The organism is Alcanivorax sp. UBA3183 (assembly GCF_002364155.1).
Taxonomy (GTDB): domain Bacteria; phylum Pseudomonadota; class Gammaproteobacteria; order Pseudomonadales; family Alcanivoracaceae; genus Alcanivorax; species Alcanivorax jadensis.
This window is the reverse complement of record NZ_DEXN01000006.1, coordinates 252,328-302,838: the sequence shown is the minus strand read 5'-3', so window position 1 is coordinate 302,838 and position 50,511 is coordinate 252,328. Positions and strand designations below refer to the sequence as shown.

Here is a 50,511-nt window from a genome sequence, read left to right as displayed (position 1 = left end):
GTAGCTCGTAGCTCGTAGCTAGAACCCCCAGACAAGGGGTATCACCGCCAACGTAATCACCGCCACCACCACACTCATCGGAAACCCGATTTTCAGGTAATCGCGGAAGGTATAGCCGCCCGGGCCCATGACCATCAGGTTGGTCTGGTAGCCCAGTGGGGTCATGAAACTTGCTGAGGCGGCGAACATGACCGCAACGATGAAAGGCATGGGGCTGACGCCCAACTGCTCTGCTACCCCCAGGGCGATGGGGAAGACCAGAACGGCGGCAGCGTTATTGGTGATCATCTCGGTGAACATGGCGGTCAGCAGGTAGACAATCACAAGTGCCAGCCAAGGCGAAAGCCCACTGTCCGGGATCACCTGCTGCACAATCCAGGCGGCAGCACCGCTGCTTTCCATGGCGCGTCCCAGTGCGAAAGAGGCACCGATCACCACCAGCACTGGCAGATTCACACTCACGTTCATGCGTGAGCGGTTTACTGTTACACAGCGGGTTACCAGTAGCAGGCCCGCAGCCAGCAGAGCGGCTTCCAGGGTAGAGGCCAGCCCCAGTACATTCGCCATCACCATGGCCACCAGCACCCCGACAGCAACCGGCGCGCGACGGAAATCCGGTGGCGTGGAATCCTTCAGCGGACTGACCAGCATGAAATCCCGGCGGTAGCGATACTGCTCCACAAACTGCTCACCGGTTTCCAGCAGCAGGGTATCGCCCACCTTCAGCACCAGCTCCCCTACCTTGCCGGGCAGCCGCTGGCCGCTGCGGCTGATACTGAGAATGGCGGCCTGGTAACGGGTACGGAAGCCCGTTTCTTTTACCGTCTTACCGATACCCGGAAACTCCGGGCTCAACACCACTTCCACCAGATGCCGCTGGTGATTGTTCAAAGCCAGCTTGTGCGCACCGCCATGGGCCGCCTGCAGGCCGTTGATCCGCTGCAATTCCCGGGCACACTCCGGTACCCCGACAAAAGCCAGCAGATCCCCTTCCTGCAGGGTCATCTCCGGCCCCACCGCCGGGAACAGACGCTCGCCACGCTGGATCTCGGTGAGATACCCATAGGTCAGGTTACGCAATCCCGCATCCTGAATGGAGCGCCCCGCCAGCGGACTACCCTTCGCTACCAGCATTTCCACATGGTATTCGCGGGCATGCTCCCACTGTTCCACCATGCCCTCACGCTCGGGCAGCAGAAAACGGCCAGCCAGCAGCAGAAACAACGAGCCGCCCAGTAGCACGGGAATCCCCACCCAGGCCACATCAAAGATGCCGAAGGCCTCCATGCCCCTTTCCTGCACCAGGCCATCCACCACCAGGTTAGTGCTGGTGCCGATCAGGGTGCAGGTGCCACCGAGAATGGCCGCATAACTGAGCGGCAACAGCAGCTTCGATGCAGACAGGCGCAGGCGCTGGGCCCACTCCTGCACCGCCGGAATCATCATCGCCACCACAGTGGTGTTATTCAGGAAGGCACTCAGCAGAGAGGCCGGCGCCACCAGCCGTAACTGGCTGGCAAACACAGATTTCGGCTGGCCCAGCAAACGGTGCGCCACCCAGTAAATGGCACCAGTATCCCGCAAGGCCGCCGCCACCACATAAAGGGCAGCAATGGTCATCAGCCCGGGGTTGGCAAAGCCGGACAGCGCCTCACCAGGAGACACCACCCCGGTCACCAGCACCATCACCAGCGCAGCCATCATGGTGATATCCGCCGGCACCCGATTACTGGCCAGCGCCCCCAGCACCGAAGCCACAATCAGCAGCGTTATCACGATATCCATATTCACGGGGCGAATTCCCTCAGAAGGCCAACGGGGCCATGGGTTGCGCAGAAAAAGGGCATTTTACAGGGAAAAAGACATATAAAAAGGGGCAGGCTAGTTCAAAATCTTATAAGGAAAGAGCGCAGAGATGCGACAGAAAGAAGACGTTTCGCGGCTAAACGGCTGGCCCCTCAAAGCCTGACCTGTTCTGTGGGAGCGGTGGTTCCACCGCGATACTGCGCCGGAGGGGGCGAGGTCTTTTCGCGGTGGAACCACCGCTCCCACAGAATGCAGACGTTGAAGCTCTGAGCGAAAAAACTATCAGTCCGCCAGAGCCCGATTATCCGACACCAGCCTGGGCAACTCCCGGGTCTGCATGCTTTCCAGCGGGCGGCTACCATTGGTACCCGGCTCGTACCCTGCCACATAGCTGCGCAGCAAGGACTTCAGCGCCACCTTGTCGCCCTTCTCCAGAGCCTTGCGGAATGACTCCAGGGCGAACTGGATTTCATCCCAGCTCAGCCGCTCCTCGGTGGCCTGCATGATCATTTCATGCTCGGTGCCTACACTGCACTCACCGATCAGCAGCTCTTCATAGAGCTTTTCGCCCGGGCGCAGGCCGGTAAAGGCGAGCTCGATATCACCACTAGGGGTCTCGTCGTCTTTCACGGACAGGCCCATCAGGTGAACCATGGTCCGCGCCAGATCCACGATCCGAACCGGCTCGCCCATATCCAGTACAAACACCTCGCCGCCTTTGGCCATGGCCCCGGCCTGAATCACCAGCTGGGAGGCTTCGGGGATGGTCATGAAATAACGAATCACGTCAGGGTGAGTCACCGTTATCGGCCCACCGCGCTGAATCTGATCCCGGAACAGTGGCACCACGGAGCCGGAAGAGCCCAGCACATTGCCAAAGCGCACCATGGAAAAAACCGTCTCGGAGCCACGGTCCGCCATGGCCTGCAGCACCATCTCGGCAAAACGCTTGGTCGCCCCCATCACGTTGGTGGGGCGCACTGCCTTGTCGGTGGACACCAGGATAAAGTGCTTCACGCCTGCGGACTCAGCCCCCTGAGCCGCTTCCAGGGTACCCAGAATATTATTGCGCACCCCGGCGGAAGGGTTGCCTTCCACAATCGGCACATGCTTGTAGGCGGCGGCATGATAAACCGTATCCACACGGTACTCCCGGCACACCCGCTCGATGTGCCCCCGGTTCACCACCGAGCCCAGCATGGGAAACAGCTCCACCTGCAGCCCTTTGGCGTCGATATACGCCGCCATCTCTTTCTCAATGGCGTACAGGCTCAGCTCGCTCTGCTCAAACAGAATCAGGCAAGACGGCTTCAACTTCAGAATCTGTCGACACAACTCGCTGCCAATAGAGCCGCCAGCCCCGGTGACCAATACATGCTTGCCGCTGATACAACGATGCAGCAACTCCGGCTTGGGCGGCACCGAATCACGGCCCAGCAGATCCTCGATGGAAACATCCTTGATCTCTTCAATACGCGATTTGCCGCTGGCGATATCGGAAAACGCAGGTACCGTCTGCACCTTCACATTCAGGGTTTCCAGCCAGCGCACAATAGCCATTCGCTGGGAACGGCTCAGCGACGGGACGGCTAACAAGACCGAGGTCACCTTGCCGCGCCGGCAGGCTTTCTCCAACGCCTCGCGGTCCACCACTGGCACCCCGGCGAGCAAAGTACCCTGCTTGTTAAAGGCATCATCCACCACCATGACAGGGAACATTTCAACACAGGACTGCAGGCCAGCCACCAACTGGGCACCGGCACCACCGGCACCAAACACGGCCACCGGCTGACGATTCAGCGCCCCACCCAGCACGTGCACCAGGAAGCGCCGCATCACAAAGCGGCTACCGCCCAAGTACAACATGCTGAGCATGCCCCAGATCAGGAACACCGAACGGGGTACCGCAGCATCCGGGATCATGTAAGACGCCGCAGCCAGCACAACGACAGAGGAAAACACCCCCGTCAGCATGGACCAGGCCACTTCCGCGCCCAGGTAGCGCACAATAGACTTGTAGAACCCCGCCATATACAGGGCCGGGATCAACACCAACGGCGCAACCAGGAAAATCCAGAGATCATGAATCGGCGGGCTAAACGAGTTGAAGCGAAGAGAAAACGCCATCCACACCAATAGGGGCACCGCCAACACATCAGCCGTGAGCATTACCGCGCGCTTGGAGCGACGAGTGAGAGAAATTAGCCGGTAAACAGAAGGGTACAAAAATGTAGAAGGCATCAGGTCCATCCATGTGACCAAGCGAGTCAGCGTTAGCGCTGAATCTTAAACTAGCTAATGTGACAGAAAGCACATTCCTGAATCAAGGAATGCATTATAGGCGCTTTTTGGCATTATCCAATGGCCATTTATGCTATGAATACAGTTCATAACAAGATTTCACCACTTAGCCAATCATTTCGCCCCAAAACCGTCGGCGACCGCACCAGCAAGATCAAAGGGCTGTGCGATGACTTACAAACCAACCAGCCCAGCCGCCAATCGAACTGTAAGCAAAAACCTACAAAAGCCCGCGCGTTCCACCGACATTCAGCATTCTCGAGAGCCTCTACCCTAAGCAAACAGCATTGGCCTTCCACCTGTAGGAGCTTGCTTGCAAGCGAACCCGACAACGACAACGCACCCAGCAACAAAGCAAGATTCCCGAATGAAATCGCGTTTATTCCGTTACCTTCGCGCCAGCCCCGCAGTCACCAATGGCAACACCACATAGGCATAACGAAACATCAGCAACAGGGCTAAGCACCCGTAGGAGCTATGCTTGCATGGCGAACAACGCTTCACTCACCATGCAAGCACTGGCTATTCGCGACGCCCCCTCCTTTCGTCTAAAGTGCACTTGGCACGATACCCCGCCACGATCCACTAAAATCAAACCGCCTGCGCCATCACCTTGCGAATAGCAGAACATGTCTTCTCAATCTCAGCGTCGGTCAATGTAGGATGAACCAGAAACATCAATGACGACTCACCTAGCGCCTTTGCCACAGGCAACCGCTCTTGCGGCCCAAGCCCAAGATCCGTAAACGCCTTCTCAAGATACACCTCAGAACAGGATCCGGAAAAACAAGGCACGCCTTCAGCCACGATAGCATTCATGATGCGATCTCGATCCCAGCCCTTAGCCAGGTTAGCCTGATCCGCAAACACATAACACTTGTACCCGGCATGACCAATCTCATCCGTCAAGGTCGGCACTCGCAAACCGGGTAACGACGCCGCCACATCCCAGACCGCCCGACAATTAGCCTGCCGCGCCTGCGTCCACTCAGCCATCCGCTGCAACTGAATCAGCCCAATGGCCGACTGCATCTCCGTCAGGCGCCAATTCGTGCCCACCGACTCATGCAACCAGCGAAAGCCAGGTGGGTGCTCGCGCTCATACACCGCATCCCAGCTTTTGCCGTGATCCTTGAAGCTCCACATGCGCGACCACAAATCACGATCATTACAGGTGACCATGCCACCCTCACCGCCGGTACTCATAATCTTGTCCTGACAGAACGACCAGCACCCCACATGCCCCAGGCCACCTACCGGCTTGTCCTTGTAAGTCGCACCATGGGCCTGGGCACAGTCTTCAATCACGAACAGATTGTGCTCCTCGGCCAGGGCCATGAAGCCATCCATATCACAGGGCCAGCCCGCAAGATGCACACAGACAACCGCTTTGGTCTTAGGGGTAATCACAGCGGCAACCGTTTCAGGGGTAATGTTCTGGGTATCCGGGTCCACATCCGCAAACACCGGCGTGGCCCCGGCATTGATCACAGAAGTCGCAGACGCCAGGAAGGTCCGCGGCGTCACCACCACCTCGTCACCAACGCCGATACCCAGCCCCTGCAGGGCCAGATCCAGCGCCAAGGTGCCGTTGGCCACCGCAATGGCATATTCGGTACCGGCAAAGGCAGCGAATTCACGTTCGAATTCACGCCCCTCCTGACCGGTCCAGTAATTCACCTTGTTAGAGAGGAGTACGCGGGACACCGCATCAGCTTCCTCCTGAGAAAAGGAAGGCCAGGGGGAGAAAGGGCCGTTAAGCATAAGAAATTGGATTCCGTTCAGTATCAAAAAATAGCCTGAAACAGGCCATCACAGCGTTGTGATGTGTAATTGCAGCAGCCTTACCAACAATGAATAATCCGGCACATCCTGCCGAGCAGCCCGACAAGCCTGAGCCATCTGCTCACCAGAGATAGCCCACCACTCAAAAGCATAGCCAGACAGTTCGGCCAGTTGGTCAATCAAAATACGTTGAGTTCTGCCATTCCCTTCCCGAAAAGCATGAACAAGATTGATTCGCCCGAGGTAATAGGCCGCGCGCTCAGCAAAGGCCTTGGCCTCAAGCGTGCGTAATAGTCCCTCACCATGCAGGTCACGGAAAATCTCATGGGCGATCGTCTCTACCATGGAGTAAGGGAGGAACAGCTTTCCTCCCTTACCAATTTCGGTACGCCGCAACTCTCCCGCCCACGGATAAACGTTGCCGAACAAGGCCGCATGGATTGCACATAAATGCGCCAAATCAAAGGAGGGGGTAATTGGAAAGGCAATCAACTGGGCATATGCCACAGCGCTAATATCTGCTTCGGCCTGGTACAATCTAGCGGTATCCGTAATACCGAGGCTGTTAACAAGACAGGATGAACCCGGTATGAGATAAGGATCTTCATCCTGAAGATCATAATTCTGATAATCGGCGTCCATGCTTCAGCCAGCCGGCTCAACCTGCCGATACTGCTCAACCAACGCATCAATCGCCACAGAAGCAGGCTCACTTCCCCGAGCCACACGCAGCATCTTTGCGCGGGCATCACGGGATAGTTGAACATTCTCAATCGCCATAGACCCGACGGCCTGAGCAACCTTGAAGGCAACTGTTTGATTTTTAGAGCGTTTCATAGAGCAAGCTCCACCAAAATACCGGTTAGCTATATCATAACAGGGAAAATCCCTGATTACACAGACCGTGCAGGCGTACCCACCACCGTCAAACCATCTTGAATATCAGATACCACCGTGGCACCGGCGCCAACAGTCACAGCATTACCGATAGCGATGCATTGCTTAACCTGGCAGCCGATGCCCAGCCATGAACCCTCACCTACCGTGACCTCACCGCCCAGTGCAACGGCTGGACAGACATGGCTATAATCGCCGATCACACAATCATGATCGAGACTAGCGCGGGTATTAATAATGGCGCCGCGCCCAACCCTCGCATCTACATTGATGACCGAACCCGCTACCACCAACGAACCCTCTCCAATCTCCGCAAACGAGCTGATCACGGCGGAAGGGTCAACCAGTGATATCAGCGGAAGGGATTTCGAAAGCACCCATTCGCACCAGGTTCTACGATGCTGTGCATTGCCGATGGCAACAAAGAAAGCATCACAACCATGGCTAGCCGCATTCTCCGGCACATCCACCACGTCCCAGCGGCCAATGGAATAGCCCCCTTTGGAGGCAAGCCCATCAAAAAAAACCACCTCTTCCCAACCACAGCGCAGGGCGGTATCTGCAGCCACCTTGCCATGGCCTCCGGCACCAATGATGCCAAGACGACGGCTCATTTATGGCTCCCGGTAAAACGCGTCATTGTCGCCTCACCATCCTGATTGATGTCGTCCCGCTTGATCACCTTCCAGACCGTCAGAAACAGGATCTTTATATCCAACCACAGAGTCCGGTTTTCCACATACCAAACGTCCAGCTCGAATTTTTCATCCCAACTCAGGGCGTTACGGCCATTCACCTGCGCCCAACCGGTAATTCCGGGGCGGACTTCATGGCGGCGAGCCTGGCGCTCAGAATAGAGGGGCAGATAGTCCATCAACAAAGGACGCGGGCCCACCAGACTCATGTCACCTTTCAATACGTTCCACAGTTCGGGCAACTCATCCAGGCTGCTGGCGCGAAGAAACTGGCCAAAGCCGGTAAGCCGGTCTGCGTCCGGCAGCAGCTCGCCATTGGCATCACGGGCATCGGTCATGGTGCGGAACTTGGCCATCTGAAACGCCAGCCCTGCCCTGCCTGGGCGGCTCTGCCGAAACAGCACCGGGCTGCCCAGCTTGGCCCTGACAAGCAAAGACAACAAAACAATGACTGGCGCCAGCAGCAGCAGCCCCGCCATAGCCCCTAAAATATCCATCAATCGCTTCATGCCAGCCCTATTTCCCTGAGCATCACCGCATTAACCTTGTGTACATCGTACTTGTCTTCCGCCATCTGCCGCGAGCGAGTGCCCATGGCCGCCACCCGCGCCGGGCTCTCCACAAGCTTGATCATGGCCGCAGCCAGCGCGGACACATCCTGAACCGGCACAAGATAACCGTTGTCGCCGTCCACCACCGTCTCACGGCAGCCAGGGGCATCCGTCGTAATCACCGCCCGGCCCATGGCCATGGCTTCCAACACGGTGCGGGGGGTCCCCTCCCGGTAGGAAGGCAGCACATAAACGCTGCTCTCACTGATCGCAGGACGAACATCAGAAAGCTTGCCCAAGAACTCTACCGTACCGGCCGCAATCCAGGCATCCAGCTCTACCTGACTAATGGCGTCAGGGTTGTCATCTATCCAACCCACCAACCGAAACATCACATTAGGGAACCGCTGCTTCACCAGGGCCGCCGCCTGAGCATATTCACGCACGCCCTTGTCCCCAAGCAAACGCGCAATCAGCAAAAAAGAAGGCTTTTCGGGTAACGCGGCGACCGTATATTCCGCCACATCCACCCCGGAGCCATTCACTACACGGGATGGAATGGCAGGTTTCAGCAATGAAAGTTGCCGAAATAGAGCCTCGTCATCAGGATTTTGAAAAAACACAAGACGATTGCGCGAAAGTGAAAACCGGTACAGCTGCTGAATCAAAGTGCGAAGCACCTTACGCAAACCCGTTGCCGCCCCGGTAAAGGCATAGCCTAGCCCGGTAATCAGGGCGAAACGGTTCTTAACCCCCACCATCCAGGCAGCCAGGGAACCATAGATCACCGGCTTGATGGTATAGCCAAGCACATAGTCGACATGTATCTGCCGCATCAACTTGCGCAAAGCGAACAAGGCAGACAGATCCTTTACCGGGTTCATACCCGTGCGCTGAAGCGGAATATCATGAACCTGCACACCTAATTCAGACAGACGAGAAGCAATGTCAGAATCACCGCTCAGACCTGGCACCGCCACATGCACCTGGCAACCCGCTTCCCGCAAGGCCTCGATCAGCGGACCACGAAACTTGATCAGCGAATCCGGAAAACTCGCGACCAGCAAGAAAACCGGTTTTTTCATCGTTTACTGGCCTCGAGAGCGGCTGGCTCAGGTTCGACCGGCAACCGAGACCGGCCGATCACCGAAATCAGCAGGAAAATTAGCATGGGCGCAAACATCCATTTCTGTCGCAAGGCGATGCCCAGGTTGGCGGTGGTCATGGCCAGAATCAGCCAGGCTCCCAGCGAATAAATCCACAAAAACATACGGTTGTGGGCCAGCAAATGAGCAGGCAAAGGCTTTCTCACCAACGCCAAGCCACCGGCAATAAAAAGAAAAAGAAGAATGGTGTTATCCACAGCAGCCGCCAGGGAAAACAAATTACGCACTTCAATAAGGGTAGGCCTGAACAGATAGGTGAACATTTGAGCAGGCGGGCTCATACCTGAAATATCAACAGCGCCCCCTCCTTTCAAATTATTCCCCTGACGCCCTTCAATATACTGCATCACATCGTCAGCTCCCGCATCTTCCCCCACCCCGGCATAATTAAGCCCTAAAGGTACAAGAAATAACGCCGCAGACAAGGCGATACCGCCTAACACGACGCGTTGCGGCAAAGGAATTCCACGCTGCAATACAAATGACCCAGCCAGACCAAGACCCAACATCCCCGCCATGTGAGGCCGGACCAGCAACATGATCAGCATGGCGATAATCAGCAGCCACCAACGCCGCTTCAAACTCAAAGCAGCCCAGAGCGCCAACCCCATGGCACAGAATGACAGTGAATCCTTTCCAAGACCGGAAGACCAAAAACTGACTGAGGGCAAAAAAACAATCAGTGAGGCCAGAAGCCGGATATTACGGGACTTTTCCCAGGTGACTTCCCTAAGAGCGGCATCAAAAGCCAACAACCCGATGAAGCCAAAAATCTGGAAAAACAGCGAACAGCCAAGAAACGACAGGCCAAGACCTTGTGAAAGGAAGGATACGACATACCGAACACCCAGGGTTCCAAAAGCGAACCCCAAATCGCCAGACAGGCTGGAGCGGAAATACATCATTGCATCGCCGCCAAAATTGATCACATACGCAAGATAGACCAGTGAGAACAGGGTGTGCCATAGATATAAGGCCATTGCACGGGACGTGGACACCCTGAAGTATCGACAAAGCGACAAAGCCAACATGCCCCCCGTCAGAAACACAAAAATAGCTGAGACAAGTTGAAGTCCATCAGACCCTAAATCACTCAACATCTACCTCCGTGGATGCAAAGCAGGATTCCAAGACTGCAAGCTGGCTTTTAATCGAGTAATGACTTTCGACAGCAGCGCGTCCTGCAGCGCCAAACTCATCACGCAGAGTATTACTACCAATGAGCGTACTGAACGCCTTTTCCCAGTCGTTCAGCGTTTCAGCAAGCAGTCCACACCCGGCCCCCTCAACAATGCCAGGGTTCACCCCCACAGGACTCGCAACAACAGGGATGCCAGAGGCCATATACTGAATAAGCTTGTAGCCGCACTTCCCTTTCTCCCAGGGTCCATCTTCGAGCGGCATAATGCCGATATCCATTTCTCGGATCATGTCTGCCTCCGTATCCTCCGACCAGGGGCATACGTCGACATTGATGCCCGATAGGCGGCCAGCGATGTCCGCAGTCGCACCCACCAGTAGAAGGCGAAAGTCATGGGTGTTGCCCAATTTCTGCAGGACGGGAAGTAATTGCTCCACATACTTTTGGGTGGTGGGGGACCCGATCCATCCTACCGTAATCGGGTCACGAGCATCATTGCCCACGGAATAACGACAATGATCCACCACGGTTGGGATCACAACAACACGCTTCGCACCGGCAAGCCTGGCCCGCTCAGCAAGATATTCATTACCTGCAATCACACAAGCGGCATGGCGCATGACCGTATCGATCTTTCTACCAAGGAAACACCGAATCCAAGTGTTACCCGACAAGTCGTAATTATGAAAAATGGCGTCATCATAATCGACCACATATCGCACCCCAATCCAGGACAGCAACACTTCAATCCAAGCTGGCATATAGGGGAAAAGCTCTTTTTCGAACCAGATAACTCGGTAACGAAAAAAGCCGGATATCACAAAAAAACGGCGTAGATAGGCCATAACCATTGCAACGCGAGACCGCCCCTGACCGGAATAGAGTGAATCCAGGTAAGCCTCATCAAACAATGGCTTAACCGCAAACTCCCACCCACTCTCTTCCAGAAAAGGCAGATACTGAAAGGTCCGTAGACGGGAACTGGCCCCTTTACGAGCATACTTTGAAAGAACTAATATTTTCGAACTTTTCATAGAGATTTTAGAGCAACAAGATAGCTTTCTACTGCTGCCTCAAGGGAAAAGAAATCAACACCCCTTTTACGACATTTTTCCCGCATACTTTTCCTATGAGGAACAACCACTTCAAAAAACCAGTTCACGGCTTCAGTCATAGCCTCATTACTGAAATCTTTTAAAATCACTGAAACAGATTTTACTTTTTCTTTTTCTCCGCCAAAACCATCAACAAGGACACATGGGACCCCACAAAGCAGATACTCACCAACCTTGATTGCAGAAACAGCCTTCATCGAAAACCCTGGCTGAATAAATGCCAAACCAAGATCAGCCGCCGACAAATATCTTGGAACTTCAGAAGCTCCAACCTTGTCAATGCGAACAGAATCCTTAATTGAAGGGAAACTTTTTAATTCTGATATTGCAATTTCTTTTGATCCAGTAAGAACCAACATTCTCGCAGAAGAATCTCTCTCTACAATCAAAGAAAAAAAATCAAACATCTCTTTGATCTTGTACTTTCCACCGAGCGAGCCCACATAAACAACGAGCGGGGAACCAGAAGGAACAGATAGCTCCCGCCTTGCATGATTAGGTATAGACCCATTATCAACTTTAAAATGGTTCTTATCCCTGCCATTAGTAACAACAAAAAATTTCTTTTTTGACGTACCAGCCCCAGCCCGAGCGAACAGAACACTTGATGCCTCAGAAGATCTTGTCAAAATAGCATCTGATACGCGCACAGCTTGAGATTCGACATCCCTTAAGAAGCGATACACAAAACCATTTGGTGAAAGCCCATCAAAATCAACACGTTCATCGAGCGGAAGTCCATCCGCATCAAAAACCAACTTCTCTTTCCGACCTCGAAGTGCAAGCAAGGCACTCATGGCCGGCAATGTACTCCTTGGCATAACCACATCGATTGCACAATCGTCAACAAGCCTTCTGATATGACGCCCCCCCCAGAGTGCTGTCAAAAATGAGCCAAGTGCTACAGGTCTTCTAGCAACCTGAATCGAGTAATAAGGTACATCGAAAGACTCACAGGCACTTCGCCTTAATGCAATCTCTTCTTTATCAGCCCAAGAAAACTGGAGAACGTAAAACTGGAAACCATATCCCTTCAGTTTGTGGAATATAGGCAAAAACAAGCTTTCAAGATAAGTAACCTGGGGACCGTCCCATGTCACAAAGAGAATCTTCATGGCGGAAACCTCAACATCAGAGCCCGGAGAAAAGTCGGCGTAACCTTCCCGCCAGCCAAAGCTTATATACCTTCAAGTAAACAAACATGTTAAGTCCAAAAAGCCTGGGGATCATCCAACTCCTAAATTCCGGTGAATAAACGCCAGAGACAAGAAACCTAACTCTTGAACATAAACCCCACTTAAACCACTCACTTTTACACTTAAAACCATTAATATACTTAACGTATTCCTTTTCATTGAAGCTTGAACTCGAAATATTTACTGCGAAACAATATAAAAAAAGAGACAACTCATACCTATTTCTGTAGGGGGCAAGCAGCGCCAAGTTGTGAGACTTTTCATTATTAATATTAGATGACACCAAGTTATTACTTAATGAAGTCGAATGCTGCCTATAAAAAACCAGGGCTTCATCGATCTTATGGCACTGGCGGTCGAACAAGCTCAACATGAATGTCATGTATGAATCTTCGAAAAGAAATCTATCGCTAGGTCTTGGAAGAGACTTTACGAACCTAACATCATAGGCTGAAGAGGCACCATGTATTTCAAACTCACAAGCTCGCCCAAAAACCCTTTCAAGCATTTTACTGTGTTTTCCTGGAGAAAATTTTTCATTAAGAACCATTCCCTCATCATCAATCAATGAGTAGTCAGAGAAAACAGCGCTAGCCCCTGTTTCTTGCCAAGCCCTGACAGTTAAAGAAACTCTTTTGGGGAAGGAAATATCATCGGCAGCAGACAAAACCATCAACTGACCTGATGCAAGGTCACTAACTTTAAAAAAATGACCCAATGTGCAGAGGTTATATTCATTTTTATTAATTTTAACCCTATGCGGCCCGGAATAGGCCGCAGCGCACTCTTTCATGATCTCAAACGTGTTATCATCGGAGCAGTCATCAGACAGTATAATTTCAAGATTGCCATAATCTTGAGAAAAGGCACCTTCGATAGCCTCACGAATATATTGCTCCTGGTTGTATGCAAGCAAGGCAAACGTAACTAAAGGCGCTTCGGTTTCCGATTTCCTTCTTTCTTTCTCAACCATCAATCAACACCCAATCAATTCCTGCCATACGGCTTAATAATCCGTAACAATAAACAACCGCAGGACACCTACGGCTTACCACTGCTTTACAATTTCCGAAACTCTATTGGGCTTAGAAATGTCATCAGAAGCAGAAACCACTATTAGTTCGCCGGAAGCGCTCTCAGTTGCTGAGATAAAATTATTCAAGGTGCACTTGTTCTCTGAATTTTCAATCAGCCTACACTTTTTACTACCCGTGTATTCACTAAACATCCGCTTAACCAGCTCACAGGTGTCATCAGCAGAGCAATCATCAGCCACAATAATTTCTAAATTATTGTGGCTTTGCTCAAATGCGGCGTTTAAGGCACTTCTTACATAGTCCCTACTATTGAAAGACAGCATCAGAGATGTGACAAGAGGATTATTATTGAGCATTTCGGCCACTCGAGTAATAAAAATAGAGTGGAGAGAAAAACAAAAAAGCAACCTTCTTAAAATCTTTCAGCCTCATAACCCTAAACGAAAAATCATCAAGAAGTTGCTTCCTACACAGCCGAAGCTTTTCAAGCCATAATCGCGAGCAGGGGCCATTCGGCTTTCCACATTCAGCGGCATAGACCAGAGAGAGCGTGCAATACTCTTGTAGAAGATAAACAAACATATCCCGCCCTATCTCAGGATCAGAATAAAAATCAAGGAAATACTCTTTGGCCCATGACGCCGTTTGCAGTCGGGTTAAAAGATTGTCATTTACCTTTTTGGAGGTTGAGCCTGGAGTAACCACATAATAATATTTTGACTTTATTTTCCGAATTTCTTTTGCATTAATAATTGACAACCTATTCGCCAACTCGTCTGAATTTGTTGATCCAGGAAGTGATTCAGAATACCCACGTATTGCATCAACCTTCCTAAGGACTCCATTTGTATAAGCTCGCCAAGCAGGGAAAGTATTCCTGACAAGTTCCAAACCAGAACAGGGAAGATTAAATTTGTATGGAAAAGGACTAAATTTCCCCTCATTGTAGTAGCCGAAATCGTAAAGAACAGCATCAACATTTGGATTGAGGTCAAAAACTTTTATCGCTTCTTGTGCAAGATCTTCGTCAACAAAATCATCAACATCCACAAAAGCAACATGGCTATATTTTGCAGCATGGAGACCAGCTAATCTAGCACCAGTGATTCCTTTATTTTCTTGAGAAACAACAACCACATTACTCGCCGCCAAACGGCCTAGTTTTTGGAGGGTATCATCCGTAGAACCATCATCGACAAAAACCATTTCGAAATTCGACACTGTTTGCCTGGAAAGCATCGCATAACTTGCCTCGATATAATTCGAAGCATTAAAACAAGGAATTATAAAACTTATACCACTCAACATATCTAACCCACACAAATTATAACAGCCTTAGCTTTTTAAAAACTTTTGCAATACGTGGCCACCCTTCCAAGAGCCCACTCATTTCTGAAATTTTCTTCACCGATCTAAGCGCCACAACTAAAGAGACAAATACAGACAGAACCACAAGCCAATAATTAACGCTGCTCAAGCACCCAACCAAGCCTGAAAAAAATATCAATATAGTCATTTCTTTCTTGACTGAACCGCTCCAAGAAAAGCCTATAATTTTCTTGGCCATAAAATATACGACAGGCACATAAATAATGTATTTTAAAATAAACGCGAAGCCAACAGCCTCAAGCCCGCCACGATCCACAAAAAACCATACAGCCAAAACAAAGAGAACAGTTACAAAAACCTCCGAAAAAACAAAAAGCTTCCCTTTTCCCGATGCAATGACAACAAACCCCAGTGGCCAAGATATCACTCGCAACACATCACCAAATATCAGTAGCTTTAATAGTGGGGCCGCCAGAAAAAACTCTTTACTGTACAAAAGTTGAATAATCCAAGGCGCCAATGAAAGCATCATCAAAATAATAGGACCAGCAAGAAGAATCGCAATTTCAGACTGATCATTCACCAAGCTCTCAGCCTTTTTTTTATCTCGGATGCAGCTTGATAGCTGCGGATAATAATCTGTACCCATTGCCGCTAGCACAAAGCCAACGTATGTCATTGAAATGATCCATGATGCCTGAAAGTATCCCAAACCCTCCATTCCAAGGTTTTTTTGAACTAAACTTTTAACAACAAGATCACCAAGCGTACCTGCAAGCCCGGCGAGCATAAAAGCAAGGCCCAGCTTAAATAATTTACCCCATTGATACCTAAGCCCTTTAAAGGATAAAAATTCAACCCTAGCATGATCAATCAGTGACATATAATAAAAACTCATCACAAGCACTGATAAAGGTGCAACAATAACTAAAAGAACAACCCCATAGTCCTCGAAAAAATAAATTCCAGCCACCCCTATAACTGTACTAATCAGTGCTGATAGGATAGTTACTTTAGCTAGCTCCGCAACCATTCTCATTCCAGTTAGCAGCGATTTAAATCCAGCTGAAATAACTATGAAAATCAAGCCAAAAGCAAGCCATCCGACTGCCCAGTTGTACTCATCATTATCCAAAACAGTTTTGGAAATATCATCCCTTAAAAACCAAAACAGAAAACCGCCTATAAATGCGAGGCCGATAGAGGCTATTAACAGAGCCCTGCGCACTTCAGCTAGCGCCTGCATATTTCCGATCGAGTTAGCTTCGGCAACCTGCCTTGTCGCAGCGCTATTTACTCCAAGCCCAGAAATTGCAGCACCTACAGACATTGTATTGTTCAAAATCCCTAACAACCCAACACCTGATGGGCCTAGTAGAATTGCAACAACTTTTATCCTCAGCAGACCGACCAGCACATTTATCAGTGAGGATCCACCGATCAAGAATGACGATCGCAATATCTGCCGCTGGGAACTCGCCTCTACTTCATTGCCCAAAGAAATTGGCCCTTTTCATGTCAGTTAAAAATTTTTCTGTCATATAAAAACCATTAAAATCAACCTTCGCATATTTCAACACCACTCATTACACCCTTTTACGACAGCGTCGTTCATATATGTGGGCATGACCGGGGATATTGGCAAACTTAAAACTGATGTGTGCAAATCATTTGTTGTCGGCGATTCCGCTCTTAGTCCCGAATAAGCTTGTTGCTTGTGCGGAGGTATCGGATAGTGAATCTGTGTTGTAATACCTCTAGCTGACAGCCAATCTTTTAGTTCATCTCTCCTAGCGCATCGAATAACAAACAGGTGCCAGACATGGCTCTCTCGGCAAGGTACATATGGAAGCTGTATGCTAGGATTTTGAATTTTATTTAAGTAGTACTTTGCTGCACTTCTTCGCCGTTCAATCTCGTTCTCTAAGTAGTTTAGTTTCACTCTCAGCATGGCAGCCTGCATCTCATCAAGACGACTGTTTAAACCCTGGTAACGGTTTTCATATTTTTTGTGGCTGCCATAGTTACCTAAGGCCCGAATTGTTTTTGCCAATTCACCATCATCGGTAGTGACTGCTCCACCATCCCCTAGAGCTCCCAGATTTTTTCCGGGATAAAAGCTGAATCCTGCCGCATCGCCCCAGCTGCCGGCCTTCTGTCCGTCAATTGAGGCACCATGGGCCTGGGCGGCATCTTCCAATACAAGTAAATTCTGGGCTTTAGCCAGCGCCATGATTTCTTTCATGGGGGCGATCTGCCCGTAGAGATGGACGGCAAGAATAGCTTTTGTCTCTGGCGTAATGGCGGCTGCGGTCTTTTCAGGGCACAAGTTGAACGTGCTCTCATCCGGCTCAACCAAAACGGGCTTGAGCCTGTTTTCGGTAATGGCCAGGACACTGGCAATATAGGTGTTGGCAGGGACGATGACTTCATCGCCTTCCTTCAGCCTGCCCTGCTCTTTCCATGCTCGCAGGGTCAACGTCAGTGCATCCAATCCGTTAGCTACGCCAATGCAATGCTGCGTGCCGCAATAGTCGGAAAATTCCCTTTCAAAGGCCCCAACCTCCTCGCCCTGAATGTACCAGCCGGAGTCAATCACACGGGTGGCCGCTTCAACCAGTTCATCGCGGTATTGCTGATTGATGGCTTTCAGATCGAGAAATGGAATCATGTTTCAATATACCTGATCACTTTTGCCGGATTGCCTACCACGACTGCATCCGCGGGCACATCGCGGGTTACCACCGCACCGGCACCCACCATGGCACGCTCTCCAATCACAATCCCTGGTAGGATAGTGGCATTCGCGCCGATACTGGCGCCAGATTCAACAATAATCCCTTCGTATTTCTCCGGGTATTGTCTGGAGCGAGGCGTTGGGTCGTTTGTAAAGGTCGCGTTGGGGCCGATAAAGACATCATCACCAACCCGGGTGCCATCCCACAGGAACACACCGGACTTAACTGTGACTCTGTCCCCGATAATGACGTCACCCTCTATCAGAGTGTGCGCACACACATTGCAGTCATTGCCAATTTTCGCTCCTTGAAGAATGACAGCGTATTGCCAGATCCGGGTACCTGCGCCAAGTTCACAATCCGCTACGTCTGCCAAAGGGTGAAGAACGCTCACTGAGATACCTCTTTCATGAAATCCTCGTAATCCCGGATGTAATCTGATTCGTTGTAGTGCTCGCTGGCCAGAACCAACAGAACGCAATCCTCACTGAAGTCATGCATTTCCCGCCAGACCAAGTCTTCTATCACCAACCCACTAGTGGGTGAATCCAGCCACACTTCTTCACGTGTTTGACCATCATCCAGTACCATGCGGCATTTACCCGCCACACAGATGGCAACCTGCTTGAGGTTCTTGTGGGCGTGATACCCACGGCTCACGCCCTGCTCAGTGTGGTAGATGTAATACACGCGTTTGATATCGAATGGGACAGCTTTCTCCATGCCGATTTCCACGGCAACCAGGCTGCCGCGCGCATCACCCAGCGATTGAAAGTCTACCCATTTCACCAAGCTCATACCGCTGCACCTTCGAGATGGTATTTGTCCGCCTTTTCGAAACTGAGTGCCTGCGCATCCTTGGGAGAGACCAGTGGTTGCTCTCTATTGCGTAGCGGCCACTCTATGCCGGTTGTCTTGTCTGCCCAGTGAATGGCTCGCTCATGCTCCGGCGCATAAAAATCTGTGCACTTATACTGAAAATCAGCCGTTTCACTTAACACCAGAAAGCCATGGGCAAAACCCGGCGGCACCCAAAGCTGGTACTGGTTTTCTTCTGAGAGTATTTCCCCAACCCATTGCCCGAATGTCGGTGAGCCTTTGCGGATATCCACCGCCACATCAAACACTTCCCCCCATGTACAGCGCACTAGCTTTCCTTGAGGTTGTTTGATTTGGTAATGGAGGCCACGCAGAGTGTTCTTCACTGATCGGCTGTGGTTATCCTGCACAAAGTCGGCGTCAATCCCTGCTTCCTGGAACGCTTTCGAATTCCAGGTTTCCATAAAGAAGCCGCGCTCATCCCCAAAGACTTTCGGCTTGATTAGCTTGACGTCCGGGATCTGCGTTTCAATCACTTCCATACTTATTCCTGCTCCAGCAACTTCATCAGGTAAGCGCCATAGCTGTTTTTCTTAAGCAATTCCGCTTGTTCTTTCAGCTGGGTTTTGCTGATAAACCCCATGCGGTAGGCAATTTCTTCCAAGCAGGCGACCTTGAGCCCCTGACGCTTTTCCAGGGTTTCGATGTAGCCGGCCGCCTCGTGAAGGGAATCGAAGGTGCCGGTGTCCAGCCAGGCATAGCCGCGACCCAACAGCTGGACATTCAGATCGCCCCTTTCCAGATAGGCTTGGTTGACGGTGGTGATCTCCAATTCACCGCGATCCGAGGGTTTCACCTGTTTGGCGATGTCCACGACATCGTTATCATAGAAATAGAGCCCGGTGACCGCGTAATTGGATTTGGCGTTGGCGGGTTTTTCTTCGATGGATACTGCCCGCTTGTGCTCGTCGAACTCCACCACACCGAAGCGCTCCGGGTCAGAGACATGGTAGCCGAATACGGTGGCGCCGCTTTTCTGTTCGTTGGCAGCCTGCAACATCTGGGACAGGCCGGGACCGTGATAGATATTGTCCCCCAGTACCAAGCAGACAGGATCATCTCCGATAAATTCTTCGCCGATGATGAAGGCCTGGGCCAGGCCGTCCGGGCTGGGCTGGATGGCGTAGGTCAGCTCAATGCCGAACTGGCTGCCATCGCCCAGAAGACGCTGAAACCCGGCCTGGTCTTCCGCGGTGGTGATGATTAGCACTTCTCGAATACCCGCCAGCATCAGCACCGACAGCGGGTAATAGATCATCGGTTTGTCGTAGATGGGCAGCAGCTGCTTGGACACACCAATAGTCAGCGGGTACAGGCGTGTGCCGGAGCCTCCGGCCAGAATGATGCCTTTTCGGTTGGTCATAGTGCTTCCTTATTGGTTATTTCCTGGAGCATGCGTTCTACGCCCTGCTGCCACGGTGGCAGCTGGAGGCCAAATGTGCTTTCAAGTACTTGGCAGTCCAGTCGTGAATTCTTGGGCCGCTCGGCGGGCACCGGGTACTCCTCACTCGGGATGGGATTCACGGATTGCACTGCAAGGGGTATACCGGCTTTTTGTGCCCACTGGATGACAACGTTAGCGTATTGATGCCAGGAGGTTTCGCCACTGGCGGCCAGGTGGTACAGGCCCGCTGTTTGGGGCTGCCGTTGCCATTGGCGCAGTGCATGGGCGGTGACATCTGCGATCAAGTCTGCTCCTGTGGGTGCGCCGATTTGATCATTGATCACATTCAGGGTCTCGCGCTCTTTCGCCAGCCACAGCATGGTTTTGGCGAAGTTGTTGCCCCGGCTGGCATATACCCAGCTGGTGCGAAAGATCAGGTGGTGGCAGCCAGTTTCCTGAATGGCGGATTCAGCGGCCATCTTGCTTGCGCCGTAAACGCTGAGTGGCCCGACTTCATCGGCTTCTTTCCAGGGGGTGGTGCCGCTGCCATCGAAGACGTAATCCGTGGAGTAATGCACCAGGCAACCGCCCAGTGCCTGCATGGCTTTCGCCATTACAACCGGGGCTTCGGTATTGAGCCGGATTGCCAGCTCAGGCTCGTCTTCTGCCTTGTCGACGGCGGTGTAGGCTGCCGCATTGACGAGAATATCCGGTTTAACGGTGTCGATGGTGTGGCGCAGGCCATCCATATTGCTGATATCGCCACACAGACTATCCTGTCCGAAACGATCCAGCGCGGTGACCTTACCCAGCGGGGCCAGGCTGCGCTGGAGCTCCCAGCCGACCTGACCGTTCTTGCCAAGCAGTAGTATGTTGAGGGGGCGCATCCTTGCCATGGTGTTTAATTTGCCCCTGCTGCGGTGTGTGTGCCCAAGCGTTCGCGCCGGTAGCTGCCATCCTGTACCCGCTGGCACCATTCGCTGTTGTCTAGGTACCACTGTACGGTTTTGCGGATGCCGGTTTCGAAAGTTTCTTCCGGGGTCCAACCCAGTTCGCGTTCGATTTTGCTGGCATCGATGGCGTAGCGCAGGTCATGGCCGGGGCGATCCTGTACGTGGGTGATCAGATCACGGTATTCGTTGATGCCTGCAGGCTTGTTGGGCACCAACTCTTCGAGCAGGTCGCAGAGGGTGTGTACCACTTCGATGTTCTGCTTTTCGTTGTGGCCACCGATGTTGTAGGTCTCCCCGACTTTGCCTTCGGTGGCTACCTTGTAGAGGGCGCGGGCGTGATCTTCCACGTAGAGCCAGTCGCGTACCTGGGTGCCCTGCCCGTATACCGGCAAGGGTTTGCCTTCAAGGGCGTTGAGGATCATCAACGGGATAAGCTTTTCCGGGAAGTGGTAGGGGCCATAATTGTTGGAGCAGTTAGTGATCAGTGTCGGGAAGCCGTAGGTGCGCAACCAGGCGCGGACCAGATGATCGGAGCTGGCCTTGCTGGCTGAGTACGGCGAGCTGGGCGCGTAGGGGGTGGTTTCCGTGAACAGGTCTTCCGGGCCTTCCAGATCACCGTAGACTTCATCGGTGGAGATATGGTGGAACCGGAAGGCTTGCTGGGCGGCTTCTGCGAGCGCGGACCAGTATTGGCGCGCCGCTTCCAACAAGGTGTAGGTGCCGATGATATTGGTTTCCATGAAGGCTGCAGGGCCGTCGATGGACCGGTCCACGTGGCTTTCAGCGGCCAGATGCATCACCGCATCAGGACGGTGAGTACTGAACACCCGGTCCAGCTCAGCCCGATTACAGATATCGACCTGCTCAAAAACATAGCGGTCGCTGTCGCTGACCTCCGCCAGACTTTCCAGGTTACCGGCATAGGTGAGCTTGTCCACGTTCACGACACTGTCGTCCGTGTTCTCAATGATGTGGCGTATAACGGCGGAGCCGATAAAGCCGGCGCCGCCTGTGACCAAAATCTTCATGTTTTCTCTCATGCTTGCAGCGTTTTTACATACCAGGGCATAGCCTTGCCGATGCCATCGTAGATGCGGAATTGGGGCTCATAGCCCAGTATCTCTTGTGCCTTGCTGATGTCGGCCTGGGAGTGGCGAACGTCTCCTGCGCGGAAATCACGGTAAACAGGATCACTTTCATAGTTCACCCCACACTCTTTCAGGGCTGTTTTAAGCGCATCGAACAGGGTGTTCAGCGTGGTTCTGTCGCCCAAGGCCACGTTAAAGACCTGGTTTTTTGCTTCTGCCTCTGCGGTGGCCGCCAACAGATTTATCTGCACCACATTCTCGATAAAGCAGAAATCCCGGCTGGTTTCGCCGTCGCCATTGATGAACACGTCCTCGCCCTGGATCATGGCAGCGGTCCATTTGGGGATGACCGCGGCGTAGGCACCGTTAGGGTCCTGGCGTTTGCCGAACACGTTAAAATAGCGCAAGCCGATGGTGTTGAAATCGTAGGTGCGGGCAAATACGTCAGCATAGAGTTCGTTGACGTATTTCGTGACGGCATAAGGGGAAAGGGGCTTGCCGATTTTGTCTTCCACTTTGGGCAAACCGGGGTGGTCGCCGTAGGTGGAGCTGGAGGCGGCGTAGGTAAAGCTTTGCACGCCTTCGTCTTTGGCAGCCACCAGCATGTTCAGGAAACCGTCGATGTTGGCCTGGTTGGTGTTGATCGGGTCTTCAATGGAGCGCGGGACAGAGCCCAGAGCGGCCTGGTGGAGGACATAGTCCGCCCCGGTGACGGCCTTCTTGCAGTCGTCCAGGTTACGGATGTCGCCTTCAATGAAGGTGAAACGGGCCCATTGGCCTGCTGTGACTTCAGTCTGGACTTCATCCAGGTTGTGCTGGTGGCCAGTGACGAAGTTATCCAGACCGATGACGGTCTGGTCGAGGCGCAGCAGGGTTTCGAGCAGGTTGGAGCCGATGAAGCCCGCCACACCGGTGATAAGCCAGGTTTTGGGGCTGGCCTTGAGGTCTTGCTGGATCTGTTGGTAGCGGGTTGTCATGGTGGTTCCGTTGTTTGTTCGTTTAAACAAGCTTCTAGCTATGAGCTATGAGGAAACCCAAAACAGGGCTTCGCCCTGTTTGTCCTGGCCCTTCGGGACCCGCCCGCGGCGGTTCACGCCGCGAGCGGTGATTCGCTTCGCTCGCCCCTTCGGGGCCTTCGCCTCTCAAGCGAGGCTCCTACATTTTTTGTGGGAGCGGTGGTTCCACCGCGATTTGCCGGTTTTCTGTCATTTCGCGGTCGGACGACCGCTCCTACAAGAGAATCGCTTGCAGGCATACCCTGACGAGCAGAGAGAGCTCCTGGGGTTTTGTCTTTTACTCATAGCTCAAAGCTCACAGCTGCCTTTACAACCGTAGGTCCACCTCCTCCTTAGGGAGGATGTATTTCAGATCATAGAGGACGTGCTCTGCTTTGCCGAAGCCGCGGATGTCCGCGACGCCCATGGCTTTGAACTGGTTGTGGCCGACGGCGAGGATAATAGCGTCGTAGGCGCCCTGCTCAGGCTCTGCAATGGGGCTGATGCCGTATTCGTGTTCGGACTCTGCCGCGTTGATCCAGGGGTCGTGAACATCGACTTGGATATTGTAATCCTGCAATTCCCTGACCACATCGACCACGCGGGTGTTGCGCAGATCTGGGCAATTTTCTTTGAAAGTCAGCCCCATCACTAATACGCGTGCACCGTTGACCTGGATACAGCGATTAAGCATGGCTTTGACCAGCTCGCTGGCTACGTGGCTGCCCATGCCATCGTTGATGCGACGACCAGAGAGGATGATTTCCGGGTGATAACCGATGGCCTGGGCCTTGTGGGTGAGGTAATACGGGTCTACGCCAATGCAGTGGCCGCCCACCAGGCCGGGGCGAAACGGCAGGAAGTTCCATTTGGTGCCCGCGGCCTGAAGCACTTCTTCGGTGTCGATGCCCATGCGGCTGAAGATCATGGAGAGCTCGTTGATCAGGGCGATGTTCAGGTCTCGCTGGGTGTTTTCGATCACTTTCGCCGCTTCGGCTACGCGAATGCAGGAGGCCTTGTGGGTGCCGGCGGTGATAATGGAGCCGTAGAGCTGGTCGATCAGGTTAGCGATTTCGGGGGTGGAGCCGGAAGTCACCTTGGTGATGGTGGTAACGCGGTGTTCCTTGTCGCCGGGGTTAATCCGTTCCGGGCTGTAGCCGGCGAAAAAATCCTTATTAAACGCGAGGCCGGAAACGGCTTCGAGCACCGGAACACAGTCTTCTTCAGTGGCGCCAGGGTAGACGGTGGATTCATAGATGACGATGTCGCCCTTTTTCAAGGTCTTGCCGATGGTTTCAGAGGCCTTGATCAGTGGGGTGAGGTCCGGACGCTTGTGCTCATCAATGGGGGTGGGCACGGTGACGATGTAGACATTGCAGGCGTTCAGGGCTGCCGGATCGGCACTGAAGGTGAGCTGTTCGGCGCTAGCCAGTTCTGCATCGTCCACTTCCAAAGTCGCATCGTGGCCGTTACTGAGGGCGTCGATGCGGGGCTGGTTGATGTCGAAGCCAACCACCGGGCGGTGTTTCCCAAATTCCACCGCTAGCGGTAATCCCACATAACCCAGGCCAACAACGGCCAGTTTGATGTTTTCCAGTTCCATTTGGTCTCTCTTTACCTGATCTTTTTGCCCGCTGCCGGTGCCAGTTTGCTGTTCAGTGTTCGTCACGGCCCTTGGGGCCATTACCGGGTTCGCGCCGCCAGCGACGCTCCTACGGAAAACCATCGCTTGCAGGCAAGCTCCCACAGTGAACCTTGCTGTTTGTCTTTGTGGGAGCGGTGGTTCCACCGCGATTTCCCTAGTGTTCTGCCATTTCGCGGTCGAACTACCGCTGTTACACAACATTGCCCTTCGGGCCTCTGCCTGCGGCGGTTCGCACCTCGAGAGGTGTTATTCGCTCCGCTCACCCCTTCGGGGCCGCACTTCGTGCGTTCCTTCGCTGCGCTCTGGTCCTACGTGGCGCATCGGATGTCATTGCCCGTTGCATCCCTCGTGGATCGCGCCGCCAGCGACGCTCCTACGGCGAGGCGAGTGCTGTTTTATCTTCCCTTGCTGCTTGTAGCTTGTGGCTTGTAGCTGCCTTTCGCTTAATCTGTGCTTTTCCCGTATTCGTAAGCGTAGTAGCCGTATTCATTAGTGGCGCGGCGCTCCATACAGTTGAGGATGGCACCTTTGATGTCGACCTTGTTTTGGGCAAAGCGAGTTAGCGCAGCATCCACTTCTTTAATGGAATTCAAACCGAACCGTGTGACCAGCAGGCTGCTGCCAGCCAGCTGGCCGACGATGGCTGCATCTGTAACAGCCAGGATCGGGGGCGTGTCCACCAGAATCAGGTCGTAGTCGTCACTGAGCGAATCCATCAGCGTTTTGAAGCGTTCATGCATGAGCAGCTCGGAAGGGTTCGGTGGTGCCTTGCCGCGGGCAATAAAATCCAGCTTATCTACGATGGATGACTGAATAATGTCTTCCTTGGAGCTTTGGCCAGATAAATATGTCGACAAGCCGGGCTGGCTGGCGGCCTGGAAATAACGATGCAGATGTCCTTTGCGCATGTCAGCATCAATCACCAGTACCCGCTGACCTGTTTGCGCCAGAACTACGCCCAGATTGGCAGAAACAAAAGATTTACCCACTTCCGGGCTGGGGCCGGTGATCATCAGGATTTTGTTGTCCGCGTCCATCATGGCGAAGTGCAAGCTGGTACGCAGGCTGCGCAGGGCTTCGATTGCCAGATCAGTCGGGTCATCCAACGCCAGCAGGGCGATGGGAGAACCAACGATTTTTTTATCACGCGTACGACGCTGTTTAATGTTGGTGAGCCTGTTGGCTTTCACCTGTTTTTCGGACAGCGGTACCGTTGCGTAGACCGCAACCCCCTGCTCTTCCAGTTTGTCTGGAGATTCAATGCCTTTATTTAGTAGAGCCCTTAGCAGGACAATACCCGCCGCCCCCATGCCGCCCAACATCATGGCAATAACTGCAATCAGCGCCTTTTTCGGCTTGATGGGTGAAGGCTGAACCAGGGCCTTGTCGATGATGCGCACACTGCCCACGGTGCCGGCTTTGAGAATGCGCAGTTCCTGTGTTTTGTTGAGCAGGCCCACATAAATCTGCTGTGTCACTTCCACATCGCGCATAAGGCGCAGGATTTCCTGCTGAGTTTCCGGTAAATCCTTGATCTGGCTATCTAGTGATCGCTTCTGCTCGATCAGCGAGGCCTTTTGACGCAGCAGGCTCTGGTAGGCTGGATGCTCTTTGGTAAAACGTGTCGCCAGCTCCCCTTCCTTTGCTTTGAGCTCATTGATCTTGGCTTCGATATCGACACTTTGCTGAAGCACAGACTGGGTTTCCATACTCAAGTCTACCGATTCGCTTTGCAGGCGGTAGGCGTTAAGCTTTTCTTCAAATTCAGTAAGCTTGTCCTTGATCTTGGGTAGCTGATCACCGAGAAATTCCAGGCTGTTTTCGGCTTCCGCGGAGCGACGCTTCACGTTCTGAAGCAGGTAGGCTTCGCTAATGGCATCCAATATGGTTTTGATGCGCTGTTTATTCGGGCCCGTCATTTGAAGGCTAAGCATCCCGGTCTTGCCAACCTCCTGGATCGACAACGCGCTACGCAAGCCATTGATTGCAGTAACATCAGCAAGCCGGACCAGATTTAAAGATTCATTCCCGAGCTGCCACTCGTTGATCTGCAATTGAATGCCGCCATCTTCGCTTTTCAGTGTCTCTCCCACTGGTGAAGACGCTACTAAATCGTCATCCTGGTACAACGCCTGATTGCCATTCTCCTCGCGCAGCGTGAAGACTCGCCCTTGTAGCCGCTCTGGCACGGTGAAACTGCTTACTGTCACAAAGGTTTCGCTGTCTCGATAACCCGCAAAGAGGGGCTTGGGTACAAACGCCGGGGCTGAATCCGCGGCCATGAAACGGCCAATGAAAGGCGTACGATCAGGCAGCACCTGAATGTTCATCTTCAGTTGCTCGATGACCTCGCCCAACACCATGCGCGAACGCAGGATTTCAATTTCCGCAGCGGCAGAGGCTTCCTGCTCAAAGATCTGATTCAACTCAGACAAACCTGGAACGCCGCTGCTTTTCTTTTCGATTTGCAGCAACGTATCACCCTTGTAGATAGGGGTGGCTAACATGCCATAAAGGGTGCCCAACATCAGAGCAAAAAGAGCTGTACCAAGAATCAGCCACTTGTTGTCCAGCAGCAGGCCAAACAGATAGCCAAAGTCGATATCGTCATCGGAGGCATGGGGCTGTTGGTGGCGCTGTGCTGTGGTGCTGGTGTCTGCCATTCGTTATGTCCGTTGTATTTATAACTGTAGGAGTTCCGGTTATTCGCTGCGCTCACCCCTTCGGGGCCGCCTACCGACGTTCCTTCGCTACGCTTGGTGAGGGACGAAGGGTTCTGTCTTTGACTCTCTACACTTCTTGGCCTTCCGGCCAACGCCTTCGCGGTTTGTCCCTCGATAGGAACGCCTACGGGCTTGCTGCCCAATTTTTGCCGTAGGAGCTTGCCTGCAAGCGAATTGCCTTCGGACGCCCTTGGCGGTTCGCGCCTCAAGCGGCGCTCCTACAATTTTTTTTTCCAGGCCTCGGTGGCCGCTTCCATCATCGGATAGATCCGTTCGTACGCACCCCGGCCACGTTTGTAGGGATCGGGAATGTCATGTTTGCCATTCCAGTGGGTTAGCAGGAAGACTTTTCCAGTGGCTTCCGGAAACTTCTGGATTAGCCGCTCTTTCTGGGAGCTTTCCATGACCAGAATCAGATCACTTTCGCGGCACATTTCACCGGTGAGCTTGCGGGCCACATGCTCACCACAGCTAAGACCATTCTGTTCGGCCACCGCTCTGGCCGTAGATTCCATATCCCTGCCTTCCAGCCCGACCAGCCCAGCTGACATAATGGTGAGGGCGGGCGTTAACTCCTTGAGCATGACTGCCACTGTCGGACTCCGACAGATGTTTCCATCGCAAACCACTAAAATTTGATTGAACATGGTTAATTTCTAAGCGCCTCCTCAGTTCGACTGCCGAGGAATAGGGCGCTTACTGAAGGCAGAATCAGGCTAAGCACTCTGTTCCATTTGGCCAGCGGCGCTGCTGTGACGTAAACGATGTCTCGCTCCTGCAGACGGAAACTGTCCGCCAGCACCAGCGCTGCAGCATCCTTGGCATTGAGCTGATAAATGTCGATGCCATGTTCGGCTTCTGCCGATGCCTTGCGAAAAACGAAAACCCCTGAGGCATCGGACTGGCGCTGGTTAAAACCGCCATTTTCAGCCAGTGCCTCTGCCAGTGTCAGGCCATTGCGCCCCATTTTGAGACTGGACGCTTTCCCGACTTCACCCAGCACAAACACCTTGGCGTCTGTCACTGGGTTCACGTTCACCACATCGTTGGGCTGCAGCAATACATTCTGGCTGGTGTTGCCGTACTGGTAGATATCCCGCAGGGAGAGACGGTAGTCCTTGCCGTTGCGAGTCAGGACCACGCTGCTCCAGTCTGCCGACTGAGTCAGCCCGCCGGCCTCGCCAATGGCATCGATCAAACGGGTGGGGACATTGGTTACCGGGTACAGGCCCGGTTCATCTACTTCACCGGTGACATAAATACGCTTGTGACGGAAGGCGGCAATGGAGACATCTACCTGGGGATCTTCGATATAGCGTGACAGGCGTTCGGTGATCATGTCCCGGATTTCTGTCACCTTCAGGCCTTCAACATTCACGATACCCACATAGGGGTAAAAGATGGTGCCATCGTTGTGGACCCAGTTACCGGATTCAGCGGAGCTACGCAGAGAGCCTGCCGGAATGGTCAATTCCGGGTGATCCCAGACGGTGATCTGCAAAACATCACCGGGACCAACCTGATAGTCATACTCCTCGTCGGAGAGGTCGATTTCCTCAGGGACACCTCGGTCTACCGGGTGAGTATCCTGCTGATCGAGAATGCCCGTGCCAATGGCATGCACTTTCACCACATCCGGAAGCCGCTTACCCTGAGGGATTTCATCATCATCGATAAACCAGCCGGGTGTAGGGGAATGATATGCGCCAGGTACAACGGTACAACCCACCATCAGGGCAAACCCAAGAACCACAATTAATTTAACGGATGCTTTCATTAAAGCCTTCATTGTCTTATCAATCACCACGTAAAATCCCGGGTCCATTGCACCCCAACAGTCCACTGCTCCCGCTCCTCAAAGGGGGTAACTATGGGGTCTTCACTGGCGGACAGCAGCCAGTGTAAGGTGCCGCCCAGAAAAGGGGAGGCAATACGTAATTCTGCCAGAGCTACATCCTGCTCTTTCACGGACTGTAGAATAGGATAACCATCAGCCGGAACCTGAGCACGAATTACGCCGTCCTGATTCAATGTGGCCTGGGTCAGATGTAGGGCGACAACAACATCGCTAAGAAAATATTGTTGTATGCCAAAAGTTAATGCTCTGGCATCGCCTTCCCAAGTGGTCGCCATATTGCGCCCATAATGGCGGAAACCGGAACGGTAAGTGCCGTGCTCATAAGCGGTATTAAGCCGACGGTCGCTGATCCAGCTACCGGCTACGGTTTCAGTGGCTTCCACAAAAAAGCGCTGGGAGCCCTGACCGAAGTCAGTGACCATATCCAGGCCGGCCAGGGAGGAGAACTTGGAGGGTAGGCCGCCAGCTTCGTCTTCACCCATGAACTGGCCGTAAAGGCCAACTGGCATATCGCCGGGAGTGAGGGACAGGCGGAAGTCGAAACCGGCAATCTGGTTACTGGGATCCTGGCCTTCTTTCAGGCCGGAAGTCTGGCCGTTATCGCGGCCGATAACGGCATTCCAGAAGGCATCAAGATCCTGCGGCCGCCCTTCCCCGCCCCACTGGGCCAGGCGGGTCATGCCGATTTGCAGGGAATCCAGCGGGTTGAAGACGAAGCGCGCCCCCAACAAGAGTGCTTGAGGCACGGCGCGGTCATTTTCCAGCTGGCCGGCGATGACCTGCAGATCCCAGGGGCCGATCCAGCTTAGCCAGCGGCTTTCCGGTGCCAGCGGCATGTGCCGGGACATCCACAGGCCCGGTACCGGGCGGGCGTTGTTGGAGAGGGCCAGGGAGCTCTGCCAGCCCGGGCCCCACCAGCGATCAATGGCGCCGACGCCAAGCTGCCAGTTGCCGACGATGCCGGCCAGGTAAGTGTCGTCGAAGCGCAGGCGGGTATCGTCCCGCTCACCATCCACGTAGCCAATTGCCAGGTTTGCCGCCCAGTGCTCGCCCATACTATAGAGGGCGATCTGGCTGGTGGCTTCATCTTCTACCTGAGAGGAGAAACTGGTGTAGAGCGGCTCTTGAGTCGCGCCGCCGAGGGTCAATTGCGCGCCGGAAGAGGCCTTGCGGGTCTGCTCAAGGGCTTTTTGCAAATAAGCGGAGTGCTGGTTTTTACATTGGCTGACCTGGTCTGGGGATTGTCCCGCCAAGGCCACACGGTAACCTTTCATGAGCGCGGCCCAGCTGATTGGCCAGGTCAGGGTGATACCTTTGAGGCACCCCTGGCTTTGCAGGGCTTCAATGTGGTGGCGCGCCGTCAGGTCGCCGGCCTGAACCCAGGGGGTTGCCGCGTGAGAAGAGGCACTCAGGCCAATTACCAGGGCTCCGAGCCACTGAATTGGGGAGGAAGATAACCGCACTAGGACGTCCTATCCTTCTGGTGATGTACAACAAGTCGCGCATTATGCGTGCTAAATCTTGTCAGCTATATGACAAAGTGCGGCATTTTACAGTTTGTTTACCGTAATGCTAAGTGTTTACAACGCTGATTGAAAAGAATTCAGGCAGACGGCTGAGCCGAGCCCGTGAATAGTAGCGTAGAGGGCTTTCGGGGGGTAAGCGGCTTGTCTGACAAAGCGGGGAGCTTGTGCCTGAGCGACTCGGCAGGTTTACCAAACCGTTGGAGCCTTGCTTGCAAGGCGAAGGGCTGGAAGCCGGCGCCGTGCCTGGCCCAACGCTTTCGCTTTGCGAGCAAAGCTCCAACGGATTTTGGGGTTGGGCGGTCGCGGTTATTTTGACTCAGAGCGCATCGAGGGCTTCCCGGATGGGGGTTGGGCCGGCGATGACGTCGAACTCCCGGTTTTCCAGCTCGGATCGAGCAGTTTCAGAAAGCACGTTCGCCACATCTTCGCGAGATATATCACCAAAGTCTTTCAATTTCTCAGCAACCTTCACTTTTTCCAGGGGCGGCTCTTCGGTGAGCCGGCCGGGGCGTACGATGGTGTAGTTGAGCCCGCTGGCGCGCAGGTGGTCGTCGGCCTTGCCCTTGGCGGCGAAGTAATGACGCATTCTTTCCGGGCCGGACTCCGGGTCGTCGGCGCGCATGGAGCTGACCATGATAAAGCGCCCTACTCCTTGCGCTTTGGCCTGGTTGATCAGGCTGATGGCACCGTTCTGATCCACGTCGATGGTTTTCTCGGGGCCGGTGTGGGGGCCGGAGCCGGCGGTGAAGATGACTACATCCTGGCCTTCCAGGGCCTGGCGGCAATCCCCTTCCAGATCCGCTTCTACCACTTCATGGGCGCCCAGTATCTCCAGATCGGCTTTCTGGCGCAGATCGCGGACCATGGCGCGCACCTGAATGTTATCCGCCACCAGATGAGGGATCAGGCGACGACCGATTTTGCCGTTGGCGCCGGCGATCAAGACATTCATGGGGGCTCCTTGCTTGTCATGGCTGGTAGTTCAGTGATGGAGGGTTGGCGGTGGATTTCAAGGGGGTGGGGATAACGGAGCCGTTGGAACAACCGGATCCCAGCAACGCATGAAAAGCAGCCCGAAGGGCAAGCGGTGCGCTCCGTTGCCCGCCAATTCGCTTTGCGAGCAAAGCTCCAACGAGTGAGGGGCTTCAGGACTGGCGTTGGAGCCTTGCTCGCAAGGCGAAGGGGGCAAATCACCTCGGCAGGCTATTCATCCCACTGCTGGGGCACCTCCTGCAGCTCATCCAGGTTGTAACCCCGGTTGCGAGCGATGTTCTTGAGTTTGCTGTAGGTGGCGTCGCTGATATGTGGCTGGCGGGCCATGATCCAGAGGTAATCGCGTTTTTCACGGCCGATGATGGTGGCCTGGTAATCCTCGTCCACATACAGCACCCGAAAATCCGCCTTGAAGGGCCAGATAAAACGCATGCCCCAGATGGCCGGGTCCACATCGCTGACAAAACCGGTGGGGGTCATGCGCTTGAACTCCCCATCGAAACCGCCTTTGCGGAAGGTAAAGGTGGTGGCGATCTTGTTGGGCCCGATGCGTTTGTAGTTCTCCATCGCATTGTAGGCGCCCTTTTCAGGCAAGGTTGGGATGTTGGCGATCACATACCAGTCGCCCATGAAACGATCCAGGTTCAGATTGTCTGCGATCTGGATGGGGTCTTGCGGGTGGGTTTGGCAGGCTTGCAGCATGATCAGACTCACAATGATAAGGATGCGGCGCATTGGGATTCTCCTTTAAGCGTAGATTGCCGCAAGGTGGGACAAGGCGAGGTGAATGCGCTTTAGATGGAGCGGGTTTGTGAGGCACCGGATAACCGAAGCCCTGAAAGGTATTTTGTAGGAGCTATGCTTGCATGGCGAACGGGCCGGGGTTGTTCGCCATGCAAGCATAGCTCCTACAACTACAGCGCCTTAAGAGCATTGACGGGGGCCTGTGATCACATCCCCTGGCCGCAATGTGTTTTGCCGTACCTGCAACGCTCAAGCTTACGCACTACCCCGCCTTCTTCCGGCGCTTGGGGGCTTTGGCAGGTTCCACAGTTACCGGGATACCATTGAGCTGGGCCATGGCGGTGACGGCTTCCACGCGGTTGCTGCCGATGATGTCGTTGACGCTCTGGCCAGCCACGCGCCGGGCAACAGCGAGCAATACACCTTCGCGATCATGGCCCCAGCCGTGGGGCACGCTGATCACGCCGGGCATGATGTCGTCGCAAAGCCAGGCCGGCAGGGTAATGGTGCCGGCGGGAGTGCTCACCACCACGTCGTCACCCTCTGCCAAGGCCAGCCGTTTGGCATCATCCGGGTGGATCATGGCGTTGCAACGCCCCTTTCCTTTCACCAGCCGCTGGCTGTTGTGCATCCAGGAGTTGTTGCTGCGGATGTGGCGACGGCCAATCATCAGCATCTGCTCGGGCGCCACCGGTTTGGGCGCCGGCAGCCCTTGCAGAGCCCGGAAATAGAGAGCCGGCACCAGGTTGATGCGCTGATCCCGGGTGAACAGGCGCTCGGGGAGCATGGGTTCCAGTGGCCCAAGGTCCATGCCATGGGGTTCCGCCAGCAGCTTTTTCAGGGTCAGCCCCTTACGTTCACCTCTGAGCACCTTCCAGGCCACTTTGGGTAGCGAGTGCAATCCATCGCGGCGCAGGTCATCCAGCACCTTGCCGCCGGTGCCATAGGGCCCCAGCCGCAGGCCCAGATCCACCAGGCCGCGATCGCCCAGTTTGCGGACAAAGCGGTCGGTGGCGGCGATTTGCAGGCGGGTTTTACGGTCCCGGGCGCGCAGGCGATTGAGCCTGGTGGTGAGGCCGTTGAGGATCTCCCAGTCATGCAGGGAGCCTTCGGGTTTGGGCACCAGCGGCGGGGTGAACTTCACCACGTTGCGCACGGCCACGGCCTGGAAGATGGGGTCGAACTGGGCGTGTTCCAGCTGCCCGGTGGGCGGCAGGATGATGTCCGCGTGACGGGTGGTTTCATTGATGTAGAAGTCGATACTGACCATGAAATCCAGGTTGTTCAGGGCCTGATCCAGTTTCTGGCCATCCGGGCAGGACAACACCGGGTTACCGGCGTGGGAGACAAAGGCTTTTACCTGCCCCTTGCCCGGGGTCAGCATTTCATCGGCCAGGGTGGTCACCGGGAATTCGCCACCGAACTCCGGGTAGCCGTGCACCCGGCTGCGGTAGCGGTCGAAGCTGCCGGTGTCGCCGCTCAGGGCACCGAGGGCCACGATATCGAAGGCGGGCTTGGTGAACATGACGCCGCCTTCCCGGTCCAGGTTACCGGTAAGGATGTTGATCACATACACCAGCCAGGCGCTGAGGGTGCTATGGGCGCTGGTGGTGACACCCACGCGGGAGTAGATGGCAGCGCGCGGGGCTGCGGCGATGTCGCGGGCCAGCTTGCGGATGGCATCGGCGGGCAGGCCCACGGTGTCGGCCACTTTCTCCGGTTTCCAGTTGGCGACCAGGCGGGCCATGTCCTTTTTGCCATCGAGGATGTCGTCCAGCCGGCCCGGCGCCACCAGCAGCTCTTCGAACAATACCTGGGCGATGGCCAGCAACAGGTAAACGTCGGTGCCGGGGCGCACGAAGTGATGTTCGTCGGCCATCTTGGCGGTTTCGGTGCGGCGCGGGTCGATGACCACCACCTTGCCGCCGCGTTTCTGGATGGCCTTCAGGCGCCCTTTCACATCCGGTACGGTCATGATGGAACCGTTGGACGCGAGCGGGTTGCCGCCGATGATCAGAAAGTAGTCGGTGCGGTCCACATCCGGAATGGGAAACAGAACCTGGTGGCCGAACAGTTGCCAGGTGGCCAGCATATGCGGGAGCTGGTCGGCGGAAGTGGCACTGTAGCGCTGGCGGCTGCGCAAGGCTTTAACGAAGGGCAACAGGGTAAAGAGCGCGCCGTGGTTGTGGGCGGTGGGGTTGCCGAAGTAAAGGGCGACCGAGTCCTTGCCATGGACTTCCTGGATGTTATGCAGGCGCCGGGCGGTCTCGTCCAGAGCGTCATCCCAGCTGATCGGCACCCAGCCGTCGGCAGTGCGCTTCACCGGGTGGCGCAGGCGGTCTGGGTCGTTGTGCAGGTCCTGCAAGGCCACGGCCTTGGGGCAGATATGGCCTTTGCTGAACGGGTCGTCCTTGTCGCCACGGATGGCCAGAATCTCGTCACCGCGATGCTCGATCTCGATACCGCACATGGCTTCGCAGAGATTGCAGGTATGATAATGCGTCTGTTTCATCCGTGACCTCGTCCTGGCGCTATGGCTTGATGTGTTCTTGATAGCAGAGGAGCAAGGAGGATGCCATGATTTGTCGGGAAAAAAGGGCTGATGCCATTGGGGAGTGTCACAACCGGCCTGTTTGGTTGCCGGCCTATGCACATGTCAGAAGCGTAAGAGGCGGTTCGCCATGCAAGCATAGCTCCTACAACCGATCCTGCTGACCCAGCTCTCCCCGTAGGAGCTATGCTTGCATGGCGAACCGCCTTCATCCCGGACCATTAATAACCCGCTGATTTCTTAAAGCCAGGCCGCATTCCAATACGGGTACTCCCCTACCCGCTCAACCAGGCCGGCCCGGAGCGGGTTGGCAATAATGTATCTTGCCGTCGGCAAGAGATCCTTGTCAGCGCGCAGGGCATGATCATGAAACCCTCTCTGCCAGAGAGGAATCCCGGCAAGCCTGGATGTACGGCTTTTGATCATTCTGACAGCTTGCGACAACGTATAGGCATCCTGCAGGGAGAATAGCCAATGCATGTGGTCCGGCATTACGACATAACACCAGGTATGGCTGGCAGCTATCTGGTCGGAATATTGAATTGCCCTGCAAAGATGACGGGCTGTTTGATGGTTAAGAAAAAGGGGAGATCTTGCTGCAGTCACACAGGTGACCAGATAGGTTTGTCCGATCTGGCTGCATCGGCCTTTGCGCAGATTTTCACCCTGAAAGATTCTAGTCATGCCGCCAGTTTTCATTGCGTAGCGGGAAAGCGGTATCGGCAATATCTTATTTGCCTGTAGGAATGACGCTTTATGGCAGGGGTGATCCGAGGTTTGCGGAATGAATCGCCGATATCGTGTTATGGAACGGATGGGTATGGTTCGCCATGCAAGCATAGCTCCTACAAAACAAACGCACTGTCCGCTGTAGGAGCCATGCTTGCATGGCGAACGATTGGGGGCGACTCGACGCCAGCCAAAAAAAAGCCGCCCATTTGCGTGGGCGGCAATGCTTCAAGATTGAGGGGGGAGAAATTACTTCGCGTACGGCAGGGATGAGTGATGCAGGTTGATCAACAGCTCATCATCCACATGCGTATAACCGAAGCTGTACTCGACCTTGACTTCTTCACCTTCGACGGTGGTGAAGTAATAATTGCCCATAGCGATTGCCTGGCTTCCATTAATGATCACTTCTTCGTTTTCAAAGCGAACATTGGTCCATGGTTTGATGGCAAAACCTTTATCTTCCTCGATGGAACCGCCAACGAAGTAGCTCAACGCTTCGTCAAAATCGCCTCGAAACTGGTCATCAGCGGCCAGAGTCGGCTTGAATGCAACTGGACCGTGGTCGTATGCATAGAGATCATCAATCAAGTCTTTTGCTACTTGGGAGTAATCTCCGCCGCTGGTCTTAGCTTCACCGATTTCAACAATACCTGTGCCCCATTTTTTCTGGGCCTCGATAATATCTGACTCGGTGATTGCCGAGGCGAAGACGGAAGTAGATGCAAGAGACAAAGCCGAGATAGCGAACAGAGACTGAATTTTCATGGTTTAACTCCTGTTGAATTTCAGGAGTAACTGTAATATTCCGGCTATGAATGGGTACTTTAGCCAACATTAACAGAAGATTAACATTGGTCAGAATTCGAGATCCGGTACCCAACGCCACGGACGGTTTCGATGAAAGAACCATCATCATTTAATTTGACTCGTATTCGCCGAATGTAGACATCAACAATATTTGTCATAGGATCTTCACTGTTTGACCAAACCCGCGACAATATCTTCTCTCTCGAAAGAACCTTTCCCTGGTTAGTCAAAAAATACCGTAAAAGATCAAACTCCATTTGAGTCATCTTGACCACAATGTTGTTTTTCCACACCAGACGCTGGTCGACATCCATGACAACATCCCCCGACTTCAGCAAGTCTTCAGCATGCTGGGCAAATCGTCGGGAAAGCGCCTCTATCCGCGCAAGAAGCTCCTCAAAATCAAAGGGTTTTCCCAGGTAATCATCGGCTCCAGATCTTAACCCCAGAATTCTGTCCTCCGTATCATCCAGGGCTGTGAGCATCAAAACCTTGGTTTCCGGCTTTTTTTCCTTGATTTTAGTCAGAACATACATGCCATCTTTTTTGGGAAGCATACGGTCCAGGATAACCAGCTCATAATCGCCATAAAGGCAGGCCTGCAGGGCTTTCTCTCCATCCGTAGCCACATCGCAAAAATATCCCTCAGCCTTGAGCCCCCGAAATAAAAAAGAAGCCAGCCTTTCTTCATCTTCTACGATAAGAATCTTCATACGCTCTCTTCACACGGCAACTCAATCTCAATGGAGGTTCCTTTCCCCAAATCGCTCTCAAGGTTAATTTTCCCTTCATGGGCATCAATGATCGACTTGGCGACAGCCAGACCCAGGCCAACCCCCTTGCTTCGGGATGAGGATCTTCCGCCTCGATAAAACCGCTCAAAAACAAAAGGGATATCCCTGGGATCGATGCCAACGCCATCATCAGTAACACGAACAACCGCCTTGCCCTGTTGCTTCAAAACGGAAACCTTCACTGATGAGCCCCCACCCGAGTAAGAAAGGGCATTCTCTACCAGTATGATAAAAAGCTGCTTTATTCTGTCTGGGTCAATGACCGCGGATACCGGCACCGGATGACTTGCCTCAAGAGAGACATCATTCTTGTCAGCCAGGGATCGCATATCACGGATAACTTCATCTGCCAAAGCCGTGAGATCAACATTACGCTTGTCAATACGCATGGTTCCAGAGTCTGTGCGCGCCACAAACAATAGATCATCGACCAGGTGTGACAGAGATATGGCCTGTTCATGAATACAGGTGAGTGCATCCTGATAATCCCTCACATCCCTGTCTGCATGACGTAATGCCACTTGCGCTTCGCCGCGGATAATGGTCAGCGGCGTCCTGAGTTCATGGCTGATATCCGCGAGAAAGCTCCGTCTCACTGAGTCACTCTTGGCCAGTTCTGCGTTCACCGCCATCAACTCGGTTGTTCTTTGTGAGACTTTATACTCCAGTTCCAGACGAGCCTGATCCTCTGACAAATGCTGGATCTGTAATTTCTCGGTCATGACATTAAATAAAACCGCTATCTGGTCAAATTCTTTGTCGAAACCGCGAGGAACCCTGTATGAAAAATCTCCCTTGCCAATAGCATCTGCAGCATCACTGATTGCAGAAAGCGGCCGGGTAACGGAATTCACCAGAACCCAGACACCCACCCCCATCAAAACAACGGCGAGGAACCCCAGACCGATCGAAACCCAGAATATGGTTACATTCATGGCATCAATACGGGCGTTGAATGCCTTGACCACGTTGGTTTGTCGAACGACGGCAGAATTAATGGAGTCCCTGAACTCAACATCGATCTTCTCTTCGAGAATAAACTTCATCTCATTTTCAATTTCACTCAGCGGTAACTTGGAGATACCTTCCAGTGAATAGATGATCGAATCGATGATTCTCTCAAGGTCATCTGTATCCTCTATGGTGCCCTGAGTATATTCTTCTCCTGCTGTTTCTCTTTGCTGGCGCTCCAGAACCTTGATTTTCCCCAGAGATTCGGAAACTAGCGCCCTTTTGTTTCTCACTTTTGCCTGATTTGCCTGATCCCCAAAGAGAATCTCATCGGTAAGCTGTTTGAAAAGACGATAAGAGGTACTGGATAGCTTGAGGTGTTCAGAAAGCAGAGAGTTTGCCATATTGATCTGCTGGATCTGCTTCGCGGTCACAAAGGATGACCAAACGATGGTAATCACCGCCAGCACGACGAGAACAATACTCAGGAAGGAAAAGGCAACAATTTTTCTTTTGTACACATTTGTTCCCCAATATCACTCTCACGATCCAAGTTTGGCCTCACGATGTAAGCCAATAGCCCCATAGGTGCGTCTATTTAAGCGACCTACCCTGAATGAAAAGACTATTCCTATCCGGCAGGCAAGAAAAACCCGAACAGCTGCCTGTACCGGGAACCAACCCGTTTCAAAACAAAAAAATCGAGCCCCAAACGAGGCTCGATTCTAGAAAATACCCTGAATCAGGGCAAGACTGCGTCAATAGACTTGTTAAGACATGCTTTAGAATGCCATCTGGGCACGCAGGGCCACCTGGTTGGACTCATCACCAGTCAGGGTATTCTCACCCATCACGTAGTTAAGCATGAAGCGCATGGCCGGATTGAGGTAGTAATTCACACCTACACTGGTGGTTTTTGCTTCCAGGTCTTTCACATCCTTGTTTTCGATGTAGTCATAACGCGCGGTCAACTGGACAATGTTGTTCCCTTTGGCGGTAGTGAACACACCTTTACTGGACTTATAAGGCTTCATCTGACCAGTTAGAGTGTATGCGCCCTGGATGTAATAGGTCTGAACCTCTTCATCGCCACCGGTGGCATTACCAAAGTCTGCAATCGCATATTCTGCTTGTGCGAACACAGGGCCCGCTGAAATTGCTGCTTCAAGCCCTACAGTGTTCACTCTTTCGCCTTCCGTCGTCAGAGCGATTGTCTGGCTGGGACCTCGGCGACCTACATAGTCCGCCTCGGCTTCGAAAGCCGTAGTCATGCTGTTGGCATTTTCCACGGAGTAGGAAGCACCCATGTGCACTACCATGTTGTCTTGCATGATCGGTGCAAATGTCGCCCGGGCAGAACCGCCTAGACCCTCGTTACGGTTATCGCCAGCTGACTTGGTATTGAAACCCGCTACACCAAGGGTGTACTGGTCATCAGAGATCAAATAGCCAACACCTTGCTGGAACTGACGGCCGTTGTAGATACCCGTGGCGGAAGCGTAAGGACGCTCCATCATCAGGATATCGTTGGAGCTGGTGATTTCTTCCATGCTTCTGTAAGGCTTGAACTGACCAATAGTCAGTTTACCGGGACCGACTTTGGTGTAGATGTTCATGTCACGGAAACCGGTACCCGTGGTACCACTTTGACCGGCAAAGTCGTTTTCAAACACATAGCCCCAGTCGTAGAGCTTACCCTTCAGGGTGATACGCGCACGACGAAACTCAGAAGTGCTGGTCGAATCAGTGAGGTCATTGTCGAAAAAATACGCATCAAAATGAATACGCCCCCCCACAGACCCTTCAAAGTTTCCGTCAGCGGATACAATTTTCAGACCACCGCGCGTTTGCGCGTCGTCTGCAATCACTAATGCCGGGCTTGCAACAGCAGCTCCGACCAAAACTGCTAACATCTGCTTCTTCATTTGATTTTCCCTCAATCAGGCAATTCAGGCGTTTTAAACAGTACTGCTTATCCCTGCGCAAACAGGCTTTGTTACTGCTTGGTGACGCAGTATGGGGAGTTAGAGTGACGGAAAAGTTGCTCAAATGTGAAGTTTTTGTTTCAGAGGGAACTTTTGACTGTAGAGGCTAACCGCTGCCTTGAACTGTAGGAGCTATGCTTGCATGGCGAACCGCGCTTGCGCGGAAATCGCCCGTAGGGCGATCAGGAATCCCAAAATTCGACTGGTCTCTCCAGAAACAATGCCGATAGCCTCGACCTCTCTCGCCTCGCTACACGAGGTTCGCCATGCAAGCATAGTTATTCGCTTCGCTCACCCTTCGGGCCGCACTGCACTAAATGCGTTACTCCGCTACGCTCCGTTCCTACAATGGAAGACTGCAGAGATTCTCGCGCTACAGCTCCCCCGACTTTTTCGCCTTCTGCCAGGCGGCTTCCAGGGCGTCGTCGTCCAAGGTATTGAGAGGCTCGGGCTGGTCGTGCTCCATTTGCCGGAAGCGGCGTTCGAATTTGGCGGTGGCCTTGCGCAGGGCCTGTTCCGGGTCCAGCCTCAGGTGGCGGGACAGGTTCACCAGGGTGAACAGCACATCGCCGAATTCATCCTCAATGTCAGCTCGGTCGCCACTGGCCAGGGCCTCATCCAGTTCTGCCAGTTCATAGTCTACCTGGCGGCGTACCGGTGGTGTTTCCGGCCAGTCGAAGCCGACTTTGGCAGCTTTCTTCTGTACCTTGGCGGCCCGTTGCAGGGCTGGCAGGCCCGCGGGGACGCCATCCAGGGCGCTGTCGTGCTCCCTGCCCTTGGCGGCGCGTTCCTGTTGCTTGATGGCCTCCCAATTGACCTTCACGGCCTGCTCGTCGGCGGCATCCGACTCACCGAACACATGGGGATGGCGGCGCACCATCTTGTCGCACAGCACCTGAACCACGTTGTTGAAGTCGAACAGTCCCCGCTCCCGAGCGATCTGGGAATGGAACACCACCTGCAACAACAGATCCCCCAACTCTTCCTTCAATTCCGGGTAGTCCCGCTGGGCAATCGCCTCCGCCACCTCGAAAGCTTCTTCGATGGTATAGGGGGCAATGGAGTCAAAGTCCTGCTTCACATCCCAGGGGCAGCCGGAGTCCGGATCGCGCAGTTGAGCCATGATGGACAGCAGTGTTTCGGTGTTAGACATGCTTTCCTCTGTTGGTAGCGGCCGTGCTTACGAAAAGGCGACGTAGATTAGTTAACAGTGAATAGTGAACAGTTAAGAGCGCGCGGGCTGTCGCTATTGTGTTTTCAAGCGATGAGGCCGCGCTCAAACGATGGGCGCGGCCTCGGTATTGCAAAACAGGAAACCCTGTCCCCCGCGAACTATTAACTATTCACTGTTAACTATTCACTATTTTTTATACCGCCGCACCTCAAGCACCCCCTTCAGCTGGTCCATCTTGGCCAGCACCTTGCCCAGGTTGCCGAGGGTGGCGATTTCCAGGGTGAGGAGCATGGTGGCGGTGTTGTCGTCCTGGTGGGACTGGGTGTGGACGGCGGTGACATTGACCTTTTCGTTGGCCAGTACCGCGATCACATCCTTGAGCAGGCCCTGGCGATCCCAGGCACGCAGGAAGACATCTACCGGGTAGGTAATGCGGTCGGCTTCGCCCCAGGTGACCTCGATGACCCGGTTGGGGTCATCGCCCTGCATGGCCAGCAGCTTCTCACAGTCGGCACGGTGTACGGTGACGCCGCGCCCGTGGGTGATAAAGCCCATGACCGGGTCGCCGGGGACCGGCTGGCAGCAGCCTGCCATGTGGGTGAGCAGGTTGCCCACCCCCTGGATGGTCACATCGCCGGTTTTCGAGGCCTTGGGCTTGGACAACACCAGGTCCAGTTCCCGCTGGCTGTCATCGGGCTGCAGGGCCTGCACCTGATTGACCACATGCCCGGGGCGCAGGTCGCCGGCGCCCAGGGCCGCCAGCACGTCGTCGCCGGTTTTCAGGTTCAGATGCGGGGCCAGGGTGTCCAAGTCCACCTTGTCCAGTGCCAGGCGGGACATCTCTCTCTCGAGAATGGCCTTGCCCTGAATGATGTGTGCATCGCGATCCTGGCGCTTGAACCACTGGTGAATGCGCGCCCGCGCCGAGGACGTGGCCACGTAGCCCAGCGACGGGGTCAGCCAGTCGCGGCTGGGGCCGCCCTCCTTGGCGGTGAGGATGGTGACCTGCTCGCCGGTGTTGAGGGTGTAGTTGAGCGGCACGATGTGGCCATTGATTTTGGCACCCCGGCAGCGGTGCCCCACTTCGGTGTGGATGTGATAGGCGAAGTCCACCGGGGTGGCGCCGGCTTCCAGATCCACCACGTGGCCCTCCGGGGTGAACACATAGACCCGGTCGCTGACCAGGCCGTGACGCAGCTCGTCCACCATGGTGTCCGGGCTGTCCTCGCCCAGCTCTTCGTGCCATTCGAGTACCTGGCGCAGCCAGGCGATACGCTGCTCGTAGTCGCTGACGCCGCTCTTGCCCTTCTTGGCGCCTTCCTTGTATCGCCAGTGGGCGCACACACCCAGCTCCGCCTCTTCATGCATGGTGAAGGTACGGATCTGCACTTCCAGCATCTTGCGTTCCGGGCCCACCACGGCGGTGTGCAGGCTCTGGTAACCGTTGGCTTTGGGGCTGGCGATATAGTCGTCGAATTCCTTGGGCACGTGCTGCCACAGGGAATGGACGATGCCCAGGGCGCCGTAGCAGTCACGCAGTTCCGGTACCAACACCCGCACGGCGCGGACGTCGTAGACTTCGCCGAATTCCAGGTGCTTTTTCTGCATCTTCCGCCAGATGCTGTAGATATGCTTGGCCCGGCCATGGACCTCGGCGCCGTGGATGCCGTTTTTCTCCAGGTAGCCACGAAGCTGCTCCAGCACATTGTCGATGTACTGTTCCCGGGCCAGGCGCTTTTCGTCCAACAGCTTGGCGATCTTCTTGTAGGCGCCGGGCTGCAGATAGCGGAAGGACAGGTCCTCCAGCTCCCACTTGAGCTGCCCGACCCCCAGACGATGGGCCAGGGGCGCGTAGATATCGAAGATTTCCTGGGCCACCTTGCGCTGGCGCTCGGGCTCGGATTCCTTCACGGCACGGATGATCACGGTCCGCTCGGCCAGTTTCACCAAGGCCACGCGCACGTCGTCGACCATGGCCACCAGCATCTTGCGCATGTTGTCGAGCTGGCCGTCCTGCTGGCCGAGCACCGCCTTGCGAGTGGGGTTCAAATTGGTGCTGATGGCGGCCATGCGCAGCACGCCTTCGATCAGGCGGGCCACGTCCGGGCCGAATTCCTTTTCCACCTCCGGCAGTGATATCTGCCCTTCGCGCACGGAGCGGTAAAGGATGGCAGCGGGCAGTACATCCGTATCGGCGCCCAGGTCCACCAACACCTCGGCCATTTCCAGGCCGATATCCAGGCAGCCCTTGCCGTAGGGCCAGTGGCGGCCGGCGGCCTCCCCGGCCATCTGGCACTGTTCCGACCGCTCACAGGCCTGCTCCAGTGCCTCGCCGTTGCGCACTGGGGCCCGGGTATCCAGGTGCGCCAGCCAGTCACGCCAGTGACCGGTAGCGCCTTCTGTGGGGCGGCGTACTGTTACCATGATCCTCTCCGAGGCGCCGGAGGCCTGACGCGAGACGCCTGACGCAGAAGACATCTCCGCGTCAGGCGTCCGCCGTCTGGCGTCCGGCGCATGTTATTTCTTCTCAAACACCGCGATGGATTCCACGTGGGTGGTGTGAGGAAACATATCGATCACACCCGCCGCTTTCAGACGGTACCCCAGGGCGGTGAGTTCCCCGGCATCACGCGCCAATGTGGCCGGATTGCAGGATACATAGACGATCCGTTTCGCACCAAAGCGGGGCATCAGTTTCATCATTTCCAGCGCACCGGTGCGCGGCGGGTCAATCAGGACACGATCATACTTGCGGTTGGCCCAGCTTTGCCCGGCCACATCCTGACTCAGATCCCAGGCGTGGAAGTCCAGGTTTTCCAGGCCATTGCGGCGGGCATTCTCGTAGCCACGCTCGACCATGGCCCTGCTGACTTCCACGCCCACCACCTTGCTGGCCCGCTTGGCCGCCGGGATGGTGAAGTTACCCAGGCCACAGAACAGATCCAGCACGGTGTCGTCCGGGGAGATGTCCAGCAAGTCCAGTGCCAACGGCACCATCTTGCGGTTGATCTCCGCGTTTACCTGGGTGAAATCCGTGGGATGGAAGGCCAGTTCCACATCGGCGGAGGGGTGGCGGTAGTGGAGCCGCTCTTCGTTCTCCGCCCCGGTGAGCGCCGGCCAGATACGATGCACGGTACTTTCGTTACCAGGCTGCAGGTACAGGTGCCACCCCAGAGGCTGACAGAAATCCAGGAAGGCCTGTTGATCCTCATCGGGCAGCGGGTCCAGATGGCGGATGATCAACGCCACCTCGTCGTCGCCGGCGGCCAGCTCGATCTGCGGAATGCGGCTGCGGCTCTTGAGGCCATGCATCAGTGTACGCAGGTCTGACAGGCGATGGCCCACGGATGGAATCAGCACTTCGCACTGCTGCAGCTGGGCGATGAAGCTGTTGCGCTTTTCCCGGAAGCCCACCAGGGTTTCGCCTTTGGCTTCCACGTATTTTACGCCCATGCGGGCCTTGCTGCGGTAGCCGGTGACCGGGCCGGTAAGCGGTGCCAGCCATTCTTTCGGTTCCAGCCCACCGAAGTGCTGCAGTTGCTCGCGCAGTACGGCTTCCTTGCGGGCGAGCTGCACATCCGGGTTCATGTGCTGCAGACTGCAGCCACCGCACAGGGTGCTGTGCTGGCACGGGGGCTCGACCCGATCCGGCGAGGCCTGAACAATTTCTACTGCCTTACCCTCGTCGAATTTGCTGCGCATGTAGGTGAACTTGAACATCACCTCTTCGCCGGGCAGGGCGTTGTCGATAAAGGTGGTCTTGCCATCACGGCGGGCAATGCCGCGGCCGTCGTGGCTGAGTGATTCAATGCTGGCGGGTTCCGGGGTTTCCGGTAGCTGCTTGCGTTTTCGGGCCATGAAGATCTCTTGTCATCGATTATGCTGTTGGAACCTTGCTTGCAAGGCGAAGGGGCATACCGGGCCCTTCGCCTTGCAAGCAAGGCTCCAACGAATTCTTGGGAGGGCTGGTTAACCCTGCCAGGCTTCCAGGAAGCCGAGGAAGTGCGGGTGGCCTTCGGCTTTCAGGTAATCCTTCAGCAGGGTCAGTTCCTGCTCGTAGCCGGTGGGGTCCAGTTCGCCGCGCATCAGCTGGAAGCGCAGGTAGACCAGCCAGGTGTTGAGCACGTCGGTTTCACAGTAGTCGCGAATGCCCTTGAGGTTACCTTCCTGGAAGGCATCGAATACCTTGCCGCCGCTCATGCCCATCTTGCCGGGAAAGCCCAGCAGGGTGGCGATCTGGTCCAACGGGGCGTTGGCCCGGGCGTTGAACAGGGCCAGCTGATCCATCAGGTCCAGGTGGCGCTGGTGGTAACGGCTGAGGTAGTTGTTCCATTTGAAGCTGGAGTCTTCATTACCGGTTTCCCAGTAACGACGGGCCTGCACGCCATGCTTGAGCGCCCGGTAGTGCAGCACCGGCAGATCAAACCCGCCCCCGTTCCAGCTCACCAGGTTCGGCGTGAAGCGGTCGATGCCGTCGTAGAAGCGCTCAATCAGCTCCTTCTCGGTGCTGTCTTCGTCTCCCAGGGACCAGACTTTGACGCCCTGGGTGGAGCGCAACACCACGGAAATGGCGACGATACGGTGCAGATGCAGGCGCAGGAATTCGGTGCCATTTTCCTGGCGGCGCAGGTTCAACAGGGCACTGGCTGTGTCCTTGTCGTTCAGACCGTCCAGGTCATAGATGCGTCGTCCACCGTCCAGGTCGGGGATGGTCTCGATATCGAATACCAGTACGTTCATTCAGCTCTCCAAAATGGCAAGGGCCCGCTTCAGGTAGCGGGCATCCAGCGTCAGGCTTCTTGCTGGAACACCCCCGTGGACAGGTAACGGTCGCCGCGGTCACAGATGATGGCCACGATGACGGCGTTTTCAAGCTCTTCACTCAGGCGCAGGGCCCCGGCAACGGCACCGCCGGAGGAGACACCACAGCTAATGCCCTCTTCCCGGGCCAGCCGGCGCATGGTGTGTTCGGCCAGGGCCTGATCCATATCCATTACCCGATCTACCCGGGAGTCATCGTAGATGGACGGCAGGTATTCCTTCGGCCAGCGACGGATGCCGGGGATGGACGAGCCTTCAGTGGGCTGCAGGCCGACAATCTGGATCGCCGGATTCTGCTCTTTCAGGTACATGCTGCAGCCCATGATGGTACCGGTGGTGCCCATGGAGCTGACAAAGTGGGTAACGCCACCGTCGGTATCACGCCAGATCTCCGGGCCGGTGCTTTCATAATGGGCCATGGGATTGTCCGCGTTGGCGAACTGGTCCAGCACCCTGCCCTCGCCCCGGGCCTGCATGGCCTGGGCCAGATCACGAGCGCCTTCCATGCCCTCTTCCTTGGTCACGGAAATCAGCTCGGCGCCGTAAGCTGCCATGGCGTCGCGGCGTTCCTGGCTCTGGTTGGCGGGCATGATCAGTTTCATGCGGTAGCCACGCATGGCGGCGGCCATGGCCAGGGCAATACCGGTGTTACCGCTGGTGGCTTCGATGAGGGTATCGCCGGGTTTGATCTCGCCCCGCGCTTCGGCCTTCATGATCATGTTCAGGGCCGGACGATCTTTCACCGAGCCTGCAGGATTGTTGCCTTCCAGCTTCACCAGAATGGTATTGGTGGTGTCGCCCGGCATCCGCTGCAGGCGAACCAGGGGCGTATTGCCCACGGTCTGTTCGATGGTTTTATGGTTCATGGCGCGCATTGTACCTAAAGCGACAACACGCAACACGCTTCATGTACCCAACGGCATACTGGACATTGGAGGGGAAACACCCGTTGGAACGTAGCGCAGCGGAGTAACACCCGGCAGGGCGGCGAAGCGAATAACCTTGCTCGCAAAGCGAAGGCCACAATCTGCTGCCGTGCCTGCTGGCAACCCTTCGCCTTGCGAGCAAGGCTTCAACGGCTGCTAAAACGAAATGGCAGGGTCCGTGGCAGCTGCCCCTATCTCAGGCATAATGGGCGAAAACAACAGCAAGAACGGGGATTCATGGTCAACCAAAGCCTGCGCTCACGCCTGATGTTCATGGCCATTTTACCCGCTCTGATGGCGGCGCTGGTGGTGGGTGGCTATTCCCTGGTGAATCGGCTGGTGGATGTGCGCGATACCAATGCCCAGCGCCAGCAGCTGGTGGCCGACAGCTTTGCCGCCCGCCTGGAAAGCACCCCCATCACTGACACTGCTCGCCAGCAACAGTTGTTGCGCCAGTTGCTGGAAGCCGAAGACGTGCGTGCTGCCACTCTGAACTTCAGTGGTGATAATCCTACTCTCCATGCCGGGCCAAGACTGCGTCCGGTCACCAGCATTAATCAGAAAGACAGTCGGCAACGGCTGGTTACCGATACCAGCTGGCAACTGACCCGCAATATCAACCCCGGGGAACCGGCCATCTTAACTGTGGAATTTACCCGCCAGGGGGAATACGTCTCGACCCTTGAAGGGCTGATCACCGTGATTCTGGTGATGGTGGGCCTGATGCTGTTGGCCATGGTGCCCGCTCTGCGCTTTTCCCACCAGCTGACAAACCCGATCGGGGAAATGGTGGCAGCCGTGCGGCGCATTCGCGACGGTGACCTGAGCATGGCCATTCATACTCAGGCCAAGGGGGAGCTGGCAGACCTGGAGACTGCCCTGCGCCAGATGGTGTCGGCACTGGCCGATGCCCAGACCGAGCTGCAGCAGAACGTGGACCAGGCTACCCAGGATCTGCGCGAAACCCTGGAAACCATCGAGATCCAGAATATCGAGCTGGACATGGCCCGCAAGGAAGCGCTCAAGGCCAGCCAGATCAAGTCGGAATTCCTGGCCAACATGAGCCACGAAATCCGCACCCCGCTCAATGGCATCATCGGCTTTACCAAGCTGCTGGAAAAATCCTCCATGAGCCCCCGGCAGCAGGATTACCTGGGCACCATTCACAAGAGCGCCGATTCGCTGCTGGCGATCATCAACGACATTCTGGATTTCTCCAAGATCGAGGCAGGCAAGCTGTCGCTTGAGCATACCCCGCTCAACCTGCACGATCTGATCGAGGATGTGCAGACCCTGCTGGCCCCCATGGCTCAGGACCGGGGCCTGGAACAGGCTGCCATCATCTACTCCGATGTGCCGGTGAACCTGCTCGGTGACCCGCTGCGTATCCGCCAGGTGCTCACCAATCTGCTCAGCAATGCCATCAAGTTCACCGAGCAAGGCTCGGTGGTGGTACGCGCCATGCTGGAGGAAGACCGGGGTGCAGAGGCGATTATCAAGCTGACGGTGACCGATACCGGCAACGGCCTGAGCCAGGAGACGCAGAAAAATTTATTCAGCGCCTTTACCCAGGCAGACCAGAGTGCCCGCCGCCAGGAAGGTGGCACTGGCCTGGGGCTGGCCATCAGCAAACGTCTGGTAGAAGGCATGGGCGGCGAGATCGGCATCGACAGCAGTGAGGGCCAGGGGTCCACCTTCTGGTTCACCCTGCGTGCTGAGCGGGACCCGAAACAGCGCCCGTCTCCCCATCTGGAACACTTCCGGGGCCGCACAGTGACGCTGGTGGAAACCGACGAATATGGCCGACTCGGTCTGTATCACATGCTCAGCCACTGGCAGATGCGCATCAACGAATTCCACAGTCTGGATGACCTGATGGCCGCGCTGGACCGGGGGGAACTGGTCAACAGTGATTTTCTCATCGTGGGCCTACCCGCCCACCCGCAAAAACAGAGCATGCAGCCAGTTCTGGATAATCTGGCCGCCCTGGGCCAGCCCATGCTTGCCCTGAGCAATAACCCGGAAACCGTGTGCCGCTGGCTGGAGCACTATCCCCATTGCCAGGTGCAGGGCAAACCGGCCACCCGCCAACGTCTGTTCAACGCCCTGCTGGCTTTGAGTGGCGAACTGGATAGCAGTGAGCTGGATGCCCACACCGACAACCGGCTAGATTACCCGGTATCGGTCATGGTGGTGGACGATCACCCTGGTAACCTGAAGCTGGCCAGGGTCTTTCTGGAAGAGTTGGGCGCCATCGTCACGCCCTGTGACAGCGGCCAACAGGCTCTGGATGCATTTCGCGACCAGGAGTTCGATCTGGTGTTCATGGACATCCAGATGCCGGGCATGGATGGCAAGGCCACGACGGCCAGAATACGCGAACTGGAAACCCCCGGTTGCCACACCCCCATCGTTGCCCTGACCGCTCACGCCCTGGAAAGCGAACGCCGGGATCTGCTCGACAGTGGTCTGGATGACTATCTGAGTAAACCGATTACCGAAGGGCAGCTTCGCCACACTCTGGAACAGTGGGTAATGGAAAAGCCTCACCAGCCCCTGCCCGATTCAGGGGAAGATAGTGAACCGGACAACGACAAGGTATTCGATGAGGACCTGGCCCGCCGCCGTGCCGGTGGCCGGCAATCGCTGGCCGATGAAATGCTGAAAATGCTGTTGGACAGTCTGTCAGAAGACCGGCCGGCCATTTCTTCTGCCTTCGACAGTGGCGACCAGGAAACCCTGCTGGAACGCGTTCATAAACTCCACGGCGCCACCCGTTACTGTGGCACCCCACGCCTGGAGACAGCAGCGAAGACCCTGGAAGAAGCCCTGAAAACCGGCACCGGCCGGGAGTCCCTGGCACCAATGGTCTCGGCACTCTGTGACGAGATCTGCGCGCTGGAGCATCTATGGCAGGATCAGGGGGAGGAAGTGTCTAGCTACTAGCTTCTAGCTTCGACGCGGGCTCCGCCGTGCAGGCTCAAGGTGCGTTGCCGCGCCTGTAGGAGCGGCGCTAGAGCCGCTAACCGAGCGTAGCGAGGTGACAAAGATCAATCTGGCCGCCATTCTTTCTGAAACCTGTCGAGCTCTGAGATTCCTGATCGCCCTGCGGGCGATTCCCGTGCAAGCGCGGTTCGCCATGCAAGCATAGCTCCTACAGCGGCTTCGTAGAAATGCCGAGGTCCTGGGAACTTTCCAGACCTTCCCTATCCAATCGAGCGTAGC

42 protein-coding genes are annotated in these 50,511 nt (G+C 54.9%); 1 reads left to right on the top strand and 41 read right to left on the bottom strand.

The features are described from left to right. Positions 1-18: 18 nt before the first annotated feature. From B3Q33_RS02810 to cysM, 41 genes are all read right to left on the bottom strand, one after another. Positions 19-1,785 carry an SLC13 family permease gene (locus B3Q33_RS02810; protein ID WP_289622891.1) on the bottom strand — a complete coding sequence of 589 codons (1,767 nt, stop codon included), beginning with the start codon at positions 1,783-1,785 and terminating at the stop codon, positions 19-21. Positions 1,786-2,088: 303 nt separating this feature from the next. After that, a complete protein-coding gene (locus B3Q33_RS02805; RefSeq protein WP_273010224.1) occupies positions 2,089-3,975 on the bottom strand; it encodes a polysaccharide biosynthesis protein in 1,887 nt (628 codons plus the stop codon). A gap of 723 nt (positions 3,976-4,698) precedes the next feature. Next, positions 4,699-5,871 (bottom strand): DegT/DnrJ/EryC1/StrS family aminotransferase, encoded by a 1,173-nt coding sequence (locus B3Q33_RS02800; RefSeq protein WP_273010225.1) that lies wholly within the window; start codon positions 5,869-5,871, stop codon positions 4,699-4,701. A gap of 48 nt (positions 5,872-5,919) precedes the next feature. After that, positions 5,920-6,534 carry a Fic/DOC family protein gene (locus tag B3Q33_RS02795; RefSeq protein WP_273010226.1) on the bottom strand — a complete coding sequence of 205 codons (615 nt, stop codon included), beginning with the start codon at positions 6,532-6,534 and terminating at the stop codon, positions 5,920-5,922. A 3-nt stretch (positions 6,535-6,537) separates the two neighbouring features. Further along, a complete protein-coding gene (locus B3Q33_RS02790) occupies positions 6,538-6,729 on the bottom strand; it encodes a hypothetical protein (protein WP_273010227.1) in 192 nt (63 codons plus the stop codon). Between the two features lie 56 nt (positions 6,730-6,785). Beyond that, on the bottom strand, positions 6,786-7,403 hold the full coding sequence (locus tag B3Q33_RS02785) for an acetyltransferase (RefSeq protein WP_273010228.1): 618 nt from the start codon (positions 7,401-7,403) through the stop codon (positions 6,786-6,788). Next, complete coding sequence (locus B3Q33_RS02780; protein WP_286826772.1) at positions 7,400-7,981, bottom strand: sugar transferase; 582 nt, start codon at positions 7,979-7,981, stop codon at positions 7,400-7,402. The genes B3Q33_RS02785 and B3Q33_RS02780 overlap by 4 nt, the downstream gene beginning before the upstream one ends. Before the next feature lie 8 nt (positions 7,982-7,989). Then, entirely contained in the window at positions 7,990-9,120 is a 1,131-nt protein-coding gene (locus tag B3Q33_RS02775) for a glycosyltransferase family 4 protein (protein WP_273010230.1), read from the bottom strand. Continuing rightward, positions 9,117-10,301 (bottom strand): hypothetical protein, encoded by a 1,185-nt coding sequence (locus B3Q33_RS02770; RefSeq protein WP_273010231.1) that lies wholly within the window; start codon positions 10,299-10,301, stop codon positions 9,117-9,119. The genes B3Q33_RS02775 and B3Q33_RS02770 overlap by 4 nt, the downstream gene beginning before the upstream one ends. Continuing rightward, complete coding sequence (locus B3Q33_RS02765) at positions 10,291-11,376, bottom strand: glycosyltransferase family 4 protein (protein ID WP_273010232.1); 1,086 nt, start codon at positions 11,374-11,376, stop codon at positions 10,291-10,293. The genes B3Q33_RS02770 and B3Q33_RS02765 overlap by 11 nt, the downstream gene beginning before the upstream one ends. Next, positions 11,373-12,572 (bottom strand): glycosyltransferase family 4 protein, encoded by a 1,200-nt coding sequence (locus B3Q33_RS02760; RefSeq protein WP_273010233.1) that lies wholly within the window; start codon positions 12,570-12,572, stop codon positions 11,373-11,375. Before B3Q33_RS02760 ends, B3Q33_RS02765 begins: the two co-directional genes overlap by 4 nt. A gap of 16 nt (positions 12,573-12,588) precedes the next feature. Beyond that, positions 12,589-13,626: a glycosyltransferase gene (locus B3Q33_RS02755; RefSeq protein ID WP_273010234.1), complete on the bottom strand. Its 1,038-nt coding sequence runs from the start codon at positions 13,624-13,626 to the stop codon at positions 12,589-12,591. 75 nt (positions 13,627-13,701) lie between these two features. Next, complete coding sequence (locus B3Q33_RS02750; protein WP_273010235.1) at positions 13,702-14,046, bottom strand: glycosyltransferase family 2 protein; 345 nt, start codon at positions 14,044-14,046, stop codon at positions 13,702-13,704. Next, positions 14,036-14,998 carry a glycosyltransferase family 2 protein gene (locus tag B3Q33_RS02745; RefSeq protein ID WP_273010236.1) on the bottom strand — a complete coding sequence of 321 codons (963 nt, stop codon included), beginning with the start codon at positions 14,996-14,998 and terminating at the stop codon, positions 14,036-14,038. Before B3Q33_RS02745 ends, B3Q33_RS02750 begins: the two co-directional genes overlap by 11 nt. Positions 14,999-15,014: 16 nt before the next feature. Then, positions 15,015-16,478, bottom strand: coding sequence for an O-antigen translocase (locus B3Q33_RS02740; RefSeq protein ID WP_273010256.1), 1,464 nt, complete (start codon positions 16,476-16,478; stop codon positions 15,015-15,017). A gap of 114 nt (positions 16,479-16,592) precedes the next feature. Further along, a complete protein-coding gene (locus B3Q33_RS02735; RefSeq protein WP_273010237.1) occupies positions 16,593-17,690 on the bottom strand; it encodes a DegT/DnrJ/EryC1/StrS family aminotransferase in 1,098 nt (365 codons plus the stop codon). Continuing rightward, complete coding sequence (locus B3Q33_RS02730; RefSeq protein ID WP_273010238.1) at positions 17,687-18,151, bottom strand: acyltransferase; 465 nt, start codon at positions 18,149-18,151, stop codon at positions 17,687-17,689. Before B3Q33_RS02730 ends, B3Q33_RS02735 begins: the two co-directional genes overlap by 4 nt. Next, the gene (locus B3Q33_RS02725) at positions 18,148-18,555 is read right to left on the bottom strand and encodes a sugar 3,4-ketoisomerase (RefSeq protein ID WP_273010239.1); all 408 of its coding nucleotides are present in this window, start codon (positions 18,553-18,555) and stop codon (positions 18,148-18,150) included. The genes B3Q33_RS02730 and B3Q33_RS02725 overlap by 4 nt, the downstream gene beginning before the upstream one ends. Next, the gene (gene rfbC, locus B3Q33_RS02720; protein ID WP_273010240.1) at positions 18,552-19,118 is read right to left on the bottom strand and encodes a dTDP-4-dehydrorhamnose 3,5-epimerase; all 567 of its coding nucleotides are present in this window, start codon (positions 19,116-19,118) and stop codon (positions 18,552-18,554) included. Before rfbC ends, B3Q33_RS02725 begins: the two co-directional genes overlap by 4 nt. Before the next feature lie 2 nt (positions 19,119-19,120). Further along, a complete protein-coding gene (gene rfbA, locus B3Q33_RS02715; protein WP_273010241.1) occupies positions 19,121-19,999 on the bottom strand; it encodes a glucose-1-phosphate thymidylyltransferase RfbA in 879 nt (292 codons plus the stop codon). Next, a complete protein-coding gene (rfbD, locus tag B3Q33_RS02710; protein ID WP_273010243.1) occupies positions 19,996-20,916 on the bottom strand; it encodes a dTDP-4-dehydrorhamnose reductase in 921 nt (306 codons plus the stop codon). Before rfbD ends, rfbA begins: the two co-directional genes overlap by 4 nt. Positions 20,917-20,921: 5 nt before the next feature. Further along, positions 20,922-22,001, bottom strand: coding sequence for a dTDP-glucose 4,6-dehydratase (gene rffG / locus B3Q33_RS02705; protein ID WP_273010244.1), 1,080 nt, complete (start codon positions 21,999-22,001; stop codon positions 20,922-20,924). A gap of 8 nt (positions 22,002-22,009) precedes the next feature. Beyond that, positions 22,010-23,038 (bottom strand): NAD-dependent epimerase/dehydratase family protein, encoded by a 1,029-nt coding sequence (locus B3Q33_RS02700; RefSeq protein ID WP_273010245.1) that lies wholly within the window; start codon positions 23,036-23,038, stop codon positions 22,010-22,012. Positions 23,039-23,384: 346 nt separating this feature from the next. After that, a complete protein-coding gene (gene tviB, locus B3Q33_RS02695) occupies positions 23,385-24,659 on the bottom strand; it encodes a Vi polysaccharide biosynthesis UDP-N-acetylglucosamine C-6 dehydrogenase TviB (protein WP_273010246.1) in 1,275 nt (424 codons plus the stop codon). A 485-nt stretch (positions 24,660-25,144) separates the two neighbouring features. After that, positions 25,145-27,364, bottom strand: a complete 2,220-nt coding sequence (locus B3Q33_RS02690) for a polysaccharide biosynthesis tyrosine autokinase (protein ID WP_273010247.1) — start codon at positions 27,362-27,364, stop codon at positions 25,145-25,147. Positions 27,365-27,642: 278 nt separating this feature from the next. Continuing rightward, complete coding sequence (locus B3Q33_RS02685) at positions 27,643-28,071, bottom strand: low molecular weight protein-tyrosine-phosphatase (protein ID WP_273010248.1); 429 nt, start codon at positions 28,069-28,071, stop codon at positions 27,643-27,645. Positions 28,072-28,073: 2 nt separating this feature from the next. Further along, the gene (locus B3Q33_RS02680) at positions 28,074-29,201 is read right to left on the bottom strand and encodes a polysaccharide export protein (protein ID WP_273010249.1); all 1,128 of its coding nucleotides are present in this window, start codon (positions 29,199-29,201) and stop codon (positions 28,074-28,076) included. 23 nt (positions 29,202-29,224) lie between these two features. After that, entirely contained in the window at positions 29,225-30,478 is a 1,254-nt protein-coding gene (locus tag B3Q33_RS02675; protein ID WP_273010250.1) for a capsule assembly Wzi family protein, read from the bottom strand. Positions 30,479-31,124: 646 nt separating this feature from the next. Continuing rightward, positions 31,125-31,760 carry an SDR family oxidoreductase gene (locus B3Q33_RS02670; protein ID WP_273010251.1) on the bottom strand — a complete coding sequence of 212 codons (636 nt, stop codon included), beginning with the start codon at positions 31,758-31,760 and terminating at the stop codon, positions 31,125-31,127. A 251-nt stretch (positions 31,761-32,011) separates the two neighbouring features. Next, a complete protein-coding gene (locus tag B3Q33_RS02665; protein WP_273010252.1) occupies positions 32,012-32,536 on the bottom strand; it encodes a lipocalin family protein in 525 nt (174 codons plus the stop codon). 271 nt (positions 32,537-32,807) lie between these two features. Then, complete coding sequence (locus B3Q33_RS02660; protein WP_273010253.1) at positions 32,808-35,057, bottom strand: molybdopterin-dependent oxidoreductase; 2,250 nt, start codon at positions 35,055-35,057, stop codon at positions 32,808-32,810. Positions 35,058-35,336: 279 nt separating this feature from the next. Then, positions 35,337-35,780: an REP-associated tyrosine transposase gene (locus B3Q33_RS02655; protein WP_273010254.1), complete on the bottom strand. Its 444-nt coding sequence runs from the start codon at positions 35,778-35,780 to the stop codon at positions 35,337-35,339. Positions 35,781-36,074: 294 nt separating this feature from the next. Beyond that, positions 36,075-36,593 (bottom strand): phosphoribosyl-AMP cyclohydrolase, encoded by a 519-nt coding sequence (locus B3Q33_RS02650; RefSeq protein ID WP_272975765.1) that lies wholly within the window; start codon positions 36,591-36,593, stop codon positions 36,075-36,077. Between the two features lie 80 nt (positions 36,594-36,673). Continuing rightward, entirely contained in the window at positions 36,674-37,348 is a 675-nt protein-coding gene (locus tag B3Q33_RS02645; protein ID WP_272975764.1) for a response regulator transcription factor, read from the bottom strand. Then, positions 37,345-38,901, bottom strand: a complete 1,557-nt coding sequence (locus B3Q33_RS02640; RefSeq protein WP_272975763.1) for a sensor histidine kinase — start codon at positions 38,899-38,901, stop codon at positions 37,345-37,347. Before B3Q33_RS02640 ends, B3Q33_RS02645 begins: the two co-directional genes overlap by 4 nt. A gap of 261 nt (positions 38,902-39,162) precedes the next feature. Next, positions 39,163-40,305: an OprO/OprP family phosphate-selective porin gene (locus B3Q33_RS02635; protein WP_272975762.1), complete on the bottom strand. Its 1,143-nt coding sequence runs from the start codon at positions 40,303-40,305 to the stop codon at positions 39,163-39,165. A 433-nt stretch (positions 40,306-40,738) separates the two neighbouring features. Then, positions 40,739-41,518: a nucleoside triphosphate pyrophosphohydrolase gene (gene mazG / locus B3Q33_RS02630; protein WP_272975761.1), complete on the bottom strand. Its 780-nt coding sequence runs from the start codon at positions 41,516-41,518 to the stop codon at positions 40,739-40,741. 207 nt (positions 41,519-41,725) lie between these two features. Beyond that, complete coding sequence (relA, locus tag B3Q33_RS02625) at positions 41,726-43,963, bottom strand: GTP diphosphokinase (RefSeq protein WP_273010255.1); 2,238 nt, start codon at positions 43,961-43,963, stop codon at positions 41,726-41,728. A 93-nt stretch (positions 43,964-44,056) separates the two neighbouring features. Continuing rightward, a complete protein-coding gene (rlmD, locus tag B3Q33_RS02620; RefSeq protein WP_272961584.1) occupies positions 44,057-45,397 on the bottom strand; it encodes a 23S rRNA (uracil(1939)-C(5))-methyltransferase RlmD in 1,341 nt (446 codons plus the stop codon). A 111-nt stretch (positions 45,398-45,508) separates the two neighbouring features. Continuing rightward, complete coding sequence (locus B3Q33_RS02615; RefSeq protein WP_035246819.1) at positions 45,509-46,279, bottom strand: 3'-5' exonuclease; 771 nt, start codon at positions 46,277-46,279, stop codon at positions 45,509-45,511. Between the two features lie 50 nt (positions 46,280-46,329). Then, a complete protein-coding gene (cysM, locus tag B3Q33_RS02610) occupies positions 46,330-47,226 on the bottom strand; it encodes a cysteine synthase CysM (protein ID WP_035246904.1) in 897 nt (298 codons plus the stop codon). 297 nt (positions 47,227-47,523) lie between these two features. On the opposite strand from cysM, the gene B3Q33_RS02605 reads away from it, so the two are divergent. Further along, positions 47,524-50,232, top strand: coding sequence for an ATP-binding protein (locus tag B3Q33_RS02605; protein ID WP_035246817.1), 2,709 nt, complete (start codon positions 47,524-47,526; stop codon positions 50,230-50,232). The last annotated feature ends 279 nt before the right edge of the window (positions 50,233-50,511 follow it).

Bases quoted from the DNA above. Each gene is read 5' to 3' on its own strand.
- rfbA (WP_273010241.1), bottom strand. From the start codon at position 19,999: ATGACCAACCGAAAAGGCATCATTCTGGCCGGAGGCTCCGGCACACGC.
- B3Q33_RS02670 (WP_273010251.1), bottom strand. From the start codon at position 31,760: ATGAATGTCTTGATCGCCGGCGCCAACGGCAAAATCGGTCGTCGCCTG.
- rfbC (WP_273010240.1), bottom strand. From the start codon at position 19,118: ATGGAAGTGATTGAAACGCAGATCCCGGACGTCAAGCTAATCAAGCCG.
- mazG (WP_272975761.1), bottom strand. From the start codon at position 41,518: ATGTCTAACACCGAAACACTGCTGTCCATCATGGCTCAACTGCGCGAT.
- B3Q33_RS02700 (WP_273010245.1), bottom strand. From the start codon at position 23,038: ATGACAACCCGCTACCAACAGATCCAGCAAGACCTCAAGGCCAGCCCC.
- B3Q33_RS02755 (WP_273010234.1), bottom strand. From the start codon at position 13,626: ATGGTTGAGAAAGAAAGAAGGAAATCGGAAACCGAAGCGCCTTTAGTT.
- B3Q33_RS02660 (WP_273010253.1), bottom strand. From the start codon at position 35,057: ATGAAACAGACGCATTATCATACCTGCAATCTCTGCGAAGCCATGTGC.
- B3Q33_RS02800 (WP_273010225.1), bottom strand. From the start codon at position 5,871: ATGCTTAACGGCCCTTTCTCCCCCTGGCCTTCCTTTTCTCAGGAGGAA.
- B3Q33_RS02770 (WP_273010231.1), bottom strand. From the start codon at position 10,301: ATGTTGAGTGATTTAGGGTCTGATGGACTTCAACTTGTCTCAGCTATT.
- B3Q33_RS02785 (WP_273010228.1), bottom strand. From the start codon at position 7,403: ATGAGCCGTCGTCTTGGCATCATTGGTGCCGGAGGCCATGGCAAGGTG.
- B3Q33_RS02750 (WP_273010235.1), bottom strand. From the start codon at position 14,046: ATGCTCAATAATAATCCTCTTGTCACATCTCTGATGCTGTCTTTCAAT.
- rffG (WP_273010244.1), bottom strand. From the start codon at position 22,001: ATGAAGATTTTGGTCACAGGCGGCGCCGGCTTTATCGGCTCCGCCGTT.
- relA (WP_273010255.1), bottom strand. From the start codon at position 43,963: ATGGTAACAGTACGCCGCCCCACAGAAGGCGCTACCGGTCACTGGCGT.
- B3Q33_RS02775 (WP_273010230.1), bottom strand. From the start codon at position 9,120: ATGAAAAAACCGGTTTTCTTGCTGGTCGCGAGTTTTCCGGATTCGCTG.
- B3Q33_RS02605 (WP_035246817.1), top strand. From the start codon at position 47,524: ATGGTCAACCAAAGCCTGCGCTCACGCCTGATGTTCATGGCCATTTTA.
- B3Q33_RS02790 (WP_273010227.1), bottom strand. From the start codon at position 6,729: ATGAAACGCTCTAAAAATCAAACAGTTGCCTTCAAGGTTGCTCAGGCC.
- B3Q33_RS02765 (WP_273010232.1), bottom strand. From the start codon at position 11,376: ATGAAAAGTTCGAAAATATTAGTTCTTTCAAAGTATGCTCGTAAAGGG.
- tviB (WP_273010246.1), bottom strand. From the start codon at position 24,659: ATGGAACTGGAAAACATCAAACTGGCCGTTGTTGGCCTGGGTTATGTG.
- B3Q33_RS02655 (WP_273010254.1), bottom strand. From the start codon at position 35,780: ATGACTAGAATCTTTCAGGGTGAAAATCTGCGCAAAGGCCGATGCAGC.
- rlmD (WP_272961584.1), bottom strand. From the start codon at position 45,397: ATGGCCCGAAAACGCAAGCAGCTACCGGAAACCCCGGAACCCGCCAGC.
- B3Q33_RS02780 (WP_286826772.1), bottom strand. From the start codon at position 7,981: ATGGATATTTTAGGGGCTATGGCGGGGCTGCTGCTGCTGGCGCCAGTC.
- B3Q33_RS02760 (WP_273010233.1), bottom strand. From the start codon at position 12,572: ATGAAGATTCTCTTTGTGACATGGGACGGTCCCCAGGTTACTTATCTT.
- B3Q33_RS02615 (WP_035246819.1), bottom strand. From the start codon at position 46,279: ATGAACGTACTGGTATTCGATATCGAGACCATCCCCGACCTGGACGGT.
- cysM (WP_035246904.1), bottom strand. From the start codon at position 47,226: ATGAACCATAAAACCATCGAACAGACCGTGGGCAATACGCCCCTGGTT.
- rfbD (WP_273010243.1), bottom strand. From the start codon at position 20,916: ATGGCAAGGATGCGCCCCCTCAACATACTACTGCTTGGCAAGAACGGT.
- B3Q33_RS02805 (WP_273010224.1), bottom strand. From the start codon at position 3,975: ATGCTCACGGCTGATGTGTTGGCGGTGCCCCTATTGGTGTGGATGGCG.
- B3Q33_RS02690 (WP_273010247.1), bottom strand. From the start codon at position 27,364: ATGGCAGACACCAGCACCACAGCACAGCGCCACCAACAGCCCCATGCC.
- B3Q33_RS02725 (WP_273010239.1), bottom strand. From the start codon at position 18,555: ATGAGCTTGGTGAAATGGGTAGACTTTCAATCGCTGGGTGATGCGCGC.
- B3Q33_RS02745 (WP_273010236.1), bottom strand. From the start codon at position 14,998: ATGTTGAGTGGTATAAGTTTTATAATTCCTTGTTTTAATGCTTCGAAT.
- B3Q33_RS02665 (WP_273010252.1), bottom strand. From the start codon at position 32,536: ATGCGCCGCATCCTTATCATTGTGAGTCTGATCATGCTGCAAGCCTGC.
- B3Q33_RS02685 (WP_273010248.1), bottom strand. From the start codon at position 28,071: ATGTTCAATCAAATTTTAGTGGTTTGCGATGGAAACATCTGTCGGAGT.
- B3Q33_RS02795 (WP_273010226.1), bottom strand. From the start codon at position 6,534: ATGGACGCCGATTATCAGAATTATGATCTTCAGGATGAAGATCCTTAT.
- B3Q33_RS02810 (WP_289622891.1), bottom strand. From the start codon at position 1,785: ATGGATATCGTGATAACGCTGCTGATTGTGGCTTCGGTGCTGGGGGCG.
- B3Q33_RS02735 (WP_273010237.1), bottom strand. From the start codon at position 17,690: ATGATTCCATTTCTCGATCTGAAAGCCATCAATCAGCAATACCGCGAT.
- B3Q33_RS02635 (WP_272975762.1), bottom strand. From the start codon at position 40,305: ATGAAGAAGCAGATGTTAGCAGTTTTGGTCGGAGCTGCTGTTGCAAGC.
- B3Q33_RS02645 (WP_272975764.1), bottom strand. From the start codon at position 37,348: ATGAAGATTCTTATCGTAGAAGATGAAGAAAGGCTGGCTTCTTTTTTA.
- B3Q33_RS02650 (WP_272975765.1), bottom strand. From the start codon at position 36,593: ATGAAAATTCAGTCTCTGTTCGCTATCTCGGCTTTGTCTCTTGCATCT.
- B3Q33_RS02680 (WP_273010249.1), bottom strand. From the start codon at position 29,201: ATGAAAGCATCCGTTAAATTAATTGTGGTTCTTGGGTTTGCCCTGATG.